This is a genomic window from Rothia sp. HMSC069C10, assembly GCF_001812205.1.
Taxonomy (GTDB): domain Bacteria; phylum Actinomycetota; class Actinomycetes; order Actinomycetales; family Micrococcaceae; genus Rothia; species Rothia mucilaginosa.
In genome coordinates this window covers 101627-159297 of record NZ_KV808305.1, presented here as the reverse complement: position 1 = coordinate 159297, position 57671 = coordinate 101627, and the positions used below count along the sequence as shown (strand labels likewise).

The following is a 57671-nucleotide window of genomic DNA, read 5'->3' as shown; positions in this document are numbered from 1 at the left end:
CCACGCGTGAACGGAAGAAAATTCATTTGTCTCTCCTAGAGACCTCAACCGGCACACAGCAGAAAACTGCAATTCACACAGCAACACCCACCCCACACAAGGCACAGCATAGTGACCAGGCATCGGGGTAAGGGGGAAGCGTTATGAACTGCGCTAACAGCGAGTCTGTAGCCGGAATCAGTGAGTGTAGTTATCGGAAATTGAATGAATACGCCCCACCCCTCACGCACGAAGCCAACAGTGGCAACGCACCCGTACGAAGCGGAACGCTAAAAATCTGTGAAGTTTCCTCTGTCGTACCAACAGCGAAGAAACACCACAGATCAAGATTCAGCCCATCATCGGAAAGGACGGAAGCAACCCATCCGACGCAATGAATCCCAACCCATCATAGCCGCCACAGGGGCGAAGAGATAGCAAACTGGGAAAACCGGACCGAACCAAAACTATAGAGGGCATACACCCCGGGTGCACCGCCGCCTGATTCGGACCCCGCAAACCCTGCAGAGCCCGAACCAGGCGGCGGCTCAAAGAAACTAGATCAACAATCTGACCTAAGCCTGAGCAGCTCCCGTGGAAGCCGAGAAGTTCTCAGACGCATCGATGGAACGCACATAGTAGCGAGCGCCATCAGTATGCTCAACCTCGTAGCTGGTGCCCGAGACCGTAGCAATCACACGGTCATCACGCAGCACCTGGTAGCGAGCACCGCTCTCACGAACACCAGACCAAGACAGCTTATCGGTCGAGCCATCACGCTGAACCGACAGATTCGACGGAGTCGACGGGGCGGTCACATCGCGAGGAGCAAAACGAGCAAAACCGACAGTGCGCTGCTCACCATTAGCACCCAGCGAACGGTTAATGTCGCCACCAACCCACAGGTTGCCGCGAGAATCCACGAAGGACTCCCAGACACCGTAGCCGCTAGCGCCCTTCAGAACCGGGCTGAACTCGCCCACAACCTCGCCGCTGTCCTTATCAAACGCCGCGACCAGGCGCATGCGGTGAACCGCCTTCGATTCCTTCCAGTAGGTGTGGTAACCGGTAGAACCCTCGAAGAGGACATCACCGCAGTGGCACGCACCGTAAATGGTGTTACCGCTCAGATGCAGATCCTGCCAGTCGCCACCGTACTTAGAGATAGACGAAGAAATACGGCCGTAACCGTTCTTCGAGTAGTTCGCAATCAGGTGGTCAGCGCCGCCAGTCCACACGGTCGAACCAGCATCCTGAACATCGAACTGGAACGCGTACACAATGCGGTCAGTAATGTTCAGCTTCAGCGACGGCTCCCACTCCCACTTAATATTCGAAGCGTTAGAACCATTCAGCGCCGCCAGGCGGAACGCGCGCTGGTTATTCAGCTCAGTGAAGTAACCCGCAGCGTGAACAGTCGAGTTATCGGACGCAGCGGTAATACCGTTGACCGTACCGTTAAAGTTCGGGCGCCAGTTCCAATCCACCGCACCGTTCGAGAGCTTAATACGAGCGGCACCACGCGAGTAAGCGTACGCCTTAGACGTATTGCCCTTTACATGGGTGAAGTTACCGCCAATGTAGAGGTAACCATCCTGAACCAGCAGGGTCTTCACCTGCGCGGCAGCACCATTACGGCGCTGAACCTGCACATCCCACGTGCGGTCAATCTGACCGGTGGTCGCATCCAGAATGACGAAGTGATCAACCTTCTCGCCATTAACCTCGGTGAACTCGCCACCAACCGCCAGGCGGTTATTCGGCAGAGCCTCCAGAGCCTTAATCTGACCGTTGAAAGTCGGGCGGAAGGAACGAACCAGCTCACCCGAATCCACGTTGTAGCCAGCCAGGTACGACTGGTTCACGCGCTCGCCGCCAGCAGACTCAACATACTTGAAGTCGCCACCGGTGAAGACAGTATCGCCCACCTGAGTAATAGCCTGAACGTAGGTGTTCATCTCGTTCTTCTTGCCGGTACCAGTCTGCTCACTGGTACGCCAACGAACGGGCATCGTGTAGCTATTGGGCAGAGCACGACGGTTGCTAGCGGCAGAGCCAGAACCAATCTGCGAGAAGTTCAAGTCACGCTGAGTCAGCTTCGGACGCAGGAACACCTGGGTGAAGGGGATGGAATAACCGGCGGAACCGCGCTTCTTATAAATATAAGAATCGGCACGATCATTGCCGAAGTTCACCAGCGAACCGTACGCAAAACCAATCTGGTAGCCCTGGTTCGGGTTCGCGAAGAAACGAACCGAGCTGGTGGTAATACCCGGAGCCATTTCCGAGGGAGAACCGCCCATATGAGCGGTGCGGTTAATGCCGGCACCAGTGAACTTCACGTTGCCCCAACGCTGACCGTAGCTCATCGCCCAGGTCCACTGCTCAGTCTGAGGACGCTGAACATAAACGTTCTGCCACTGAGTGCCCCTCGCATTGTGAGCACGGTGCAGACGCATGCCGTCGGGAAGGTCCTGAGGCTTAATGCCGTTCAGCAGCGCATCGACAGTGTTTGCGGGAAGCTGGACCGGAGTAAAAGCGGAAGGGCCGGTGGGGTTCTGGTGCAGCTGATTCGGGTCGCCGGTGCCGTTGTAAGACTCGGTCCAACCCTCACGACCGCGACCAATCATGACCCAGCCGCCGCCATCAGTTTCCTGATCGCAGTAGAACTGCGCCGGGCCGCTCATCTGCGGGGTGTACAGCCAGTAAGTGCCAGAGGAGGCAGAAGGATTAACCTGCTTGACCTCGTAGCAAGAGGCAGCCGCCTTATCGCTGCTGGAACCATCATGGGTTCCGGTCGCAGCCGAGGCGGGAGTAGTAGGAGTAAGAGGTGCCGCAGTGAAAGCGGTACCAAAAGCGAGTGCGAAAGCGGCCCACTTTTTAGCAGACCATGAACGGACATGGGGCTTTTCAGTGGGTTTGTTCGTGTATGTGGTTGTCATATGCGTCTTTCTGATGCGACGTTCCGGAAGAAACATCGAAAGATACGGTGAATTTAGCGCACTAGAAAAACCGCAGTAAATACTGAAAACCTGAGGTTGGTATTTAGGGTATTCAGATTCCGGAAGGAAGATACGGTGCGGTTTTTCTATAAGTGTTATTGATTAGGTTACAGGATTAAGCTATGAAAATAATGGTGCACAAAGTGCAAAGATGGGGGTGGGAGTGTGATTTACATCCTATAAAATCGGCGTTGTGGTGTAAGAAATGACACAGAAGGAAACCATACTCATATATCGTCAATGAAAGCGACAATCGGGTGCAAAAAGCTATATCTACAGCCAAAGAAGCCCACGAAAGAAAAATGCCATAAAAAGCAGAGTAGACCTACAATAGAAAAGCCGCGCACATCACCAAAAAGTGCGCATAAAATGCCTCAAAATAAAACACCCGGGCACCCCACCCGACACCACCTCACACCGACCACCCGTCGACACCCTCCACCAGCCAAACCGCCGGAACCGAGGACAGCAGATTCAGGAGAACCCGTGAGCACCACCCGAAAAGCTACCGCACAGCCCCTCGAGGCACCCCTGCACCCCCTCCTGAACACCCTCAACCAACTCAGCAGCTGGGCCGCGATCCGCACCGCCGCCTCCGCGAAGCCCACCGAACGTAGCGCACGCACCCTCATCGGCGCCGTCGCCGGAACCCACGCCGCGCTCATTGCAGACATCTCCACCGCAGTACGCGATACCACCGCCGAAGCGCTCAGCCTCATCATCGCCCCCACCGACCGTCAAGCAGAAGACCTCGCCGCAGCCCTGCGCTCCTACTTGCCCGCCGCAGACATCGCGCTCTTCCCCGCCTGGGAAACCCTGCCCCACGAACGCCTCTCACCGCGCTCCGACACCGTAGGCCGCCGCCTGCAGGTACTGCGCGCCATGACCGGGGACGCGGCTAAACGCCCCCAAGTCGTCATCGCACCCGTACGCGCCGTCATCCAGCCCATCGTCACCGGCATTGAAAAGCTTGAACCCGTGCACCTGATCCGCGGCAAAGAATACCCCTTCAAAGATGTAGTACGAGGCCTCAACGACGCCGCATACTCCCGTGTAGACCTCGTCGCCAAGCGCGGTGAATACGCCGTACGCGGCGGCATTATCGACGTCTTCCCGCCCACCGCAACCACCCCCGTCCGCCTCGAATTCTTCGGTGACGAACTCGACGAAATGCGCCACTTCTCCGTCGCCGACCAGCGCACCCTCAGCGGGGGAGAAGAACTTACTGAACTCACCCTGCTGCCCTGTCGCGAACTGCTCATCACCCCCGAGGTCATGAGCCGCGCCGCCCGCCTGAAAGCCGACTACCCGGCAGCCGCAGCCATGCTTGAGAAGATTGCGGGTGGAATCTACGTCGAAGGCATGGAATCGCTTACCCCGCTGCTCATCGAATCCATGAACACCCTCACCGAGCTGATGCCGGCAGGGTCCATGATTATTAACGTCGAACCCGAACGCGTGCGTGCCCGCGCCGAAGACCTCGTCGCCACCAACGAAGAGTTCCTCGCCGCCGCATGGGACACCTCCGCAGAAGCCGACGCAGTAGCACCCATCGACCTGGGCCAGTTGCGTATGAGCGACAGCGGATTCCGCACCATCGACCAAACCACCGCACAGGCACTCGAAGCCAAGCTCAGCTGGTGGGAAATCACCGAACTCGTCACCGACGCAGACCTGCTCGAAGATGCCGCCGCAGGCGCACTCGAAAACCAGAACATCGCTGACGCCATCGAAGACGGAATTGACACCTACACCGTCAACGCCACCCCCGCAACCGCATTCAACGGATCCGTCGAACGCATGCTCTGCCAGGTCGGCGACCTCATCGGCCAACAGTGGACCGTCCTCGCCCTCACCAACGGCCGCGGCTCCACCGACCGCCTCATCGACCTCTTCCACTCCGGCGAAGGGGCACCCGCCGTACCCGCAGCCCGCCGAACCAGCCTCGAGGAGGACCCCGCAGGCGACCTCGAACACGGCATCGTCGAGGTTTGCGAGGCACCCGCCTCCGCAGGCTTCCTCATCGAGGAGGCGAAGCTCGCCGTCTTCACCGAAGCCGAACTGCTTGGCCGCCGCGGAACCTACGCACCCCGAGGCGCCACAGGACAGAAATTCAAAACGCGCCGCCGCCGCAATGCGGTTGACCCGCTCGCACTGAACCCCGGCGACTACGTGGTGCACGAGCGTCACGGCATCGGCAGGTTCGTCGAGATGACCTCCCGCCCGGTGGCTGGTGCATCCCCGGTCAACGGCGTGCAGCCCATGAAGGAATACCTGGTCATCGAGTACGCCCCCACCAAGCGTGGCGGCGCACCCGACCGACTCTTCGTGCCCTCCGACCAGCTGGATCTGATTTCCAACTACGTGGGTGGCGAGAACCCGAGCCTGTCCAAGATGGGCGGTAGCGACTGGGCTAAGACCAAGTCCCGCGCTCGCAAAGCCGTCAAGGAAATCGCTGCTGACCTGGTGAAACTCTACTCGGCTCGCCAGGCATCGCGCGGTCACGCCTTCGCAGCAGACACTCCCTGGCAGCGAGAGCTGGAAGAATCCTTCCCCTATAACGAGACTCCGGACCAGCTCACCGCCATCCACGAGGTGAAGGAAGACATGGAGAAGGAAATCCCCATGGACCGCCTCATCTCCGGCGATGTGGGCTTCGGCAAAACCGAGGTCGCCGTACGTGCCGCATTCAAGGCGGTGCAGGACGGCAAACAGGTTGCCGTACTCGTACCCACGACCCTGCTCGCGCAGCAGCACTACGAGACGTTCAGCGAGCGCTTCTCGGGATTCCCCGTGAAGATTCGCGTGCTCTCCCGCTTCCAGAAGGCGAAGGAAACCCGCCAGATTACCGAAGAAATCGCATCCGGCGCGGTGGACGTGGTGATCGGTACCCACCGCATCCTCTCGGACAGCGTAGTGTTCAAGGACCTGGGCCTGGTCATCATTGACGAGGAACAGCGCTTTGGCGTGGAGCATAAGGAAAAGCTCAAGCAGATGCGCACCAACGTGGACGTGCTCGCCATGAGTGCTACCCCGATTCCGCGCACCCTGGAAATGTCGCTAACCGGTATTCGCGAGACCTCCACCCTTGCCACCGCGCCGGAGGAACGCCATCCCGTGCTGACCTTCGTTGGTCCGCGCACCGACAGCCAGATTACTGCCGCAATCCGCCGCGAGCTCATGCGTGAAGGACAGGTTTTCTTCGTGCACAACCGCGTGGCTGACATCGACGATGTTGCCGCGGAAATCGGCAAGCTCGTGCCGGAGGCGCGCATCGCCACCGCCCACGGCCGCATGAGTGAATCGCGCCTGGAGCAGATTATTGTGGACTTCTGGGAGCGCCGCTTTGACGTGCTGGTGTGCACCACCATCGTTGAGACCGGCCTGGATATTTCGAACGCGAACACCCTCATTGTCGACCACGCCCAGAACTACGGTCTGAGCCAGCTACACCAGCTGCGTGGCCGCGTGGGTCGTGGCCGCGAGCGCGCCTACGCCTACTTCCTGTACCCGGTGGATAAGACCCTCGGCGAGATTGCGCACGAGCGTCTGAAGGCTGTGGCAACGCATAACGAGCTGGGCGCTGGCCTGCAGCTTGCGATGAAAGACCTGGAGATTCGTGGTGCCGGCAACCTGCTCGGTGGCGAACAGTCCGGTCATATTGCCGGTGTCGGTTTTGACCTGTACCTGCGCCTGGTCGGCGAGGCGGTCGCAAACTACCGCGGCGAGAAGGAAGAGCGCGAGGTCGAGACGAAGATTGACCTGCCCGTCAACGCGCATATTCCTCACACCTACATTGATTCTGAGCGTCTGCGCTTGCAGGCGTACCGTCAGATTGCTGCCGCCGATACCGAAGAGAAGATCGCGGAGGCACGCGAGGAGCTGGTCGACCGTTACGGCGAGCTGCCGGATGCGGTAGAGAACCTGCTTGCCGTGGCGACGGTGCGTATGCACGCCCGTGCCGCCGGTATTCATGAACTGGTGGTGTTGGGTCCGAAGGTTCGCGTGGTAACCGCTACGCCGCTGCCGGAGTCCCGCCAGATGCGCCTGAAGCGCGTGTACCCTGGGTCCACGCACGCCCAGCCGAAGGGTATGGATACCTGGCTGACTCTGGTGCCGCGCCCGAAGACCATGCCGGTTGGCGGTAAGGACCTGGTGGACGGCGCGATGCTGCAGTGGGCTGAGAAGTTCATCAACTCGATTTACTCGGAGAAGCCGCAGGCTCTCGAGGAGTAGAGACCTACAGGGGTAGGTGCCGCCCTGTCATATCGGGCTGCCGAACCATGAAGATGCTCGCCGTGCAGATTGCCACAATATGGCACATCTGCACGGCGAGTGCGTTTGCCCCACGCAGGCGGCATAGCTCACAATTAAGGCATGACTTCAAAGGTGAACTACGCATCTCAGCGAATTGTAATTATTGGTGGTGGCCCCGGCGGCTACGAGGCGGCGATGGTGGCTGCCGCATCCAACGCGGACGTGACTCTGATCGAGCGTAATGCCATTGGTGGCTCCGCCGTTCTGACTGACGTTGTGCCCTCTAAGACCCTAATCGCTACGGCGGATATGATGACCCGCTTCTCTGAGGCGGGTAGCTTGGGCATTGAAAATACGAAGGGTAAGGCTCCGCAGCTTCGTGTTGATATGGACCGTGTGAACCGCCGAGTCCGCGACCTGGCTCAGCAGCAGTCTGCCGACATTAAGCGCGCCCTGGCTTCTGCAGGAGTGAAGATTATTCACGGTACCGGTAAGCTCCTGGACCGCCACACCGTTCAGGTGACCGATGAAGCTGGTCTGGTCTACCCCCTGCAGGCGGACTTTGTGATGCTGTCGGTGGGTACGCATCCGCGCGAAATGGCGACCGGTATGCCTGATGGCGAGCGCATCCTGACCTGGACTCAGCTGTACAACCTCTCCGAAGTTCCCGAGGAACTGATTGTGATTGGTTCGGGTGTGACCGGTGCGGAGTTCGCTTCGGCATATAACGGTCTGGGGTCTAAGGTTACGCTGGTGTCTTCGCGTGACCGTGTGCTTCCCGGTGAGGACGAGGACGCAGCTCGCGTGCTGGAGGACGTCTTTGAGCGTCGCGGCGTGCGAGTGATGCCGCGTTCCCGTGCGGCTGCTGTTGAGCGTACTGAGGACGGCTCAGGTGTCATCGTGACCCTGTCCGATGGCCGTAAGGTCTCTGGCACTCACTGCCTGGTGGCTATTGGTTCGATTCCGAACACTGAGGATTTGGGCTTGGAAGCTGCCGGTGTGGAGCAGACCCCGAGCGGCCATATTAAGGTGGACGGCGTGTCCCGCACGAGCGTGAACAGCATTTACGCCGCTGGCGACTGCACGGGCGTGTACCCACTGGCTTCCGTGGCTGCAATGCAGGGCCGTATCGCTATGGCGCACATCCTCGGTGATGCGGTGCGCCCGCTGCGTACCGATAAGGTTGCCGCAAATATCTTCACCTCCCCGGAGATTGCGACTGTGGGTGTGAGTGAGAAGGACCTTGCCGAGGGGGCGTACCGTGGCGATGCGGTGACCCTGCAGCTGAGCACCAACCCGCGCGCGAAGATGATGGCGATGCGCGATGGATTCGTGAAGATTTTTGCTCGCCGCCACTCCGGCACCGTCATCGGTGGCGTGGTGGTTGGTCAGCGCGCCTCCGAGCTGATTTACCCTATCGCCCTGGCTGTGGAGAAGAAGCTCGCGGTGGATGACCTGGCGGACACCTTCACGGTTTACCCCTCGCTCTCCGGCTCTATTGCTGAGGCTGCGCGCAAGCTGCACACTCGCGGCCTGTAGCCGGCGCATAGATACCCTGGGCTTGTAGAGAGCCGCTATCTCAGAAGCTCACAGAATCTCTGAAACGCACAAAAGCGGTGGGGGTCACTTCCTGAGTTCCTAAGAATCAGGAGGTGACCCCCACCGCTTTGCCGTAGAGACGCTTAGCGCCGCGAAGCTTTACTTCGTGGTGCTGACGGCGTTCATGTCCACGTCACGGGTTTCGTGAGTGAGCAGAATGAAGACAACGCTCAGAATCGATGCGAATGCCAGGTAGCCGCCCACTGCAGCCACACCGTAAGTGGAGTTCAACCAAACAGCCACGAACGGGGTCAGTGCCGCGCCGAGGATGGATGCCACGTTGTAGGCGATACCGCTGGCGGTGTAACGCACGTTAGTGGGGTACAGCTCCGGCAGGTATGCGGACATGGAACCGAAGGACAGACCCATCAGGCACATACCGATAAAGATGAAGAGGGTAACCACAGCGGCGTTTGCGTTCGCGCCGGTACCAACAACGGAGGGGGAGATGAACAGACCGAAGGACAGACCGAAGACAGCCATCGCGATGGTGGTCCACAGCTGCTGGGTGCGGCGGCCGTACTTGTCAGCCAGCCAACCCGAGATCGGAATGAAGATCGCGAAGCCAATAATGGAGATCAGCTGAATGATCAGGAACTCGCGGTAGGGGATCGCTAGGCCGCCCTTATCCGCCTTGCCGATACCGTAGGAGAGGACCCAAGCGGTCATCAGGTAGAACAGCACGTAGCATGCCACCATGATGAAGGTGCCCTGAATCATGGGCCACCAAGCGACCTTGAACGCCTCAACGAGCGGGGTCTTAACCTTCTCGTTGTTAGCGGCAGCCTTGGCGAAGACGGGGGTCTCCTCCAGCTTGAAACGAACGTACAGGCCAACAGCGACCATCACGATGGACAGCAGGAACGGAATACGCCAACCCCAAACGAGGAAGGGGTGATCCAGGTTCTTGGCGTCGGTTGCGGAGTTGAAGGTAATCCAGCTGGTCAGCAGCAGCATGAAGCCGTTTGCAAGGACGAAGCCGATGGGGGCACCCAGCTGAGGCCACATGGCGGCGCGGGCACGCTTGCCGTCCTCAGCGTATTCGCTGGCGAGCAGTGCCGCGCCGGACCATTCGCCGCCCAGACCCAGACCCTGGCAGAAACGCATGATGGTCAGCATGGTCGGTGCCCACAGGCCAATCTGGTGGTAGGTGGGCAGCAGACCGATGATGAAGGTTGCCAGACCCATGGTGAGCAGTGCACCGACGAGGGTTGCCTTACGGCCAATCTTGTCGCCGAAGTGGCCGAAGATCACGGAACCGAGGGGGCGCGCGATGAAGGCGACGCCGAAGGTGGCGAAGGAAGCCAGAAGCTCGGTGGTTGCGTCCTTCGAGGGGAAGAACAGCACGGGGAACACAGCCACTGCCGCGGTGGCATAAATGTAGAAATCGTAGAACTCGATGGTGGTACCAACGAGCGAGGCGAGAATAACTCGACTGCGAGGAGTCGTATTCTTCACCGATGCAGCAGACGCTTTCGTGTCGGGTGCAGAAGCGCTCATGAGGAAAACTCCCGAGATGGTGAATTTGTGTGTACACAAGGAGCCTGGGATAGGTGTTCCATAACCGGTCGGCGCGGGAGGCGGGTGTGCCATGGGCGCGTACCGGGTGCCGTGACCGCACCGGGTGGGGTGGGTGGATGCCGGAATCTGAAAGGCTCCTCTAAAGTGCAACATTATAACTCTGTTCAGAAAAGACCCAACAAATACGGTCACTATCTGGACGTAATCGCAATAGGTACTCGCTCAAACCCCACAGAAACAGACAAGGGCGGACATAGAAAATCCCCCGGGAGGGCACGAGGTAATACCTCATACCATCCCGGGGGATCCTTCAAACCTATGCGCTCGCGGTCGCAAAACCGCGGCATCGAGAGTTACTTGATGGTCGCCAGCACCGCACCGGAGGTGACGGTATCGCCCGGCTTAGCGGACAGACCCGAAACCTTACCCGCCTTGTGCGCGGTAATGGGCTGCTCCATCTTCATCGCCTCCAGCACCAGAATCAGGTCGCCCTCAGCAACGGTGTCGCCGTCAGAAGCCGCGACCTTCACGATGGTGCCCTGCATGGGGCTGGTCAGCTCGTCGCCGCCACCCTTCGCCGCGCCGCGTGCCGAACGGGACTTGCGGGTCTTGGATGCGGGCTTAGCTGCAGGCTTGGTGCCGCCGCCCAGATCAGGCAGGGACACCTCCATGCGCTTGCCGTTGACCTCAACGACCACGGTGGTGCGCTCATCCTCATCCGAATCCACGCTACCGGGAGCACCGGAGTACATGGGGATGGTGTTGTTGAACTCGGTCTCAATCCAACGGGTGTGCACCTTGAATTCGCCGCCCTCAGCCGGTGCGAAGGCGGGGTCATCCAGCACGACGCGGTGGAACGGAATGACGGTGGGCATACCCTCAATGGTCAGCTCAGCCAGGGCACGGCGGGCACGCTGCAGAGCCTGCTCACGATCCGCGCCGGTAACAATGAGCTTAGCCAGCATGGAGTCGAAGTTACCGCCGATAACGTCGCCAGCCACGAAGCCAGAATCCCAGCGAACACCGGGGCCGGTGGGCACGGTCATCTTCTCGATCGTGCCGGGGGCGGGCATAAAGGAACGACCCGCATCCTCACCATTAATACGGAACTCGAAGGAGTGACCGCGCAGAACCGGGTCCTTCTCCTCAATCTTCTCACCGCGGGCAATACGGAACTGCTCACGAACCAGGTCAATACCCGAAATCTCCTCGGAAACGGGGTGCTCCACCTGCAGTCGAGTGTTGACCTCAAGGAAGGAGATGGTGCCGTCGGTGCCGACCAGGAACTCACAGGTGCCGGCACCCTGGTAGCCAGCCTCACGCAGAATTGCGCGGGACGCCTCGTACAGGCGCTCGTTCTGCTCAGCGCTCAGGTAGGGGGCGGGCGCCTCCTCAACGAGCTTCTGGTTACGGCGCTGCAGGGAGCAGTCACGGGTGGAAACCACCACGACGTTGCCGTGCGCATCCGCCAAGCACTGGGTCTCAACGTGGCGGGGCGAATCCAGGAAGCGCTCGATGAAGCACTCACCGCGACCGAACGCCGCGGTAGCCTCGCGAACAGCGGACTCGTACATCTCAACAATGCTCTCGCGGTCGCGTGCCACCTTAATGCCGCGGCCACCGCCACCAAATGCGGCCTTCACCGCAATGGGCAGACCGTGCTCATCCGCGAAGGCGACAACCTCATCGGCGGACTTGACCGGGTCCTTGGTGCCGGGCACCAGGGGAGCGCCCACCTTCTGCGCGATGTGGCGTGCCGCTACCTTATCGCCCAGCTGGGTAATGGACTCGGGGGAAGGACCAATCCAGGTCAGGCCAGCGTCAATGCACTTCTGCGCGAACTGCGCGTTCTCAGACAGGAAACCGTAGCCGGGGTGCACGGCGTCAGCACCGGAGCGGATGGCAATCTCAATGAGCTTGTCCATCACCAGGTAGGACTGTGCCGCGGTGGCACCGCCGAGAGCGTAGGCTTCATCGGCGAGCTTTACGTGCTGGGCGTCGCGGTCGGGGTCAGCGTAGACGGCGACGGTCTGCAGGCCCTCATCGCGGGCTGCACGAATCACGCGGACAGCAATTTCGCCGCGGTTAGCGATTAGAATCTTGCTGACCGGGCCGGTGTGACGGCCGGGGACTGCAGTAAATTTCTTGGCGGCTTCTGCCTGGTGCTGAGTCACTTAAAGCTCTCCTTTAATCTCCTGCCGAAAAGGATATCTAGAATCGGCGGGATTGGCGAATATAACGCGCATCATACTGTTCTATCTTATCGATTGGTGTTCAACAATGTGTATTGCAGGGCGCGCTTTGAGACAGATTTATACGATTGCGCTGAATCTAATCCTCATCTTGGGGCGCCAGCCACAACTCGGTCACCGCGACCTCGCGGCGGCGCAACATATCGCGTAGCGCGTGAATGGACAGGCCCACCACCGTGTGGAACTCACCCTCAATACCGCGAATAAACGCCGAACCGTAACCGTCCAGGGTGAAGGAACCGGCTACCCAGAGCGGCTCACCGGTAGCAATGTACGCCTCAATTTCTTCGGGGCTGAGCGTATCAAAGTGGACGGTGGCGCTACGTAGTTCAGAAACGGTGGGCAACTCAGAAGTAGCGGACAGCTCGGCACCTGGCTCAAGACCGCGCAGATCCACGAGCGCGTGACCGGTGTGCAGCACACCGTGGTTGCCGCTCATGGCACTAACGCGCTCGCGTGCCGCCTCGGCAGTGTGAGGCTTGCCGTAGGCAACACCCTCAAACTCGAAGACCGAATCGCAGCCCAGAACCAGCGCATCGCGCACACCCTCGGCGGCGAGTTCAGCGGCAACTGCCTGCGCCTTCAACTGCGCCAGAAGGGAAGCGGTCTCAGTCGGGGTGAGTCCCGCACGTCCCTGCGCTCGCGCCTGTTCGTTGGCGGTAGCGAGTGCGGCGTCCTCATCTACGGAGGAGACGCGCACCGTGAATGCGATGCGGGAGTCTTCCAGGAGCTTGCGGCGCGCCGGGGAGGCGGAGGCAAGAATTAGTCGGGTCGGTGAAGCGCTGGTAGTCATGGGTTCTATTTTAGAGCGTTGTCGGTGAGCTTTACTCTCGGGTGCAGATTGAGGGTCACTGGGTGGAACCCTCCGCCGGTGTATCAGCGTTGAACACGGGGCATTCGCATAATCTGGGGGGGGGATCTGCGGGAGGGCTGGAGCGCCGAGCCGAGGGGTATAACGAGGTGGCATAAAACCGGCGGGCATAGAAAGAGCGTGTCCCATCCCCCTCAACCACGTAGGAGATGGAACACACCGTTCAAAATCATAACTCTTCTCAAACCTTAAAGAAAAAAGAATCAATAGTGACACTTTTATGACGTTTGACAAATGTATTTTGCCCATGCTGGGGGCATGGGTGGCGGAGAAGCTACACGGCGCTAGGCAGTACCGCCTAGCGCCGCGTGCGTGAGCCTTCGTCAGATTAGCGGTGTGCCGCGGCGGTGTTGTCTTCCACCTCGTGAAGTCGCTGCGCCTCGCCGGCGATGCGCTCATCGTAGAATTCCTGAGCCACGAAGCCGCCCTCAGAACGGGGAGCGTTGTAGAGCTCCTCATCCAAAATGCCCTCGCGGCGAGCCACAATCGCGGGAACCAGAGCCTGACCGGCAACGTTCAGAGCGGTACGGCCCATGTCAACGATCGGGTCAATCGCCAGGAGCAGACCTACACCGTCCAGGGGCAGACCCAGAGTGGACAGGGTCAGGGTCAGCATCACGATAGCGCCGGTCGTACCAGCGGTTGCTGCCGAACCGAGCACGGACACCATCACAATCAGCAGATACTGGGTGAAGTCCAGCTGAATACCGTAGAACTGAGCCACGAAAATCGCCGCCAGTGCCGGGTAAACCGAAGCGCAACCGTCCATCTTGGTGGTCGCACCCAGCGGAACCGCGAAGGATGCGTAGGCGCGGGGAACACCCAGGTTACGTTCGGCAACGGTCTGGGTCATCGGCATCGAACCCATCGAAGAACGGGACACGAAGCCCAGCTGAAGCGCCGGCCACACACCCGAGAAGTACTGGCGGACCGACAGACCGTTCGCGCGAACAATAATCGGGTAGACCACGAGGAAGACCAACAGCAGGCCAATGTAGAGTGCGATAACGAACGCGACCAGCGAACCCATCGACGCCCAACCGTACGCGAACACTGCCTTAGCAATCAGACCCACGGTGCCCAGCGGCGCCAGGCGAATAATCCACCACAGAATCTTCTGAATAATCGCCAGGGCGCTCTTGACCACGTCAATGAACGGCTTAGCTGCCTCGCCGACCTTCAGAGCGGCAATGCCGACCGCACCGGAAATGACCAGAATCTGCAGTACGTTAAAGGATGCCGACGCGGTGATGCCGGAATCACCGGACTTAGCGCTGACGCCCAGACCCAGGAAGTTCACCGGGATTAGACCGGTCAGGAATGCGGTCCACGAACCGGTCGAGCCGGTGTACGCCTTGCCCTGCACCTGTGCGCCCACGCCCGGCTGAACGATCAGGCCCATCGCAATACCAATGAGCACCGCGAAGAACGCGGTAATCGCAAACCAGATGAGCGTGTTAACCGCCAGGCGTGCCGCGTTCGTCACCTGCGACAGGTTAGAGATGGAGGCAACCACGGCGGTGAAAATCAGCGGAACAACGGCCGCCTTCAGCAGAGTGACGTAGGAGGAGCCGATGGTATCTAAGGTCACCATGAGCCAGTTGGGGTTGCTCTTCGCGTCCCCACCCAGTGCGAGGGCGAGCGCGCCGAGAACAATACCCAGAATGAGTGAGGCAATGATTTGGTTGCCGAAAGAAGTAGCCCACTTGGGCAGACGTGAACGAGATGATGCATGCGGTGTAGACATGTGGCATACTCTAAAACTTTTGCGCGCTCCGGCGCGAGTTTGTGTGAAGAAGTGTTTCAATCCGGTGCAGTGTAGGGGATGTGTGACGAACCGTGACCATCCTGTGGCATCTTTCGGCTGTACATCCCGCAGTCTAACCAGCAACGCAGCCCAACCCAGCTGCCCAACCAGCAACGCCGCCAGTTGCCCCCCACATAGGCGGTTAAATCGGCTGATAGTTAATTAGGAATCGCCGCCAAAGCAAACAGAAAGGAAACAACTGCGCAACATGCGGCGAAGCTTGCTGAGATTTTGCCGTCAGCTAATAATCCGAAAGCTAGGGCTTGATATGCTGGAATCACACCGATAGTCCGGCGAAAGTCGCCGGATGATGCTGTACCCACTCAGCTTCATGTACGCGTTGAATGTTACGCCACGCACCACCTTTCAAGGAGAGATGCATGAGTTCTGCTCCCCAATACCCCGGCGGAACCACCACCCCTAACGGCTCGAAGAAGCCCCGCAATCGCATGGAGGCGGTTGCAGATTTCGCTACCCGCGCCGCACAGACCTCAGCCCAGCAGACCCTGAACCTGGGTGCGACCCGCCCCGGTATCGCCAAGATGATTGCCGTAGCTGGCGCTGGCGTGCTGCTGGTTGGCGGTGGCATCTTCGCCTACAACTCCATGCACCAGGAAGAGAACGCGTTCCTGTCGCAGGGCGAAGAGTACGCCCGCGTCTGCCAGGACGCAAAGACCGGCCTGCGCGTGGAAGATAGCGAATGTGAGAAGGCAGGCGTTCAGGAGCCGACCGACTCGTCCAGTAGCGATTCCTCGGGCTCGTCGAGCTCGTCGGGTTCTTCCGGTTCCTCCAGCTCCTCGGGCTCTTCTGGGTCGTCGGGCACTTCCGGTTCGACCACCACCCACAATAATTCGAATGCGTTCCTCTGGTACTACCTGGGCCGCCAAAGTGCCGCTAATTCTTCCGGATCCCACTATATTCCTCCTGTAGGATCCAAGCTGTCCGGAGGTAGCACTACCCGCCCCAGCAACGGCACCGTCTACAGCGGCGTGTCTTCCAAGGGCGGCGGATTCGAAGATTCCTACCGCACCGCGAAGAAGTCCTCCACCGTCTCCTCCGGCAAGGTGACCAGCACCAATAACTCCGGTAAGACCTCTTCGGTGCGTAATAAGACCACCGGCTCGGTCTCCAGCGGTAAGCAGGGCACCAGCAATAGCGGTAGCACCGGAACGTACAGCAAGTCGAACACTTCTAAGTCGGGTTCGTCCTCGAAGTCCGGTTCCTCGTCTAAGTCGGGTTCCTCGTCCAAGTCTGGCTCTTCCTCGAAGTCAGGCAGCAAGGGCGGTTTCGGTGGCGGCTCCAAGTCCGGTGGCGGTACCTCCGGCGGCTAAGCCATAAGCCATCACACTAAATGCGGGCAGGGACTGAACGGTCCCGCCCGCATTTTCCTCACTATTTTCCAATCACTACTTCGAAGGAGCCTAGCCCCTCATGCGCCGTGAAGAATTTCCCGTCGGCCGACCCGACTGGGAGAACGTCATCATTGAGGAAGGCCTCACCTACAGCGTGGACGGCCCCCACGACACCGACCACTATTGGAACGAATACGCCGCCTACATTTTCAGCCCGCAAGAAATGGACTTCCTGCGTGTTCAGGCGGAAGAAATGCACCGCATGTGCCTGGAAACCGTCGAGTACATTGCCTCCGGCGCGTTCGGCACCCTCGGTCTACCCCAGGCGGCGTTCAACCTCGCCGTAGAATCCTGGAACCGCCGCGACGCCGACTTCTACGGACGCTTCGACTTCACCTACTCGGGCGTGCCTGGCGACCCCATGAAGCTGCTCGAATACAACGCAGACACCCCCACTGGCATCGTGGAGGCGGCAGTCAGCCAGAAAACCTGGGCGAAAGACCAGCGCCTCGATACCCGCGGCTACGCCCACTGGGGTGAAATCGGCGAAGCCTTCACCAACCGTTGGCGCCACATCTTCGCAGCCGAAATTGCCGCCGGCGTGCAGCCCGTACTGCACCTGGCGCACGTGAGCCCCGAGATTGACGAGAACAACGAGGACTACAACAACCTCTGGCTCATCGCCTACGCGGCGCAGCAGGCGGGCATCAAAACCCACATGATGCCCATCGACGAAGTCATCTTCAACGAGGACACCAAGAGCTGGGAGGACGCACAAGGCCGCGCCATCACCAACCTCTTCAAGCTCTACCCCTGGGAAGACCTGGTCACCGACAGCGAAGCAGGCTACGACAAGCTCCTCTTCGCCTACCACGGCGCCATGGACCGCTGGATTGAGCCGGCGTGGAAGATGTTCCTCTCCAATAAGCTGCTGCTTGCCGCGCTCTGGGATAAGTACCCCGGCCACCCGAACCTCGTACCCACCTACGCGGGTCACCGCGGCGGCATGCGCAACTGGGTTCGCAAACCCATCTTCGGACGCGAAGGCGACGGCGTAGAAATCTACGCCCCCGACTACGACGTCTTCATCAAGCCCGAAGACGACGACTTCTTCGCCAACGCCCCCGAAAGCGAATTCATCTACCAGGAGTACATCCCGGCACCGCGCTACGAGGGCATCATCAATCCGGTCAGCCACCCCATTCTCGGCGTGTGGGTGGTCGACGGACGCACCGTAGGCGTGGGCATCCGCGAATCGAATGGCGCGCTCACCGACTACTGGTGCCGCTTTGCCCCGCACCTGGTGGATCTGAACGACTCCACCGGCATGGGATTCGGCACCATGGACCCCGGTGCCGCAAACTTCGGATAGCCTTCAGAAGACATAGCCCCCCAGAAGATATATCCTGCAGAAGACACGAAAATACAGCGAAGCCCCCGCATCAGCCGCAAAGCTGAAGCGGGGGCTTCATCTATAGAGTTCCTAATCTCAAGGCTCTAGTTCAGGGACTCCAGTTCAGAGACTCTAGAAAACCACTCGACGAGGAGCGAGCAGGCTAGAGGCTACTCGTCATCGTCCTCATCGTCGTCATCCTCAGTGTCCAGAGGGAGCATCATCTCATCGGTCAGGGCGCGGCGCAGAGTATCCAGACCCACCGAACCGAGCAGAAGCGCACGCGTGTGGAACGCACGAATATCATCGCCGCGGCGCACAGCCTGATCACGCAACTCCAGCCAGAGGCGCTCGCCAATCTTGTAGCTCGGCGCCTGACCCGGCCAACCCAGGTAACGCAGGAACTCGAAACGCAGGTGACCCTCGGACTCGTCCAGGTTCAGCTTCAAGAACTCATAACCCAGCTCAGAGGTCCAGATGGTGCCCGGCTCAACGCCCAGCTGCTCAGCCCACTCCGCGGGAATCGGCATCTCGCAGTGAACACCAATATCGAAGACCACGCGGGCGGCGCGCATACGCTGAGCATTCAGCATGCCCATGCGGTCACCCGGATCCTTCAGGTAGCCCAGTTCCTCCATGAGGCGCTCGGCGTACAGCGCCCAGCCCTCACCGTGACCGGAAACCCACAGCATGTTCGTACGCCAGGAGTTCATGGTGCCCTGCAGGGCCGTAGCAATAGCGATCTGCAGGTGGTGACCCGGAACGCCCTCGTGGTACACGGTGGAGGTTTCACGCCAGGTAGTGAACGTGTCCTCACCCTCGGGAACCGACCACCACATGCGGCCAGGACGCGAGAAATCAGGGGAGGGGCCGGTGTAGTAAATACCGCCCTCGTTCGTGGGCGCAATGCAGCACTCAATACGGCGCATGGGGCCGCCAATTTCAAAGTGGCTACCCGCCAGGTTCTCCACGGCGGCGTCTGCGAGCTTCTGCATCCACGCCTTCAGCTCATCGGTGCCGTGCAGCTGACGTGCCGGATCTTCATCGAGCAGCTGCTTCGCACGCTCAATGCTTGCGCCCGGCTCAATCTCCTCGGCAACCTCACGCTGACGAGCGATAATGCTCTCCAGTTCCTTCACGCCCCAAGCGTAGGTTTCGTCCAGGTCAATGGTGGTACCCAGGAACGAACGGGAGTGCAGGCTGTACGCCTTACGGCCCACAGCGTCGCGGGAGGGAGCGACCGGTTGCAGCTTCTCCACCAGGTAGCTGTTGAGGCGGCGGTAGCCTTCCTTTGCAGCCTCGGCACCTGCGGCAGCCTCATCCTTCAGCGAGGGGACAGCCTCGGCGACCTCAGCGGCAAGCTCGTCAAAGAAACCACCGGGAGCGTAGTACGCGGCGGTCTGCTCAATGACAATATCCACCTGACGGCGCGGGGCGACCTTGCCCTCTTCACGAGCTGCTTCAAGGGTCTGGATGTAGCCCTCCAGCGCCTCGGTCACGCGGTGCATACGACCAATAATGTGCTCCCAGTCCTGCTGGGTGTTGCGCTTCATCAGGTCGAAGACCGAGCGTACCTCCTGCGGGACGGAGGCAATATTGTTCATCTGCCAGCCACCAAAGCCAGCCTTGTGCTGCTTGCGGTACAGGCTCAGGCGCTCCTGCAGAGCATCCAGGGTGACCAGGTCAACGTCATCAATAGGCAGGACGTTATCGACCTTCTTCAAAGTCTTCTTTGCAAGGCGCGCGAAAGCCTTCTCGCCGGCGGGCGAGTAGTCGGGGTACAGGGTCTCTACGCCTTTGCGACCAAGCTCGGTTGCATGGACGGGGTTCAGGTCGAGGACCTTTTCAAAATATTCGTTAGCAATCTGATCGACGTCGGTCAGCGAGCGCTTCAATCGGTAGATGCTGGGAAGTTCCTGGTAAGTGCTCATGTTCATATCCTAACTCAGGGGTGTGCCTTCAACCACGATTTTCGGTGATATGGGTCGCTTAAACCGGCAATATTACGTGCTGAGCGGCACCGAACGCCAAGAAAAGGGCCCACCTGTGGACAACTCACCGGGGAGGATGCGCGAAAACGCCCCGGCTTTCTTCTCCTGAACGTGCAGGAGAGGAAGACCGGGGCGTCACCCAGATGGGTTACAAGCTGCTAGCTGGCGACTTAGCCGGTGAAGTATTCACCGTTGAGCCCGAGCAGACCGTTCGCGCTCTGGACCACGCCGAGGCGGTGCGCAATGAGGCGGTCCTGCAGCTCATCGCCGGATACCAGATCCACCAGAATGTTCGGGTACTTGGTCGAGCAGCGGATGAACTCGTCGTACGCCTCATCGCTGAATGTGGCGTTCGTGATGAAGGTGCCGAGCTGACCGCCGCGGGCGTGAATTGCCAGGAAGAACGCGGTAATGTCCTGAGGCCGAACGCTCGCGGACAGCACGCCGTTAGATGCCGGGCGCAGAGTACGAACGTAGAACGCTCGCTCTTTTTCACCGGTGGCGGGGGTCGCCACGCCGTCCACACCCCGAGCCTCCAGCGGCTCCACGGTGTAGCCGCGCATCAGGAACAGATCGAAACCAATACGGCGGAAACGCTCCTCAGACACCTGCGCCAGGGCGGGTGCCAGCGCGTCGCGGCGGAAGACCTGACGGTAACGCTTCAGAGCCTCACGCACCTGAGCGGCAGCCACCTGCAGAGCAGTGGACGGGTCAGCGGAGGCGGGAACCGGGACAGCAACAGCAGGCTGAGCAGGAGCCACAACGGGTGCAGAAACAGCGGGTGCAACCGGCTCAACAACCGAAGCCGCGGAAGTAACCGGCGCAGCCGCCGGAACCTCAGCGGGAGCCTGGGCAACAGCCGCCACCGGCGAACCAGCCGGACGCGCCAACAATGCCGGAGAAGCACCCGGCACCGGAGCCAACGGCTCACGCAAAGCGCCCTCACGAGCTGCCAGACGAGCCTGACGCTCCGCCGCGCGCGCCTCCTTAGCAGCCTGAAGAGCCTCCTCACGAGCCTGCAACTCAGCCGCAATATCCTGAGGCAGCTTGTGCTTGAGTGACTGCGGCGGCAGCGGCGCCATGCGGGCGGTCACCGCCTCCGGAGCACCCTCCGGGAAACGCTTGAGCAGCTCCTTACCCGCCTCGCTCAGCTCGTAACGCTCCGGGTTCTTGCGGGAGGTACGACCGGTACCCTCACGCAGAGCGTTCAGGTAGCGTTCGCCCTTGAGCACGTGCATCGCCACCGAATAGCGGTTACGCAGACGCGGGGTCAGCTTATAACGGTGCGGAGCGACCTCACCCTGCAGGTACGGGATGTCCAGGGCGAGCTTCAGCTCATCGTAAATGTCGTAGTAGGAGATGCGCGGGTTCTCCTCAACAATCTTCAGAATCGGGTGCAACAGCTGATGCGGGTACGGCAGAGCGTCCACCGCCGCAGGATCGAGCAGAGCCGAAGCCACCAGCTTCTGAACGCTCGGCTCAACCATCTGCGCCATAGCCGGCGCGAAAGCAGGACCCAACGAGTAGACGGTCTCACGCTCGGAGAGGTAGTGGTGGGCGATCAGCACATCGTAGAGGTAATCCTGCGCGTCAATCTGCACAAAATAGGGGTTCGAGGACGCCTGCTGAATACGCTCGTCGCGGTCAAAGACCTGCTCCAGGCTCGGAAGGCTCAGCTCCACATCGGCGCCGTGGTCGTTGAGGGTGTCGAGCAGAAGAACGCCCATATGGGTCAGCAGAGCATCGGTTGCGGCAATATCCTCAGCGGTAATCGAGGTGCCCTCATCCTTAACCAGCGCCAGCACGGAGCTCAGCTCGCTCGCCGGCACGCCGGTCTCCTCGTGGCGGGTTACCAGTTCCTTCGCCGAAGGCGACAGCGAGTACAGAGTCAGCGGAGAATCCGTGTGCTCGTGGATCGTCTTGGTGCGCAGGTAGCCCTCACGGGTCAGCAGGCTCAGCGCCTGAGCAATCACCGGCTCAACAATGCGCTGCTCCAGGTACGACAGGCCGTACCAGCCCTGCACAAAACCGCACTCGCGCAGCACCAGCTCACGAATCTTCACGGGAGCCGCCGCGGGATAGGCCGGGGTAACACTCAGGACGATGGGCAGAAGCTCACGCACCGTAATATGCGAGAGCAGAACCGGGTAGAACTGCTTCAGGTAGTAGAGGTACACGCCGCTGAGGAGGGGCAGAACCGGCAGAAGAGCCTGCGCCTGCTGTTCCTTCGGGGTGCCCAAAAGTTCACGGCCAGCCTCGCTGAGGGCGTAGTGCAGGTTGCCCGGATGCAGCTGGCTGAGGGACACCTCAAGATAGTCAGCGTTGACCAGCGCCGCAATCAGCTTATTGAGTGCCTCACGGAAGAGAACATTGTCACCGACCGCAATGAAACGCTGAGTCATGTTGAAACCCAGGTCCACACCTACGGGGGTGTACATATCGGGGAAGAAAACCTTCTCGCCACGGTCCTGAGCGCGCTCAAAGTGGCGGAGCAGGGAGAAAGCCGCCGCAACGCTGAGAGCGCGTGCTTCCTCGGGTAGGGCCTCCCACGAGGTTTCCTGCTGCAAAGAGTGCAATTCGGAATGATCGATATGGAGCATTGTTTTATTCACAAAAGCCACGCCGGGCTCCTTATCTAGTGTTATTTATCGTGCAGGTGTTCTTCATAAAGTGCAGTCATGCGAACGGGAAAATAATCACGAAAGTGAGCGGCACCATCTTTATTTTTGGGCCGGCACTTTGAAATCCCGCAGTGAAGAGAAGCGAAGAGAAGCAGGGTAGGTAGTTTTTTCTCAACCCGTCCCGCTTACGCACCGTCTTCAACGACGAACACTTCAGAAAAGAACGCTATAAATTGGGGTGAAGTGTCTAGACCGTCACGGGTATATTCACTTCGTGAAATAATGCGAAGAATATATAACGCATTACCTTCATTATTGTATCGGCTGGTTCGAGAAATAACCTATGATTTCTAAAACCAGCCGATATGTGAAAAATATCCTCAAGGAAAAGTGAAAATACATTAAGTGAAATGACGCGGGAAATGCGTGAAGATTGGAGATATTCGGAGAGAAATACTCGCCCCAGAAACACCCCCGGCTACTCCATGCCACGGGCAAAATACTCCTCGTCAATGCGATAACCGCACTCACCCTCACCATCAAGCACGCCCACACGGTGACGAATCATCAGCTCCACCAGCTGATGCTGATCAACCAGAGCAATATTGCGTGCACCCGGCAAGCCCTGCAAATACTCAGGCACCGGCTGCGCAAAAGCACCGCAGGTCACCAAAACACCCTGCAAACCGCCGTGCAGAAGCACCGCACCGGCAAGCTTCTGAATCTCGTTAGGAGTGACCTTCATGGTTCCGCAATAGTGCTTCACCTGAATATAAATCGGTGCGAAATCCAGGCCGTCAGAGTAGCGGGCAATAACATCCACGCCCTTATCGTCGGCGCCGCCGGTCACCTCGGTACTAAAACCAAGAGCCGTAAAAATATCGGCAACAATCTGCTCAAAATATTCCGGAGTCACCGCGTGAATATGCTGAATTAAATCCTGCGTAAAGTGCTCGGCAAATTCCGCCTGAGCATGAATAACCGGTGAATCGCTGGCACGCAAAATAATATCCAAAGGAGACTGACCCGCAGGCCAGGTCTCAGCAGTACCCGCAGAATTCAACGCATGTGCAAGGTGCTCCGCACCGGTTGCTTTGTGGGCAGCAGTAGCTTCCCCGGCATCGGCAGCAGGGAGGAACGGCTCCATACCGGTGACCGCATCACCATCGGAAGCACCAAAAATGAGGCGATGTTCTGCCTCCGCAGTCGCCAGGAGTGCATTCGCCTGCTTCTTGAGCTTCTTCGTCGTCCTCGCCGTCAAACTCTGAGTACACAGCGCCTGCACCTGCTTTACCACGCGCGGCGGCACCGAACCGTGCAGATGCGGGGTGCAGGTCAGCTCGGCACCCAGAGGAGTGAGCAGGTACTTCCTCTTCTCCCACGGGGTCAGGCGAGGCATCAGCTGGGCATAACGAAGTGCCACCAAGATTTTCAAGGTGGTGCGCACAGCCACCGCAAAATCGGTGGATTCAAGAGCCGGTAGGTTCTTCTTCGACCCCAACGCCTTAGTCTGCTGCCGCAACTGCTCACTAACATAGGCGGCGGTGCGGGGCACAGTCTTCGACAAGCGCCGTAGCGTCGGCAACAGAAGCGCGATATAGACATCCGGTGGGGGCCTATGGTTTTTATTCAGCATCTTTGCCATGGTCCCTGCCAATTATTAATACTTATGTGACGGTATATACATCGTAGCATCAGGGCGTATCATCATCGCTTTATCGTTCCTAATATGACAAAACCGCAAGAATCGGCGCATTAGATGTTCAATAGCGCAATATCAATCTTGAATTTGAGGCAAAACAATATATTCCCGCCACACCAACCGGCGTGACGGGAATATAAGAAGCAGAGTTATCAGCTCGCGTTACCTGGGGCGAGCGCGCCTCCACGAACCGGGACCGGGACGCAACGAAACACCCAGGCGCTGGCCGCGGTTCAGGATGCGCGAAGCAGCACCCACCAGCGAGTTCTGCTCCTTCTGCGCGGCATTCGCCTGCATCATCGCAACCACAGCGGTGAGGGCGGCAATCTCCTCCGGGGTGGGGGAGCCCTTCACTACCTTCAGTAGCGGCTCCTGCTCAGTGTCAGTATCAACCGAAGACTGAACGGAGTCCTTCGCTGTGCTGGGTGCGGTAGCCGCGCGCGCAGAAGAACGGGCAGAAGAGGTAGCGCGAGAAGACCCGCGCTCAAGCTGCTCGGCGCTCTCAGTAGCCTCCGAACTGTCCTTCTTCTTGCCAAACGAGAAATAACTCAGCGGATTGTAGCCTGCCAAAGGCTCGCCTCCTTAGAAACCTAAAATCGTGCGAAGGCCCGCGCCATACACGGCGCGGGCACAACGGAAGCCTACAGCGGGATGTTACCGTGCTTCTTCGCCGGGGTAGCCGCACGCTTATCGTGCAGGGCGCGCAGCGAAGAAATGATGCGCACGCGAGTCTCGCTCGGGGCAATCACCTCGTCAATGTAACCCAGCTCAGCAGCCTGGTACGGGTTCAGCAGCTCTTCCTCATACTTGGCGATCAGCTCAGCGCGGCGAGCCTCAACATCGCCGCCCTCAGCCGCCAGAGCCGCCAGCTCACGACGGTACAGAATATTCACCGCACCCTGAGCACCCATCACACCAATCTGAGCGGTGGGCCACGCCAGGTTAATATCGGCACCCAGCTTCTTCGAACCCATCACAATGTACGCACCGCCGTACGCCTTACGGGTAATGACGGTAACCAGCGGAACGGTCGCCTCCGCGTAAGCGTAGAGCAGCTTAGCGCCGCGGCGAATAATGCCGTTGAACTCCTGATCGGTGCCGGGCAGGAAGCCGGGAACATCCACAAAAGTCAGAATCGGAATGTTGAACGCATCGCAGTGACGCACGAAGCGGGCAGCCTTCTCGGACGCAGAAATGTCCAGGCAACCAGCGAACTGCATCGGCTGGTTCGCCACAATACCGACCGTGCGGCCCTCGACGCGGGCGTAACCAATCATTACGTTCGGGGCGTACAGCGCCTGCATCTCCAGGAAGTGGCCGTCATCCACCACGGACTCAATGACCGCGCGCATGTCATAAGGCTGGTTTGCCGAATCCGGGATCAGGGTGTCCAGGTCCAGATCGTCTACCGTCACCACGGGCTCCTGGTCGTGCTCCAGGGGCAGGGGCTCGGCAAGGTTGTTCGACGGCAGGAACTCCAGAAGCTCACGCACAAAATCGAACGCGTCTTCTTCATCCTCAGCCAGGTAAGTGCTGGTACCGGTCACGGAGTTGTGCTGACGCGCACCACCGAGGGTCTCCATGTCCACGTCCTCACCGGTCACGGTCTTAATGACGTCCGGGCCGGTAATGAACATGTGCGAAGTCTTATCCACCATGATGATGTAGTCAGTCAGAGCGGGGGAGTACGCGGCACCGCCAGCGCAGGGGCCCATAATGACAGAAATCTGCGGAACCACGCCGGACGCACGCACGTTCATGCGGAAAATGTCAGCAAACATTGCCAGGGAAGCCACGCCCTCCTGAATGCGGGCGCCACCACCATCGTTAATGCCGATGACCGGGCAGCCGTTCTTCAGGGCGAACTTCTGCACCTTCACGATCTTCTCGCCGTTCACCTGCGAGAGGGAACCACCGTACACGGTGAAATCCTGAGAGTACACGGCAACCAGACGGCCATCCACGGTGCCGTAACCGGAGACCAAACCGTCACCCAGGGGCTTCTTCGCCTCCATACCGAATGCAGTGGTGCGGTGGCGGGCGAGGGCATCAAACTCAACGAAAGAACCCTCGTCCAAAAGCATCTCGATGCGCTCGCGGGCGGTGTTCTTGCCGCGTGCGTGCTGCTTCTCGATAGCTGCCTCACCGCTGGGCGCGAAGCTGCGCTCTCGACGTGCATAAAAATCAGCGAGCTTACCGGCGGTGGTGCTCAAATCAAATTCCTGCTGGAGGTTCTCGGACATTATTCCTCGTTCCTGCTCCACCCGATCGTCGGGAGCCAGTGGTTGCGGTGATGGTTGTTCAGAAGGCCCTGAAGAGCGCTCTTGAACAATGTGCATATCCCTCAACTATAGTGCGAACTAGGGCACATATGCCAGGTGAGAAGCCAGAATATCAACACTAGATACACTTTTATGCACTCAGCATCCAAGAGGGTGACCCCATGGACTCCGACTATGACGCAGCGAAGGTGAAGAACAACCAGCCAGCCCACACCCTGTACACGATGAAGACTATTAAGGACCTGGAGGAATACACCCAGGCTTATAACGAGAAGAGCGGCGAGTTCGAGGAAACCCCGACCCCGCGGACGGATTATCTGACCGCCCCGATTCTGGCGGCTGACGGAGACCCCATTGAGATTGCGGTCCGCAGTAGCGAAGCGCTGAAGGCGCAGCTGAAGGTCATCGAAGGCAGCACCCCTGCTGTGGATAAGCCGACCATCGACACCATGAAGATGCCTACCATCACCCCCGAAGTGCTCATGACCTCCGATACTGCGGAACCACAGAGCATAACGGAAGAATTCGACACCGCCGTATGGGGTAAAGAACAAACCGAGCCAGCCCAGAGCCTAGGCGAAAGCGACCTGGTCGAAGTCGAAGGTGAATGGGTCATCGTCACCTCCCTCGTGAAAGATCCCTTCGGCTCCGGCGACCTCATCCTGGACTACCGTACCCCCCCCACGGCGAATCTGGCTCCTTCACCCTGAGCCAAGACCAGCAACTAAATACCCGCCGCGCCCGCAGCGAAGCAGACATCGAAGCGTACGACAAGACCCGAGAGGAGACCTAAACCCATGAGCCAGCACACCTCAAATGACGACTTCGAAAACGTCCTCACCTGGCTATTCATCTTCTTCATGGTCCCCATCGGCGCTATCGGCGCATGGATGAGCGGACTTTTAGAAGCCGCAAAAAACTGGTTCCTGTCCTTAGGCATCTTCTTACCGACCATCCCCACGATGGAAGGCACGACCGACGGGGAGGCAGTCACCGAAACCGCATCAAACACGCACACCGTATTCAGCATCCCAGAGCTAGGTATCGCACTGGATACTCCACGAATCATCTTCTTGCTGTGCCTGCTTGCTCTGCTGCTGACCTTTGCTGACTATGCGGCGAAGGCGAAGCGTGCACGCCGTAGGTAAAGAACACCTCCGGCGAGCGCTAAGAGGGTGTAGAGAGATGATAGGGGGTATTGGTCTTGCCGTGTTGGGTAAGACTGATACCCCCTTTTTTTGGTTTTGACCCGCTAGGTGTAAGGCCTGGCGGGTTTTGTGTTGACGGTATTTTGCACGCCCTAGTGTGACTGTGAAGAGCCTGCTGGGTGTCTTGGTGGTAGAGAGTGGTAGATAGGCTATCTGTGCTTGTGCTGTGCTCTTGTCTTTTTGTGTGTGCGAGCACTGGGGGGGGCTGCTCTTTGTGGGCACTTGTGCTGAGGTGTAGGAGTGGGTTGAAGGTAGTGCGGTCGTTGTGGAACCTGGATGTTTCCTGAAAGGTTGGTAACGAGAAGATAAACAATTGTTGTATGCATATATAAATGAAGATGCATCAAACGATACGATACGTATGATTTTTGCGTACGTTTGTAATTCACTATTTCGAGAGGATGAGACCATAGACGCTCAGTACAACCTATCCAAGACACCAGTGGCGCCATCTGAGACACTGGATTACATGGAAGAGGACCCAAGCTCTTCCCACATGAGCGCTGATGCTATCCCGGTAGGGAGTCGGCCCATCATTAGATATGAGCATTGCGGGGCTGTACTCAAGCACTGGAAGCAGGATAAGCATCATGTGTACGTGTACATCCCGGCCAAAGACCTCAAAGGCCTTAAAGACCGTGGCTTGATGGAAGACTGGTATGTTGATGGCAGTGTCCAGCCCGAGCCGGAGATGTTTCGGTGTAGTGTGCTCAGCTGTACCCGCCCCAAATGTATCGAACGGACCCAGCCGAAGTTGTCAGCGGCGGTCACTCGGGTGGTGCGAGCTAAAGGCCCGTACAGTCTGATGCTGACCATCCCACGATTGACTGATGGGGAGGTAAAAACCGCGTTCAAGGTTGCTGAAAATGTGGCAAAGCACCTTCATGGCCTTGAAGGTGTGAGCTGCTGGGGAACCTGGGCGGTGGCCGAGTGGCATCAGTCTGGGGTCACTCAGCAGGCGGCTCAGCATGCCATCAAAAGAGGGAAGCGGGAAGGGTACCCCTATCATGTGCACGCGATCATTCCCGTATCGCTGGAGTCTTGCGACAGTGTTGCGCAGGTAAACGTTGAGGCGAATACTTTTCTGCGGTCTCAAGCGGACCAGCTGATTTATGGCGGTAGCTTGCCCGGTAGCTTACCGATGGTAGATGCGGATCAGGAGATTGCTGCCATCGCTCACAGTGAGCATGAGGAATCTGCACCGTATGCTTCCATCATTCACGTGGATGATTTGGCTCAGCAGCTAGGCAAAGACGACTATCTGTATGACTATCAGACTAAGGGCATGTTGCCTGAAAAAGGCCGCAGGTCAGATAATTCGGCGGCGCGGTTCAAACGGCACCTTGAGGTGAATCGTCTTCTCGGAGGTAACACCCCGTGGTATCGAGCATCCACCGTACAGAAGGGTAATAGATCCTTCTTCGATGTTGGCTCCTTCCTGGATTCTGAGGATTCGAAATACCGGGGGCTGGTACAAGATAATAACAAGCGCCGTAAGATGCGTTTCGTGGTGCCTGCCTCATACAAGGGGATTACCGCTGAGTATGAGGTGACAGGCCGGGATTTTCACCGCTACCCAACCTTATCGGCGGAGCAAGCCCGAAAGGCGATTGAAGAGCAGGAACATCAGCGCCTACTAAATCAGTGCATTGCCGCATACCGTAGGCGTCAGGGGCTTTCTGCTCCATAAGTAAAGTACTTCTTCAGCCCCCATTTTGCTGGTGCATGCTGGCGGTGGGGGGCACCGCTTGTGCTTGCTTCGGGGTGGTCTTCACCAGGGGTTTGCCACCAGTCGGCGAGCGCTAAGAGGGTAAAAGAAGGGGGCTACTGGACTCTACATATACATCATGAGTCCAGCAGCCCCCCTTTAGGTTCCTGCACTATGCCTATGTCCTTGATTATGCGGGTGGCACAGGAGTGGGCAGATGAATTTTTAGGTATCTATTCTGTCGAAAATTACAAGTTCGCGTGGCGAGTGTTGACGTCGTTGCGTGCGTGGTTGAGGACCTCGTCGTAGTGCTCTGGGGACTGCTTCATATAGTCCAGTGCTGAGAGGCCATCGTACATAAGTGACTGGCTGCGCAACCACAGGGCAGTTTCCCACTCATTGAAACCTCCATTCAGGAGGGTCTGGATGATCTTTTGGATGGACGGGTCGACTGCACCGTTCGCGAACTGGAACGCGGGGTAGCCGTTACGGCCTTTGCCGTCTTTGAGGCGCAGGATCGCGTTGTTGTTGATGCGGTCGTTAAGTGCCTGTCGGGTGATACCACCGAGGTACTGGCAGATGGCTGCGGTGGTGTGCAGGTCACCGATGATAGATAGTGCGGTTTTGGGCTCCTTATAGGTCTTAGCGTGCTTTTGGATGGCCACTCGAATGGCGAAGGACAATGCGTGCGCGCTACTTTCAGTAGTGTTGATGGCCTCGTCAGCGATGAGCGATTCGATCAGCTTCTGAGCTGGTCCGAGGGTGTGGTTCAGGAAGTCTTTCTTTTCCATGGTTTTGGGTTTACCTTTCTTTTGAGTGCTTCAATTGTGGGGCCCTTCCTTGTGTAAGGGGTGGGCACCGTGTTGAAGCATCCCATTCCCACAATAAACAATGTAAAGCCTAACTGTAAAGCCAGGCTGTCATATGTAGTTGTGGATGGGGACCCCTCACCCTTGCCCCTTCCCTTTCAATATCAGGGAAGGGGCAAGGGTGAGGGAATGATTACGCCGTAAGGCAACGCCTCTAGGTCAGAGGCATGGTAGCATGCAGAGCATCACCAAAATCATCGGCGAAGATAGGTGTACCCTGCGACTCTTCAAACTCCTCGGGCTCCTTGAGTTCAGGCAGGTCTCCGACCTGATGAGCCTGGCACTCGCGATATACGACAAGCGCGTCGCGAGAATCCTCGACCTCAAAGTCACCCTCATAGACGCCTGCAGGACCAAAAACGTATACATTCACGGTGTCCTCTAGGGTCGAGATGGAGATAATGCCATCGAACCCCAGTTCGCGGATAGCCGCAGCCCACGCCTGAGTGAGTCGATACTCCAAATCCTTGTGCAGCATATCACTCATGCATTTAGCGCAGAAGCCGGGGCCGTCTACACGCACATCCAATAGGCGCAGCTGACGCTTGAGACGCAACCTGGATACCGACACGCCCTCCAGGAGAGACTGAGGTATTTCTACATCCTTGGCTTTAGTATTGAGTAGCTCTCGGAGAGCCGCCACAGGTGACGCACCAGTATTGCATGTACCCTGGCCCTTAGAGCCCGGCAAATCAAACCGTCCGCCAGTGTAGCCAGCATAGCCAGCATCCTCGGGAGCCCATGCAGAAGAGTAAAAAAGCGGGCTGCGGAGCTTCGTGCTTTCAGATTCATAGGTCGCGTGCGTCCTATGGAGTACCGGGAAGTCAGTGTCGGGCCCCGCCAGTATGCACTTGTACTGACTCGGCGGGGTGTTCGCACTCGGCGGGTTTATTGCTGGTTTAGTGTGCTGCTGGCATTCAATCAAAATGTGCCAACCTCTCTTGCTCCGTGGAGCAGTGTTTGTCGCCTATTGAAATTTCATATGGGGCGACTGGTTTTATATTACAGTGTTGATTGTACCCTGTAAGTATTTGATGTGGGGATACCGTTCGTCATTCCATTCGCTATCAGGTGAAAATGTATTTACTGGCGCAATAAAGTACGGAATATAAACACTTTTGAAGGCCTATTGATCTCAGTCCGGGGCCTGGATGCGCCTTCAGTGCGACATTAATAGCAGTTTGACAAGTGGAAACATCGGAGATGGGTCTCTCTATCGCGCACTATTCCGCCACGCCCCTTTATTTCGCACTATTCCGCCACGCATTATTTGGCCGCGGTCCAGAATTTCAGTCAAAAAATATGACAATAAAAGGCCTGCGGGGCATCTACAATATTCTCGCCATACACAGAAGCTTCTAGTGGTTCTACGCAAATCAGAGCACAACAAAAGAATCTTCAAGAAGCACCCGAAGGCTTCAAAATCCGCTACCCCCACCACCGCTGCTTCTGCTGTTGCTGAAGGTGTCGCTACCCCCACCACTACTACTACTGCTGGCGCTACTGCTTCTGCTGTTGCTTCTGGTGCTGCCGCTCCGGCTGCTTCTATGGCTACACATAGAACATGTTCCAAAACATGCGACAAATACCGCCAAGAGGCACCCCACCCCCTCAATCAGTTCATGGTTTCTTCACCTCTACCACCCCATGGAATCCAACCTTGCTCGCGCTCGCACCGTATCCCTTAGCCGCCATGTTCGCAGCATGAGGCGTTCCTGCCGCATACTTCCTCTGAACAAAGCGTGAACCCCTATGGCTTAGAGTGGCACATAATATAGAACATGTACTATGACTTGTTCTGTGGTTTGCTGACAAGGAATATCTGTCAGTACCCCCATGGGTCCCGTCGTTTTTAGGGGTTGTGTACTTCGAGCCCCTTCCGTGGTCTAACGCCCCTTTATTTTCGATGTTGCCCCCCTTTTTTGGGTGGTGCCCCTGTTTTTGTCTTTCTGTGTCTCTGTGTTCCTTGGTGGAAGGGTTGGTTGATGTTTCTTACGTGGACGGATCACGTTCAAGAGCGTGCTAGTGAGCAGGGTCTTTCTTTGGGGGTGTGTGTTCGGGGGTTGTTGGCTGGTTCTTTGGTAGTGCGTCGTCTGGGTAATCGTGTGCGTGATGGCCTGAATTTGGCGTAAAAACAGGTCAGGTGGGTTCCTAACACACAAAAGGTGCACATCTTAGTGAACATGTTCACTAAGATGTGCACCTTTTGTGTGTTTCCAGCCAACGTACGAGGGGTAGCCCAGCAATAACACTGAACTACCCATACAGCGTACAGACGGTGTGAAGAGGGGCTCAAAAGAGCGCAGAAACCCCCCTTCCGTCTCGGCAATCCTTGTCGACGGAAAGGGGGTTTACGTTCAAGCTTTTCCAGGGTGAAGCGGTGCTCGACCTTAGATGGTGCCCAGAACCGGGTTCCACTCGGTCACGGTGTGAGACAGAACCGCGCCACCAACGTTCATCGGGTCGTTAGCCACAATCTTTTCGGCTGCCTCAGCGGAATCAACCTTTGCAATCAGCAGAGCGCCAGCGGGGGTCTCGCCGTCCAGCAGAGGACCGGAAACGATCAGGTTGCCCGCCTCAATCTGCGAACCAAGGTACTCGCGGTGAGCCGGACGGTACTTCGCCTGCTCCTCGGGAGCTGCGTAAACGTAAGTAATTGCGTAATAAGCCATAGCGGTCTTCTTTCGAGCAGGGCGGAGGAACCTCCGCAGCCGGTCGGTGCTTGATGCACCCTCACTGTCTAATGTACCGTCTCGGGTACCGGGTGGGCATCACCGGCGGCAAGAAATTGATATGGTGAGAAATCAGCGTGACTCGGCTGAAGCTCGTAGGTTTCGGTAACGGGTCGGCATGTTTTAGAGCAGTTTTCGGGCGGAGTAGAAAGGCGCAAGCTATGGAGAAGAATATACACATCGAGAGTGATCATTCGGTTTTGGATGCGCCGCGCATCCGCACCATCGCGCTGGATGCGGGCTACTCCAGCGTCAACCTCTACGATGAAGTTGACTCCACCACCACCCGCGCCCGTGAACTACTCATGGACGGCACCGACCCCGAACGCGAACAGCTCGGCGAGCTCTCCGTCTACGCCAGCCTCTACCAAAGTGCCGGACGCGGCCGCCTCGCCCGCGTCTGGACCGCCCCTCCCGGGGCCTGCCTCGCCGCGAGTATCGTGGTGCGCCCGCACGTCTCCGCAGACCCGCTCGCCCGAGAGCTACCCGAAGGCAGCTACCACTGGCTGACCCTCATCGCCGGGCTCAGTGTGGTCGATATTTGGCGTGGCTACGGCGTGGACGCCGCCCTCAAATGGCCCAATGACGTCATCGCGCAGGGCGCCAAGGGGTGCGGAATTCTCGCCCAGCTTGTCCCCGAAAGCGGCTCCACCGAGGGGCTGCGCAGCATCATTGTGGGCATCGGCCAGAACACGAACATGTCCGCCGAGCAGCTACCCGTACCCACTGCCACCAGCCTGAGCCTGTGTACCGGGCAGGTCATCGACTCCTCCGAGGTGCTCACCCGACTGCTGAGCATCTTCGCCCGCCGCTACCACGCCTTCGTGCGCGCCGGCGGCGACCCTGAACGCCCCGACCCGCTCACCCCTGATAGCCTCAGCCTGCTCGATCAGGCGCGCGCCGCCACCGCCACTCTCGGCGCCAGCGTGCGCATGAGTCTGCCCGACGGAAGCACCGTAGAAGGCACCGCCGAAGACCTCGACGCGCAGGGACGCATCCTCATCCGCCGCGAGGACGGGGCCCTAGAGCCCTACGCGGTCGGCGATATTGAGCACCTTCGCCCCGCCAACGGTAGCTACGGAGATTTTCAGCAGGCACACTAGAACCAGCCCCTAAAAATTTCAACCAAAAAATCAGCCCGGCACGGCTACACTCAGCGAACCCGCACCACCTCAACCGGCGCCTCCAGCCGGAATATAACAACCAGCACAGCTAAGGACCACCATGCGTTTGCGCGGAAAACTCAACCCCGGTGAGCATGTCATCATTGCGACCCGACAGCACTACGGTGCCCTGCTGCCCACGCTTGCCTACCTGCTGGTTGCGATCGCCGCCTCAACCTTTGCCTCCACGGCACGGTCCTCACCGATTCTGTGGACTCTCGGCATGATCTGCGCGGTAGGTGCCCTGCTCGGTGCTGTGCGCACCGCCTGGCGTTGGGCAACCACCTACTACCTGCTGACCACCCACCGGCTCGTGGTTCGCCGCGGTGTGATGACCCGCAGCGGAGACGAATCCCTCTACCTGGACTCCATGGGGGAGCGTTGGGCAAAACAGCGCGGCCCGGGAGCCTGGCTAGGCTACGGTTCGGTGTACGTAGTCTGCCGCGGCGTGCATCACCGCCTGACCTACGTGCCCGACCCGAAGCGTTTTGAAAAAGAAATTAAAGCCGCCCGACGCGACTACTACGCCCTGCGCTCTCGCTATATTTAGAGCTTCTTTGTCCCCGCCGCCGACTCGGGCGGGAGCTATCGGGTTGGCTCAGAGCCTAAATCAGCCGCCAAATCTGCCGAAAAAATGCGGATTAGAGTATTCTTAAATGTGAATTACTCCACTAAACTATCCTAGGGTGCGGGCGCTTTTGTGACCCAAACACCACAGCGGAGGGGTATATTAACAAGGCGCTACACGGTGAGCATCATCGCAGTGACGCAATGCAAAACCCACAGAGCGTAACGAGGCACCTCGTAACCTCGTGCCACCACGGTATAAACCAGATAGTATTTTCCGGCAGAGATGAAAGGAGCGGCAGCGGCAATGAGCACGGCAGACCACCATGAACCTGCGCACTCTCCGCAGGACACCGGCGCCACCATGGGCCCCGAAACCCAAATGCTGAACCTCAAAATTCTGCAGAACCTCGCCCAGAACAATATCTACCGCGACGAGGAATCCAAAGCAGGAATCCGAGCCCTTGAAAAGTCGCTCCTGGGACAGGGCCGCCGCTACACCCCCGTAGAAGCCGCAGAATGCGCCGGACTTCCCTTCGAAACCGCCCAGCGCATCTGGCACAACATGGGCTTCCCGACGATTCCCAACCACTCGCCCTACTTCACTGAAACAGACGTGCTGATGCTCGCCGACCTACAGAAGTTGGACGCAGAAGGCGACATCCGCATGGAATATGTGGCATCCCTCGTGCGCGCCGAAGGTCAACTGACCGATCGCACCGTCGCCTGGCAGATTGAGGCGCTCGTGCACAACATCATGGTCACCGAAAACCTTAGCGATAATGATGCCCGCCGCAAGCTCCTTAAAGACTTCCCACGCTACCTTGAGGTTCTCGAGCGTCTGGCGCTATACGCATACCGCCGTCAGATGTACGCTGGAATCCTGCGCCTGGGATTGCGTGAGAACAATGTGACCACCTCCGGCCTTTCCCGCCTGCCCCTGGTGCGCGGCGTGGGATTCGTGGATCTGGTCTCGTACACCTCTCTGGTACGTAACCTAGACGCGGCGGCTCTTTCTCAGCTCATCAACCACTTTGAGCAGAGTTGCCTGGACGTTATTGCACCCCTGGGCGGCCGCATTATTAAGACTCTCGGTGACGAAGTTTTCTTCCTCACCGAAACTCCGGACGCTATCGCAGAGATTAGCCTGCAGCTCTCCGAAAAGATTGGTGCCGACCCGCAGCTGCCGGACTCCCGCGTCGCCTTCATCTGGGGTGAGGTCCTGGCTAACCGCGGTGACGTGTACGGCTCCAGTGTGAACCTGGCTGCGCGCCTGGTCTCCCTCGCTGAACCGGGTACCGTACTGACCGATAATGAGACAGCAAACACGCTCCGACAGGTGGGAAATCGCTATATTCTCACCTCTCAAGGGACGCGAAACGTTAGAAGCTTTGGTAACGTAGACCCCGTGGCGGTGACTCGTCGCGCGAACTACACAATGGAGATAGACCTCTCATGACTGAACTGAAACTACGTACCGGTGGTGCAACGCACCGCGGCGCACATCGAGAAAATAACGAAGATTCGATGGTCGTTGCCGGTTCCCTTTGCGTGGTCGCGGACGGCATGGGAGGCCACGAAGCCGGCGAAGTAGCATCGCGCCTGTGCGTGCGTCAGCTTGCCTACTCGCCTTTCTTCACCATGCCCGGTGGCCGTAGCGAAGAGGAGCAGCAGGCCTACGCTGAACGCCTCGCCGCCATTGACGACTCCGACCCCGCCAAGCGTCGTCGCCGCGCCAACACCGTCCTCAACAACGAAATCGTGGGCACCCTGAACCGCCTGCACGATATTCTCGGCGAAACCAACGAAGAAATTAAGCAGGCACTCTCCCGCGCTGGCGGCACGACCGTCACTGGCGCCTGGCTGACCAGCATCGGTGACCGTAACCTGTGGGTTATTTTCAACGTGGGTGACTCCCGAACCTACCGTCTGCTGCGTGAAGACGACGGTATTCACCACTCCGCCATGGAGAAGCTGCCCGGCTCTGAGGGTTCCGCCTCGCTGGAGCAGGTCACGAGCGACCACTCCGAGGTGCAGTACCTGGTTGACGAGGGTCAGATTACCGCCCTGGAGGCGCTGACCCACCCGCGCCGCAACGTGATTACCCGCGCCCTCGGTACCGGCAACTACTGGGAACCGGACTTCTGGGTTCTGCCCGCCCGCGCCGGTGACCGCCTGATGCTCTGCTCCGATGGCCTTTCCGGTGAGCTTTCGCACGAATACATGGCGCGCGTACTCACCTCGATTCGCCACCCGCAGGACGCCGCTGACGTGCTCCAGCACGAGGCGCTGCGCTCCGGCGGCCGCGACAACATTACGGTGATTGTTGCTGACGCTGTCGAGGCCTAAACTTCATACCTTATGATTCACCCCCGCTCTCTTCGGGTACTCGTGCGAGTGCCTTCAGGAGGTGGGGGTGAACTGTATCTGCACACAGAAACTAAGGAAGCGCGATTCGGGAAGTGGCTACGGTGTTTTTGCGCCAGTGTTCGCGCGCGAGGAACCTGCCAATATGACGAGCGATAGGGGAGAGGCGGAGCAAAAACGCTAGACTGGACGGGTGACTGAGAACAACACCACCCAGCAGACTGCCACCGCCGAGACTCGAGCAGAGAGCCCCGCAGAAAACTCCGTGGAAAACACCGCAGAAAACACCGTGGAGATTACCGAGGCCCTGCGTGCTGAGTACGCGGAACTGACCGATAAGATTCGTGCCGCCCGCCGCGCCTACTACAACGAGGACGCGCCCTTCCTCTCTGACGCCGAGTACGATAAGCTCTACCGCCGCCTCGAAATCATTGAGGCGGAGCACCCGCACCTGATCGCCAACGACTCGCCCACCCAGGAAGTCGGTGGTGAGGCAATTGAGGCTTTCGCGCCCGTCACCCACCTGCAGCGCATGTACTCCCTCGAGGACGTCTTCTCCTTCGAAGAGTTGCGCACCTGGCTGACCAAGACCGAAGAGAGCACCCGGAACCTCACCGGTAGCGCACCGCAGTGGCTGACCGAGCTGAAGATTGACGGCCTGGCGGTGAATCTGCTCTACCGCAACGGTACCCTCGTACGCGCGGCAACCCGCGGCGACGGCACCACCGGTGAAGACGTCACCCACAATGTGCGCACCATTGCGAGCATCCCGCCGCAGTTGACCGGCGAGAACCACCCCGAGGAGATTGAAATCCGCGGCGAAGTGTTCATCTCTTCCGCTGATTTTGAGAAGCTCAACGAGTCCATGATTGCCGCAGGTAAGAACCCCTTCGCTAACCCGCGTAACGCCGCGGCAGGCTCGCTACGCCAGAAGGATGCGGCGATTACCGCTTCGCGCCCGCTGAGCATGTACGTGCACGGCATCGGTTCGCGCACCGGCCTGGATATTGCCACCCAGTACGAGACCTACGATCTGCTCGCCTCCTGGGGCCTGCCCGTGAGCCCCTACAGTGAAATCGCCGCTAACACCGAGGCGGTGTTCGACTTCATTAATAAGTACGGCGAGCAGCGCCACTCCCTGGTGCACGAAATCGACGGCATCGTCATTAAGGTCAACGACTTCGCGACCCAGGCTCAGCTGGGCTACACCTCCCGTGTGCCGCGCTGGGCGGTGGCGTACAAGTACCCGCCCGAAGAGGTGCACACCAAGCTGCTGGACATCCGCGTGGACGTGGGACGCACCGGCCGCGTGACCCCCTACGGCGTCATGGAGCCCGTGTTCGTCTCCGGCTCGACCGTCGAACGCGCCACCCTGCACAACCAGGACGTGGTCAAGGCCAAGGGCGTGCTCATCGGCGACACCGTGGTGCTGCGCAAGGCAGGCGACGTGATCCCCGAGATCGTCGCCCCCGTGGTTGCCCTACGTGACGGCACCGAACGAGAGTTCGTCATGCCCAGTGAATGCCCCTCCTGCGGTTCGCCCCTTGCCCCCGGCAAGGAAGGCGACGTGGACCTGCGCTGCACGAACCCGCGCTCCTGCCCGGCGCAGCTGACCGAGCGCGTGTACTATGCGGCAAGCCGCGGAGCCTTCGACATTGAGGCGCTCGGCTTCGAAGCGGCAAAGGCGCTCACCAGCCCCGCAACCCCGGACACCCCTCCGCTGACCACCGAAGCGCACCTGTTCAGCCTCAACATTGAGGATTTGCGCGATGTCACCATCGAGCGTGAGAAGAAAGTCAAGGGCGTGGGCACCGGAAAGATGGAACGCGTGCCCTACTTCTACACCAAGCCGACCAAGGCACGCCCCGAGCCGAAGCCCACAAAGAATACGCTGAACCTCTTCGCCGAGCTGGAGAAGGCAAAGCAGCAGCCGCTGTGGCGCGTGCTGGTTGCCCTCTCGATTCGCCACGTGGGCCCGACCGCTGCCCGCGCGCTCGCCGCGGAGTTCGGTTCGATGCAGGCAATCCGCGAGGCTGACCGTGAACGCCTTGCCGCTGTGGACGGTGTGGGAACCACGATTGCCGACTCGATTATTGAGTGGTTCGCTGAGGACTGGCACGCCGAGGTTGTGGACTCCTGGGCTGCCGCCGGTGTGCGCATGGAAGATACTCGTGACGAGTCCGTGGAGCGCACCCTGGAGGGCTTGACCGTGGTCGTGACCGGCACGCTGAACGGTTACACCCGTGATGGCGCGAAGGAAGCCATTATTTCTCGCGGCGGTAAGGCATCTGGTTCTGTATCTAAGAGGACCCACTTTGTGGTTGCGGGCGCGAACGCCGGCTCGAAGCTGGATAAGGCTCAGCAACTGGGACTGAAGGTGCTGGATGAGGATGGCTTCACCGCTCTGCTTGAGGGCGGTCCGGAGGCTGTTGAAGCTACCGCCGAGTAGACCCGGTAGCGGGGTCATCTGAATCTGACCCCTGCAATATATAGAGCATTCAGGCTCTGGAGTGCGTGCTCCAGGGCCTGAATGCCAATTTCTGGCATTTGTAATTACCACAGCTTTTAAGGCGGAAGCGCCTTAAAACACTCCCAAAGCGAAGAAATATTTAAAAAATATTTACACGCTGTTCAAAACCCTTAAAGGTGGTGCCCATCAACCCCGAATCGGAAAACTCAGCAGGGGAGCGCATCCGAGTTAAACCCCTAGAAAACCCCGAAATTCCGGGGTGAAACCCTTAATGTGCGCGGGGCTCAAGGTCTTAAATAATGTTTCCTGCACTTTTAACCTGAAAGAACCCTGGGAGAACCCGGGACGTTCGCTGTGAACTTGAAATCGGGTTGGAATCATAAAAAACCTCGGCTATCTTTGAGACCAGATAGATTCTCGCAAGGGAATCGCCTGTGTGGTTTCAAGCTTGGAACGCTTGAAACGATGCCCGGTTCTACCGCACGTCCCCATCGAGGAAACGCCACCCGGATTCCGCACATAAGTGCAGAATCGCTCACGGTGACATGAAATCGGTGGAGAGCCGCTCACATGGTAGAGCCAGAATATGAGTAACCTACTTCGTTATCAAAGGGTGAGCGGCGGCGCGCTAGAGTTCCGGGGACGGAACGAGCGGGGACGGCCCCAAGGAGCATTATGAAGAACACTTCCATTCGTCGTACCGCAGCAGCTCTCGCCATCGGTGGCGCTGTAGCAGCTACCATGTCGATGCCCGCTGCAAACGCAGTAGACGGTGCTACCTGGGACGCACTGGCACAGTGCGAGTCCGGTGGCAACTGGTCCATCAACACCGGTAACGGCTTCTACGGCGGTCTGCAGTTCACCCAGCAGTCCTGGAACGGCGTCGGCATGTCCGGCTCCCCCGCGACCGCTACCCGTGCACAGCAGATCGAGGCTGGCGAGCGTCTGCTCGCTATCCAGGGCTGGGGCGCATGGCCCGCATGCTCCGCTAAGCTTGGCCTCTACGGCAAGACCGGCGCAGCTCCCACCTACACTGAGCCCACCACCACCGTGGCTGCACAGTCGCAGACCCAGCAGACCTACACCGCTCCCGCGGCACAGGCTGCACCCGCAGCAGCACCGGCAGCTCCCGCAGCAGCACCCGCTGCACCGGCAGCTCAGGCTGCACCCGCAGCAGTTGAGGCTCCCGCAGCAGTTGAGGCTCCCGCAGCTCCCGCCGCAGCACCGGCAGTTGAGGCTCCCGCAGCTCCCGCTGCAGCTCCCAAGGCTGCAGCAGGCACCTACACCGTGGTTCCCGGTGACTCCCTCTCGCTGATCGCTGCAAAGCTCGGCGTTGCAGGCGGCTACCAGGCAATCGCAGCTGCGAACACCGACATCATCTACAACGTTGACCTGATCTTCCCCGGCCAGGTTCTGACCATCCCCGCCTAAGGATTAACCCCCAAGCGTAACGTGGACACGTTGTAGCCCAACGCCCCGCACCTCATACGAGGAGCGGGGCGTTGAGCATTTAACCCGAAAATAGGGGAGGAGAACACCGCCTGACCACGCAAACCAGCAGGTAAACCCTCCAACCCCCAATGAGACGGAAAACGCAACCTCCACTACACTAGAGAAGAGACAAGAAAACAAACTACGGGAGAACCATGTCTGCCATCACCTTTGAACAGGTAAAGCACCTGGCATCGCTGGCACTCATTGAGATGACCGATGAAGAACTCACCGCGATGGCGTCTGAGCTGGACGTCATCGTCGCATCCGTTGAGACCATGTCGCAGAAAGCAACTGCCGACATCCCCGCGACCAGCCACCCCATCCCCCTCGAGAACGTCTTCCGTGAAGACGTACCCGTCACCACCCTCACCCAGGAAGAGGCGCTCTCCGGCGCCCCCGACGCACAGGACGGCAAGTTCCGCGTGCCGGCAATCCTCGACGAAGACTAAGAGGAGAACAACCAAGTGAACGAACTGATCCAGCTCACCGCTGCAGAAGCAGCAGAAAAGCTCGCATCCGGCGAAATCACCTCCGTCGAGCTCACCCAGGCACACCTGGACCGCATCGCAGCCACCGACGGCGCGCCCCTGAGCGACAACCGAGCAGACGGCAAGAACGGCCTCAACGCCTTCCTGCACATCAACGCCGAAGAAGCACTTGCCACCGCAGCAGCAGTGGACGCAGACCGTGCAGCAGGCAAGGAACTGCCCCCGCTCGCAGGCGTACCCATCGCCGTCAAGGACCTCATCGTCACCAAGGGCCAGCCCACCACCGCAGCATCCCGCATGCTCGAAGGCTGGATGAGCCCCTACGACGGCACCGTCACCCGCAAGGTCCGCGAAGCACGCATGCCCATCCTCGGCAAGACCAACCTCGACGAATTCGCAATGGGCTCCTCCAATGAGCACTCCGCATTCGGCGTAGTCCGCAACCCCTGGGCGCTCGACCGCGCACCCGGCGGCTCCGGCGGCGGCTCCGCAGCAGCCGTCACCGCCTTCCAGGCACCCCTGGCACTCGGCACCGACACCGGCGGCTCCATCCGCCAGCCCGCAGCACTGACCGGTAGCGTCGGCGTCAAGCCCACCTACGGCTCCGTCTCCCGCTACGGCGTCATCGCCATGGCATCCTCCCTCGACCAGGTAGGCCCCGTCGCCCGCACCGTCCTGGACACCGCACTGCTCCACGAAGCAATCGCAGGCCACGACCCGCTCGACGCAACCTCCCTGCCCGATGAGCCCGGCAACTTCGTTGAAGAAGCCAAGGCAGGCGCAGAAGCCGCACGCAAGGGCGACCTGTCCGGCCTGCGCATCGGCGTCATCAAGGAACTCGGCGGCGGCGACGGCGAAGGCTTCGAGGCAGGTGTCCTCGCACGCTTCCGTGAATCCGTTGAAGAGCTGCGTGCCGCAGGCGCAGAGATCATCGAGGTCTCCCTGCCCTCCGTCACCGAAGCCATCAGCGCCTACTACATGATCATGTCCTCCGAGGTGTCCTCCAACCTGGCACGCTACGACGGCGTCCGCTACGGCCTGCGCGTCGTACCCGAAGACGGCCCCGTCACCATCGAACGCGTCATGTCCGCAACCCGCTCCGCAGGTTTCGGCCACGAGGTCAAGCGCCGCATCATCCTCGGCACCTACGCACTGTCCGCAGGTAACTTCGACGCCTACTACGGCGCCGCACTGCGCGTACGCACCCTCATCCAGCGCGACTACGCGGCAGCATTCGAAAAGTGCGACGTGCTCATCTCCCCGACCGCGCCCTCCACCGCATTCAAGCTCGGCGAGAAGACCGAAGGCGACCCCATGGCAATGTACCTGGGCGACGTCGCAACCGTGCCCGTCAACCTGGCAGGCGTCCCGGCGCTCTCCCTGCCCGGCGGCCTCTCCGAAGAGAACAACCTGCCCGTCGGCATCCAGTTCACCGCACCCGCACGCGAAGACGCACGCCTCTACCGCGTCGGCGCAGCACTGGAAGAACTGCTCACCGCAAAATGGGGCGCACCGCTCTACAAGAGCCTGCCCGACACCGAAACTCTGATCCGCGACTTTGACTTTGGGGGAACCAAGTAATGAGTGAAGAAGTCCTCAGCTTCGAAGAAGCCATCGAAAAGTACGACCCGGTCCTCGGCTTCGAGGTGCACGTCGAACTGAACACCAAGACCAAGATGTTCGACTCCGCACCCAACGAGTTCGGCGATACGCCCAACACCAACGTCACCCCCGTATCGCTCGGCCTGCCCGGCGCGTTGCCCATGGTGAACAAGACCGCTGTTGAGTCCGCCATCAAGCTCGGCCTGGCACTGGGCTGCGACATCGCAGACAAGTCCTACTTCGCCCGCAAGAACTACTTCTACCCGGACTCCCCGAAGAACTTCCAGACCTCCCAGGCTGGCGGTCCCATCGCGGAAAACGGCTCCCTGGACGTTGAGCTCGAAGACGGCACCATCTTCACCGTCGAAATTGAGCGCGCCCACATGGAAGAAGACGCAGGCAAGCTCACCCACGTCGGCGGCGCAGACGGCCGAATCCAGGGTGCAACCTCCTCCCTGGTCGACTACAACCGCGCAGGCGTGCCCCTGATTGAGATCGTCACCCGACCCATCGTCGGCGCCGGCGAACACGCACCCGAACTGGCACGCGCCTACGTTGCCGCAATCCGCGACATCGTACGCTCCCTCGGCATCTCCGACGCCCGCATGGAACGAGGTAACGTCCGATGCGACGCCAACGTCTCTCTCATGCCCAAGGGCGCAGAGAAGTTCGGCACCCGCTCCGAAACCAAGAACGTGAACTCCCTGCGTTCGGTTGAGCGCGCCGTCCGCTACGAGATTCGCCGCCACGCAGCGATCCTCGAACGCGGCGAAAAGGTCACCCAGGAGACCCGCCACTGGCACGAAGACACCCGCGAAACCTCCTCGGGCCGCCCCAAGTCCGACGCCGACGACTACCGTTACTTCCCCGAACCGGACCTCGTACCGGTCGTCACCAACAGCGAATGGATTGAGCGTCTGCGCGCCGAACTGCCCGAACCCCCGGCAGAACGCCGCCGCCGCCTCAAGGGCGAGTGGGGCTACTCTGACGAAGAGTTCCGCGACGTCGTCAACGTTGGCGCACTCGACGTTATCGAAGAGACCGTCGCCGCAGGCGCAACCGCAGCAGCAGCCCGCAAGTGGTGGATGGGCGAGATTGCCCGCCGCGCAAAGCAGGCTGAAGTTGAGCTCACCGCCCTCGGCGTGGAGCCCGCAACCGTGGTCGCCCTCGAAGCGCTCATCTCCGAAGGCAAGATCAACGACAAGATCGCCCGCCAGGTGCTCGAGTTCGTCCTCGCCGGTGAAGGCACCCCCGCCGAAATCGTTGAGGCACGCGGCCTCGCCGTGGTCTCCGACGACGGCGCGCTCACCGCAGCCGTTCAGGAAGCACTGGCAGCAATGCCCGACGTTGCCGACAAGATCCGTGCCGGTAAGGTTCAGGCTGCTGGCGCTATCGTCGGTCAGGTCATGAAGGCTACCCGCGGTCAGGCTGATGCCGCCCGCGTGCGTGAGCTGATTCTGGCTGAGTGCGGCGTGGAAGGCTAAGCTTTTCTGCTGACCCGGCTCTAACGAAAGAGGCGTCGTCTCCCCGTGTGGGAGGCGGCGCCTCTTTCGTGCTTTACCCCATTCCAGGTTCTGCGCGGGATGCACGGTTCCGCTTGGATTCCGCACGGAAAGGCGGTTATCGTCCTCGTTCCTACAGGGAACCCGCCCTCGCTTCGCTTCGGGCACCCTGATGTCACGTTCGGACGATACCGCCTTTCCTTGCTGGGGTACTGTGCGGGTGCGGCCGCGTTTTCCGGATGCGCCCTCAGGGTGTCACACGGACGCTCTCCGCAGCGCAGCGAGGAGATGGCGGAGCGTCCGGGTGACGGGTGCCCCTGCGTAGGCGCGGAGGAAATATGCGGCGCCCCGCCCCTGCTTAGTGAGGGGAGAAATGAGGACGAACACTGTCCCTCCAGTAACGCAACGTATTTAAACGAAGAACGCTCCGTCCGTATCACTCGATACAGACGGAGCGTTCTATTTAAGAGATGAGTTACTCAGTAACGCCGAGGTTGCTCATGAGGAACGCGTAATCCCACGCAATCTCACGCCAACGCGTATACCGGCCGGAACCACCACCGTGACCGCCCGACATGTCAATCTTCAGCAGCGGCACCGGCGACGACGGGTCAATCTGCTCACGCAGCGCCGCAATCCACTTTGCGGGCTCCACGTAGAGCACGCGGGTGTCGTGCAGGCTCGTCACCGCAGCAATCGCCGGGTAGCGGACCGGGCGGATGTTCTCGTACGGGGTGTACGACTTCATGTAGGCGTACACTTCCGGGTCCTCAATCGGGTTGCCCCACTCTTCCCACTCCATCGCCGACAGCGGCAGCTCCGGGTCGAGGATGGTGGTCAGTGCGTCCACGAACGGTACGGCGGCCAGGCAGGCGGCGTACTTTTCGGGGGCGAGGTTCAGCACGGCGCCCATGAGCAGGCCGCCGGCGCTACCGCCGTAGCAGCCGATACGCGCCTCATCCGCCCAGGGTTTCGCCGCAATGTAGCTGGTGACGTCCACGAAGTCGGTGAAGGTGTTCTTCTTCGCGAGCTTCTTGCCGTTCTGGTACCAGGAGCGGCCCATCTCGCCGCCGCCGCGAATATGCGCGATGACGTAGATGACGCCGCGGTCCAGAATCGACAGCATCGGGATGGAGAACATCGGGTCCATGGACGACTCGTACGAGCCGTAACCGTACTGGATGACCGGGTGCGGCTTGCTCATGTCCAGGTCGGCGCGGTGAATCACCGAGATCGGGATGAGCGTACCGTCCGCCGCCGGTGCCCAGTCGCGGTAGGCGCGGTAGTCCTCACGGTTGTAGCCGCCGAGTACCGGGGTTTCGCGGCGCAGCAGCAGGGTCTGCGACATGGGGAAGTAGTCGTAGACGCGGCGCGGGGTCAGGTACGAGGTGTAGGCGATGCGCAGCACGGGGGAGTAGTTCTCCGCACGCAGCACGGAGGCGGTGTACAGTTCCTCGTCGAAGCCGGCAGGTTCCATGAAGGTCACACCGGCGGGGCGGCGGCGGCGCCACTGGATGGGCAGCTGCTCACGCGGTGCAAGGAAGATGCGGGTGGTCGTGTCCGCGCGGGCGGTAACAACCAGGTGCGTTGCGGTGAAGGTGAAGCCCTCCAGGCGCACGTGTTCGCTGTGGCGGATGACCGGCACCCAACGCTGCGCGTACTCTTCGAGGCTTTCGCCCTCGCGCGGCATATCTGCGAGGACCAGCTCGGAGTTCAACGCATTGTAGTCGTGCTGAATCAGCAGGTGCTGCTCGCCGGCAATGTTGAGCGGCTCGGCATAGTATTCGATGCCCGCGCTCTTGGGGATGAGCAGGGTCGGCTCGCCCTTGGGTTCGCGGGTGGGGATGAGGCGCACTTCCGTGTACTCGGAGTTGGAGCTGGTGATGACTACGGAGGAACGGTCGGAGCTCATGGCGGCGCCGAGCCACATGGTGTTGTCCGGTTCCTCGTAGATCAGGTGGTCTTCGGTGCCCTGCCCGACGTCGTGCACGTAGACACGCCAGGGGCGCCACGACTCGTCGGGCACGAGGTAGATGAGCTGTTCGGCGTGGTTGATGAAGAAGGAGCCCGCCGCAATGTTGGGGATGGTGTCTTCGAGGAAGGTGCCGGTTTCCATGTTGAGGAAGCGCTGCTCGTAGCGTTCGTCGCCCTTCTCGTCCACGGAGATGCTCAGCAGCTTGCCGTTACGTGCAGGCTGGAAGCTGCCGAGGGAGAAGAACTCCATGTCCTTTGCGTATTCGTTGCAGTCGAGAATGACGACTTCACCCTCTAGTACTTCGCCGGGGGTGACGGTCGGCGGGGTGTAGCGAACCACCTCATCGCCTTCGTGCAGGGCTGGGTAGCGGTAGAAGACGGGGTACTGGCCACCGGGCACCATACGGCTGTAGTACCACCAGTCACCGATACGGTTCGGGACGGTCAGATCCGACAGCAGGGTGCGGTCCTTGATTTCGTTGAAGATGGATTCGCGGAGGGGCTGCTGGTCTGCGGTGACAGCTTCGGTGTATTCGGCTTCTGCCTTGAGGTAGTTGAGGACCTCTTCGCTTTCCTTGTCGCGGAGCCATTCGTAGGGGTCGATGAAGACGTCGCCGTGGTGTTCGCGGCGGTGCTCGACCTTCTTCGGTACGGGCGGGGTGAGGTTCTGTTCAGCCATGCTGCCACCTCTTTCATTGAGTTATGGGTTTGTGAATGGTGTGTGCCGTCTGCGCCCGCGTTCCTGCGCCGCCGGGTGGCGGGGAGGATGCGCGGGGGAGTGTGGGCACGCCTAGTTCTAGTGTATCGAAGAGTGAGGCAGGCTACTATATTGCGGCATGTGCGGGGCTGCCCGGCTCAGCCTGTGGAAGCCCCGCGGTAGCCTCGCCGGGGCGTGCGCGTTTATCGGCTAGTTGGCGCGTCCCTTAATGGACATGAGCGTGCGGCGGCCCGCCTTGTTCGCCTTCGTGAAGGCGCGGTTACTCTGCCGGTACTCGCGCTCCTGAGAACGCAGGCGCAGGCGCGCGGATTCCGCCATCATCCTGCGGTAGCGTTCGAAGCGCTCGGGGTCGAGGGAACCGTCGGCGAGCGCCTGCTGCACCGCGCATCCGGGTTCGGAGCCGTGGGAGCAGTCGCTGTACCGGCAGGAGGAGGCGTAGCTGGAGACGTCGTCGAAGGTTTCGTCAATGGCAGCGCTATCGCTCGTGGCGGCGAGGGCTCGCACGCCCGGGGTGTCAATCAGCACTGTGCCAGCTGAGGATTCTGTGCCGGAGCCTTCTGCGCCGGATTCTCCAGCACCGAAGTATCCAGCACCGGGCAGAACAATCATTTGGCGGCTGGTGGTGGTGTGGCGCCCCTTGCCGTCGGTGCCGCGAACCGCGGAGGTCGCTTGCACCCGGTTTTCTGAGCTGGCCTCGCGGGGGTCGGCTCCGGGGTTGAGCAGGGCGTTGACCAGGGTTGATTTACCGGCACCGCTACGGCCCAGGAACGCGGCGGTGCGTCCGGCGACGAGCTCCGCCACTGGAGCGGGGTCGTAGCCGTTGTCCGTGCAGACGGCGAGCACCGCATCCACGCCGCCCGCGAGGGATTCCTCGTAGCCGGCGAGCTGTTCGGCCGTCACCAGGTCACCCTTGGTGAGAATCAGCGCGACCTGCACCCCGGAAGCGTGCGCCAGGGCGGTGTAGCGTTCAATGCGCCCGATGGACGGCTCGGGGAAGCACGGCTCAACGATGCAGAGCATATCCACGTTGGCGGCGACGGGCTGATCCGCGGATTCTCGGGTGGCGCTGGGGCGGGTGAGGTAGCTTCGCCGGGGCAGAATCGCGAGGGGCTTATGCTCTGCGGGCTGGGTTTCACCGCCGGTTCCGGGGATGGGCTGGGCGAGCACCCAGTCGCCCACGACGGGGTATTCCTCTTCGCCGTAGTCGTTCTCGACCGGACGCAGGGGAGCGGAGAGCTTCACGAGCTCGCCCCGCTCGCAGGTCAGCAGCTCGCAGCGGGTGCGGTGCACGGCGCTGACGCGGGCGAGGGTGAAATCATCAAGGGTGCCGTCGAGGGTGAACGCGGCGCGAATTGCTGAACCCTGCCAGGAGGGGTCGAAGCCGAGGGCCTCTAAGGTGTATGAAGCGGGAGTAACGGTCACAGGAATAGTCTTTCGTGGTTTCGGCGCCCGGATAGCGGGTGATTAAAAGGTTCGTTCTTTTTCAGGGTTCACCGTTTACAACAGTGAGGCGCGGGCGCCGGCACGGATGCGGCGGGCGGCGAGGAACGTAAGCCCCAACCCCGCCGCGGCGTGGAGTCCCGCCAGGGCTGTGTCCGCCGCCAGGAGCGCGAACAGATCCGGTGCGGCGCCGCTTGCAATACCGCCAGAGGTATCTAGAGCCTGCACCAGCCGGGATCCGGGAACCCACGAACATACCCACGCAAGCCACGCGGGGTAGGTGCTCACCGGAACGATCACACCCGCGCTGACCGGCAGAATAATGGACAGAAAATTGGACCCCGTGTACGGATCTGACAGGTACAGGCCCAGCCCGGCGGCAAAAATGCCCAGGCAGACCCCGCCCAGAACCGCAACCGGCATCAGCGCGATGGCGCCGAGCAGAAGCCCGGAACCCGCCCCGGTAGGGGGTGCCGTGAGGGAGAGCAACCACACGATGCCCACGTTGCTCAGGCCCGTTACGGATGCCAACAGCGCGGGCACCGCCGCCGCACCCAGCCAGTAGCCCGCATCCACCGGGCGTGCCGTGCACACGTACTCGAAGACGCCAATCCACCGGTCGGTGGCAACGCGCGCGACGATGCCGGCGGCCACCGAGCTGAGGGTGGCAATCAGGGCGGTCGCGCAGCCGATGCGTACCGTATCGTTCGCGGCGAGGTCGGCGCCCAAAAGCACCGTAAAAAGCACGTTAAGACCGGGTACGAGCACCAGGGTTGTGATGGCCGTTCCGAGGGTTGCGAAGGTAATAGAAGATGACCAGCCGATAGAGGCGGTAGACAGTGCCCGGCGCACCACGCCGGGCAGGGAATCAGTAGAGAGAACACGCACGCTACATCGCCCCCAGGGTGCCGCGACGACGGGCGGAGGCGAGAGCCTTCCGGGCAAAGAGGAAGGCGCACAACGCCCAAGCGAGGCTCACGGCGAGCGTCTGCGCAACGGGCAGGAGCGCATCCGCCGGGGTAGTGATGGTGGTACGCCCAAGTAGGAGATGAACCGGCGCCTGCAGGGGAATGAGCGTGCCTACAGCATCTAGCCAGGCGGGCGCTTCAATGGTCGTGAAGAGAACCCCGGAAAGAATAAAAACCGGCACGAGCAACAGCTCCTCGTAGGCGATAGCGTTCGGTGTGGCCACGAAGAACACCGCAATCATGAACGTTACCGACAGGCACGCAAGCCACAGCAGGGGAACGCCCAGAACGTAGCGCGGCCAGAGTGCTGAAAAGTCCGTGACCTGCGGGTTAAGCGTCACAAGAGCCCAGATGAGCCACGACAGGGGCAAAGCCGCCATACCCACAATGGATGCGCTCGAAACGATAGCCGCCAGCACCCGCACCGGAGAAATGGACCCGGAACACAGGTACACGAGAGTCCCACGGAAACGCTCAAAATTGATGATGCCCGCAGACACGATGCAGACCGACCACATGCCCACGATGCCCGCGCGGGTCCACGCGAGGGTCGGGTCAACGGAGTGACCCGCGGAGCTCTGCGCCGCCGCGTGCACGGCGAGTGCCTGGAGGATGACCGACCCGAGCACCGTGCTGATAAGCAGTTGAATAAAGTACGGGACCGTCAGGAACTGGCGCAGGCTAAATCCCATGAGCCGCAGCTGGCGGGCGCACTCCTGCCACAGGTCGTACCGTCGACCCTGCTGCTGGGACTCTTCCGAGCGTCGCGTCTTCACGTTCATCGCTTGAGCCCCTCCGCCATTGCCAGGTATGCCTCTTCCAAGGTTGCCGGGCGTGTGTACGGTTCGGTCCGTGCCCCAATGTTCGCGGTGGCAAGCCCCTCCGTGAGGATGCGGTGCGCCTCTCCCGCCTCGAACGTGGTGCGCTCGCCGTGCCAGTAGAGGGTGAGCTCCCAGCCGGAACCGCGCGGGGCGAAGAGCACCGCAGCCTTATCGCCGAGGAATCCGCGGAGCGTATCAAGCCCCTCGGTGGCGGTGGCCTCGACCTGTACCACGGTCGTGGCGGCAATGCCGGCGTGCGCGGCGATGTCTTCGAGGCTGCCGCTCACGGCGACGGAACCGGCGCCTAACACGGTGATGGCGTGCGCCAGGTCCTCGATTTCGCCGAGCAGGTGGCTCGTCAGCAGAACGGCGGCGCCGTCTTCCGCGAGGGAGCGGATGAGGGTTCGCACGGTCAGGGCGATATCGGGGTCGAGCCCGTTGGTCGGCTCGTCCAGCAGGAGCAGGGCGGGGGAGCCGAGCAGCGCGCGAGCGATGTGCAACCGCTGCTTCATGCCGCGGGAAAACTCCTGAAAGGGTCGCGCCGCCGCATCGGTGAGTTCCACGCGGGCTAGGGCGTGGTCCACCTCGCGCCGCCGGCTCCGCCCGGAAACCCCCGCAACATCGGCGAAGAAGAGCAGGTTGTCGCGGGCGCTGGCGCGCGGGTAGAAGCCGCTATCCCCGCCGAGTGCGAGACCCACGTGACGGCGCGCCCGCTGCGGGTGAGCGATGGCATCAACGCCATTCACGGTGAGGCTACCACCGGTAGGAGTGAGCAGGGTTGAGCACATCTGCACGGTCGTCGTTTTGCCCGCACCATTGGGGCCTAGGAGAGCGTGAATCTCGCCGGAGCTAACGCGAAGCGACACCCGGTCGACGGCGGTAAAAGCGTTTTCACCTTTGCCAAAGACGCGGCTGAGCTGCGCCGCATCAAGAACAAGAGACATGGTAGGTAACCTTCGGGTATGACCCTCTGGCCCCTGTACCGGAGGGATGCTGAGCAGGATAAACGGCGTAGTGAGCCGCGCCCTGCGCGAATGTATATGTAGTCAGTGTTGTAGTCTCAGTGTACCGAAAAGCGCGGATAAAAGTGATGGGGGTTACTGTATGTGGAAGGGGGTCCTCCAAACCCGGCTGCCCCACCCGGCATTGTCACCAACGTTTTGTTGCAGGCGGTTTTTTGTTACGGACGTTAAAAAACGTCATCTTTGCAATGAAATGTCTTAAAGTGCCGTCTACCCACAAAACCCTTGACCCCGCCCCGTGCCCTGTGACACCCTGAATACAGGTCAAGAGCGCCAGCGACAAGCCCCAGCTAGCTGGCCGGCAACCCTCCTCCGCGGTGGGGTGCCCTGGGTGAAGACCAGGCGGCACGCACAAGCGTGACGCAAGCGCGGGACCGATGTGACCGAAAACGGTACATCAATCGTGACAGGATTATTCGACGACGATTCCTGTACCGTCGGCATGCGGCCCCCTAAGAATCCCCATTAGGAGCCACGCATGAGCAACAACACTACCGTCCCGACTCCCGCCAACCCCGCAGGTTGGAAGTTCGAAACCCGCCAGATTCACGCAGGTCAGGCGCCGGATGCCGCAACGGGAGCTCGGGCACTACCCATCTACCAGACCACTTCCTTCGTCTTTGACAGCGCCGAGCAGGCAGCGAACCGTTTCGCCCTCGCCGAGCTGGGCCCCATCTACACTCGCCTCAACAACCCCACCCAGGAAGCTATCGAAAACCGCATCGCTTCCCTGGAAGGCGGCGTTGGTGCGCTGCTGCTGGCATCCGGTCAGGCAGCTATCACCTACGCAATCCTGAACATTGCCGGCGCCGGCGACCACGTGGTCGCATCGCCCTCCGTGTACGGCGGCACCTACAACCTGCTCAAGTACACCCTCGCCGACCTCGGTATCGAAACCACCTTCGTTGAGGACCCGGACGACCTGGATGCATGGCGCGCCGCAGTCCGCCCCAACACCAAGCTCTTCTACGGCGAGTCCGTGCCCAACCCCCGCAACGACGTGCTCGACATTGAGCCCATTGCCGCAATTGCGCACGAAAACGGCGTACCCCTGATCGTGGACAACACCGTGCCCACCCCCTACCTGCTGCGCCCCATCGAGCACGGCGCGGACGTGGTCGTCCACTCCGCCACCAAGTACCTGGGCGGCCACGGCACCTCCATCGGCGGTGTGATTGTTGACTCCGGTAACTTCGACTACGGTGCAGACCCCGAGAAGTTCCCCAAGTTCAACCAGCCCGCACCCGGCTACCACGGCCTGGTCTACGCACGCGACCTGGGTAAGGACTCCGCATTCGGTGCGAACCTCTCCTACATCCTGAAGGCACGCGTCTCCCTGCTGCGTGACACCGGCGCCGCAATCTCCCCGACCAACGCCTTCAACATCGGCATCGGTCTGGAGACCCTCTCCCTGCGTATCGAACGCCACATTGAGAACGCCACCAAGGTCGCCCACTGGCTCGAAGCAAACCCGCAGGTTGACAAGGTTATCTGGGCTGGCGTGGAATCCTCCCCCTGGTACGAGCGTGCACAGAAGTACCTGCCCAAGGGCCCCGGCGCGGTGCTCGGCTTCACCCTCAAGGGTGCAACCCTGGAGCAGACCCGCGACTTCGTGGACGCGCTGAAGCTGCACTCCAACGTGGCGAACATCGGTGACGTGCGCTCGCTCGTGATTCACCCCGCCTCCACCACCCACTCCCAGCTTTCCGCCGAGGAACTGGAGAAGATTGGCGTGTACCCGAACTTTGTGCGCCTGGCAGTCGGTATTGAGAACATCGACGATATTCTCGCCGACCTGCAGCTGGGCTTCGACACCCTCTCCTAAACGGTGATGCAACCCGCAGGTGGACCCGAAAGCTACGGTTTTTCGGTCCACCTGCGGATTCCCCGTTACGGAGCATGTTGTAACTGTGCGGCGTTGCTGCCGCCCAACCTGTTGCTTCTTCTACCCACAGACGAGTACCCCGCTCACACCCGGCACCACCTCGCCGACCAACCCAGTGAAGGGAACCCCATGACCACCCAGAGCACTAGCCAGTCCGGCACTACCAGCCAGCCTGTCACCGCACCCATCCCCGTGGCGGGCACCCGCACCGAGCACCCCGAAGCGCAAGGCTATCTGCGTCAGCTGAACATCGGCGACCTGGAGCTCGAGTCCGGCGTGACCCTGCCGCAGGTGACCATCGGTTACGAAACCTGGGGTACCCTCAACGAGACCGGCGATAACGCCATCCTGATCCTGCATGCGCTCACCGGTGACACGCATGTCTCCCGCGGCGTACCCACCCCCGACATGCCCGCCCCGCTGATTCGCGCTATCGAATCGGACGGCTGGTGGGAAGGCATCGTGGGCCCCGGCTCGGTCGTGGACACCAACCGCTACTTCGTGATTGCCCCCAATATTCTGGGTGGCTGCTACGGTTCTACCGGCCCGGCAAGCATCGTCCCCGAGGGCTACCCGGGCGCTGGTGAGCACTGGGGTTCCCGCTTCCCGCAGGTGAGCATTCGCGACTCCGTACGTGCGGAGGCGCGTCTGGCGCGTGCACTGGGCGTGACGAGCTTCCGCTACGTGATTGGTGGTTCCCTCGGTGGTGCTCGCGCCCTGGAGTGGGCGGCAACTAACCCCGAGCTGGTGCGCGGATGCGCGGTTATTGCCTCCGGTCCTTCGGCTACGGCGGAGCAGATTTCCTGGGCCCACACTCAGAACATTGCGATTCGTTCGGATGCGAACTTTGCCGGTGGCGACTACTATGCCGGTCCTGCACCGACTGCCGGTCTGGCTCTGGCGCGCCGTATCGCGCACACCACCTACCGCAGCCCCGCCGAACTGGAGCACCGCTTCGGCCGTGAGGAGAACCGCGGCGAAAACACTGTGGGCGGTTCGCTGGGTGAGCCGCGTGGCCGCTACGCCATCGAAAGCTACCTGGACCACCACGGCGCTAAGCTGGTTGAGCGTTTTGACGCGAACAGCTACCTGGCGGTCAATGAGGCACTGATTTCGCACGATGTGGCGCGTGGCCGCGGCACCCTGGCGCAGGCGCTGGCACACACCGATTGTGAGTGGACCATTGCGGCGGTGAACACGGACCGTCTGTTCTTCCCGCACGAGTCGCACCGCCTGGCGGAGGCGCTTCCCACCCCGGTGCCCGTGGACATTATCGAGTCGAACCACGGCCATGACGGCTTCTTGATTGAGGCGAAGCAGGTGGAGAAGATTCTGGCGCGCGCCCTCGGCGTTGAAGATGAATCCGCCACCCCAAGTGAGGCGCAGCGTGAGCGTGAGGCGTTGGATTCGATGACTCGCCTGTATGCTACGGCGACCCGCTAGAACCGCGAGTATTCACGGGGTGCTGACCCAAGCCCCTCTGATCGCTGTTTATACCACCTAAGTGCGGGTAAATTCCGGGTGGGCAGATAGTGTCTTCACAGGTTCTTCCGCCCGCCGAGAATTAACCTTCACCCTAAAGGTTAGATAAGGAGACGCCGGGTGCTCACATGATGTGAGCACCCGGCGTTTCTTTGCATCTTCTCGAAGAGTGTTATGCCAAGTCAGGGAATATTTTCCGGTTTTTCGGGTGTTTTGCGAAACCTCCGCGAGATATCGCGGAAGTAACCTCCTGTTGCACCGGAAGGTAAAGGTTCTCGGTTTGCTTTAGACCAGCTCTAACCCCATAGCATTAACGCTGTGGTAAGTATTCAAGAGGTAGCGGAGCAGTTGGGGGTGAGCACCCACGCCCTGCGATATTACGAAAAAGAGGGGCTCATTGCGGTGCCCCGTGATGCTCACGGAACCCGTATTTTTGATGAGGAGTCTATCTCCGCAGCACGGTTTATTGCTACCTGCCGTCAGGCCGGCATGAGTCTTGCCGACATTCGCACGATTTTGAGCAATCCGGACGACCACGCCCTATCCATTGATGTGATGGAGCGTGCCCGTCAGAAGATTGAGGATGAGATTGTGGGGTTGCAGCAGAACCTTGAGCACCTGGATCGCCGTATTCAGGAGCACCGCCGTCACCTCGACAGCACCCGCTAGGTAACTAGTCTTCTGCAGACGCGTATAAACGCCCGGTATTCCCAACGTTGGGAATACCGGGCGTATTTTTGTGCTCAGCTGGCATGCTCGGCTACTCAAGCTGAGTTACTAGGTATCTCCACTCCGGAGGCTTACCCCCAGGTAGCTTCCTGCGGGTCAATACCGTGTGCACGAGCATTCTCGTAGATGACATCCCGCAACCACTCCGCGAGCCCGGTCGCAAGCTTCTCGTAGTACGCCTTGAAGCGGGCATCCTCAACGTAACCGCGGGCTAGAATAGCGTGCTTAGCGGGGGTAACCTCAAAGAAGAACAGGGAGGCGCGGTGCCGCTCGGCGAGCGCATTCGCCTCCTCACTACCCGGCTGCACGCCGCGGTTGAACGCCTCGACGAGGGCCTGTTCTACCTCGTCAACCTGCTGTTTGCCGTTCTGCCAGTCGGCACGGTTCATCGTTGCAGTTCGGCGCTGGTATTCAGCCCAGTCGTCAGTTTTTCCGTAACGCTCCTGCGCTTCCTGCTGGTGGGCGAGGCTGAACCCCTCACCCATGATCTCTGCTTTTTCGGCGGCGCTGAGCTGCTCATTTTTAGGTGCCATGGTGTCCTCCAAAAGGTGTTCGATGGTTTCAAGCATGCGCCCGTACGCGGCGATTTTGCGTTGAAGCATATCCCGCTGAGCGAGCAGATGCTCGGTGCTGTTCGCCTGGTCATGCAGTATGTTGCGAATAGCGTCAAGGCTCATGCCGATGGCGCGGTATCCCATGATGACGGTGATTCGTTCAAGGTCTGTATCGGTGTAGTACCGGTACCCGTTGAACTCATCGTGCGCCGGGTTGAGCAAGCCTCGCTGCTCCCAGTGGTGAAGCGTGCGGACTGTTAGCCCGTGTAATGATGCCGCTTCTCCTACGGTGTATTCGTGTTGCCCGTCAGGTGGTGTTATGTTCGCGTCCATGGTTTCACTCTAAAACCTCACGTTAGGTGAGGGTCAAGCTAGCGGCGGAACCTGCGGTGCAGGTTTGCGGGGGAGTCCTCGCTAAGATGGGTGCATGAGCGAAAACAAATACGTCGTCGAATACACCCGCCCCGAGAACGAACGCGCAGGCACCCATCTGGTGCTCATGCTGCACGGCTACGGCTCCCAGGAGCACGATCTGCTGTCTCTGGCGGCGCACCTTCCGCAGGAGGGCTTCACCTACGCCTCCATGCGTGCACCGCAGCCGGTTGGCACCCAGTTCTCCGCGGACTCGACCGGCGCCTACATTGCCGCAGACGCTATCGGCTACCAGTGGTACCCGCTGAACCAGCAGCTCGAATCTGACCAGCGCGCCATTGAGCAGGCGAGCGACTACGTGCTGGAGTGGGTGCGCGAGAACCGTGAACCGTACGCTTCGGTGACCTTGCTGGGCTTCTCGCAGGGTATGGGTATCGCAACTTCGATGGTGCGTCACGCCCCCGGCGAGTTCGCCGCCGTAGTGGGACTGTCCGGCTACGCCGTGGACTCGGATTCGCCGTACTTCAAGGATGAGGAGCTGAAGAAGACCGAACTGCCGGTGTTCTTCGGCCGTGACCAGGAAGACCCCGTCATCCCGCAGGAGATGGTGAACTACACCTACGACTGGATCCGCAAATACACTGACGGCATTAAGGTTCTGTACGCCGGTGCGGGTCACGGCGTGAGCGCCATGGAGATTCGCCACGTGGGCGAGTTCCTGGAGGTGAAGGTGCAGGGTCAGGAGCCGCGTATTCGTGCGCAGAAGGTTGCGGAGGCGACCGGCGCCGCCGAAGGCTCTGACTCCTAAATCGACTATATGGAAAGCCCTCGGGTCATGACGACTCGGGGGCTTACGTGTAGTTCCGCTTGGAAAGGTGGTTATCGTCCTCGTTCCTACAGGGGACCC

40 protein-coding genes and 1 riboswitch (1 of these 41 cut by a window edge) are annotated in these 57671 nt (G+C 60.1%); of the genes, 20 read left to right on the top strand and 20 right to left on the bottom strand.

The features are described from left to right. Window positions 1–26, bottom strand: part of the annotated coding region (locus tag HMPREF2842_RS07915; RefSeq protein ID WP_256388389.1) for a fibrinogen-like YCDxxxxGGGW domain-containing protein (this coding region is incomplete at its 3' end). 316 nt of the annotated region lie to the left of the window's left edge; 26 of its 342 annotated nt are in view. Between the two features lie 528 nt (window positions 27–554). Next, window positions 555–2921 carry a fibrinogen-like YCDxxxxGGGW domain-containing protein gene (locus HMPREF2842_RS07910; protein ID WP_049341618.1) on the bottom strand — a complete coding sequence of 789 codons (2367 nt, stop codon included), beginning with the start codon at window positions 2919–2921 and terminating at the stop codon, window positions 555–557. A gap of 546 nt (window positions 2922–3467) precedes the next feature. On the opposite strand from HMPREF2842_RS07910, the gene mfd reads away from it, so the two are divergent. After that, complete coding sequence (gene mfd / locus HMPREF2842_RS07905; protein WP_070644076.1) at window positions 3468–7217, top strand: transcription-repair coupling factor; 3750 nt, start codon at window positions 3468–3470, stop codon at window positions 7215–7217. Window positions 7218–7358: 141 nt separating this feature from the next. Then, window positions 7359–8777, top strand: coding sequence for an NAD(P)H-quinone dehydrogenase (locus HMPREF2842_RS07900; RefSeq protein ID WP_049358705.1), 1419 nt, complete (start codon window positions 7359–7361; stop codon window positions 8775–8777). A gap of 159 nt (window positions 8778–8936) precedes the next feature. Here the strand turns inward: HMPREF2842_RS07900 and HMPREF2842_RS07895 are convergent, their stop codons facing one another. The 4 genes from HMPREF2842_RS07895 to HMPREF2842_RS07880 form a co-directional block, all read right to left on the bottom strand. Continuing rightward, window positions 8937–10337 (bottom strand): MFS transporter, encoded by a 1401-nt coding sequence (locus tag HMPREF2842_RS07895; protein ID WP_070644073.1) that lies wholly within the window; start codon window positions 10335–10337, stop codon window positions 8937–8939. 374 nt (window positions 10338–10711) lie between these two features. Next, window positions 10712–12532 (bottom strand): acetyl/propionyl/methylcrotonyl-CoA carboxylase subunit alpha, encoded by a 1821-nt coding sequence (locus HMPREF2842_RS07890; protein WP_070634139.1) that lies wholly within the window; start codon window positions 12530–12532, stop codon window positions 10712–10714. A 157-nt stretch (window positions 12533–12689) separates the two neighbouring features. Then, a complete protein-coding gene (locus HMPREF2842_RS07885) occupies window positions 12690–13403 on the bottom strand; it encodes a Maf family protein (RefSeq protein ID WP_070644068.1) in 714 nt (237 codons plus the stop codon). 406 nt (window positions 13404–13809) lie between these two features. After that, on the bottom strand, window positions 13810–15228 hold the full coding sequence (locus tag HMPREF2842_RS07880) for a dicarboxylate/amino acid:cation symporter (RefSeq protein ID WP_070644064.1): 1419 nt from the start codon (window positions 15226–15228) through the stop codon (window positions 13810–13812). A 440-nt stretch (window positions 15229–15668) separates the two neighbouring features. On the opposite strand from HMPREF2842_RS07880, the gene HMPREF2842_RS07875 reads away from it, so the two are divergent. Both HMPREF2842_RS07875 and HMPREF2842_RS07870 read left to right on the top strand, forming a co-directional pair. Beyond that, on the top strand, window positions 15669–16619 hold the full coding sequence (locus HMPREF2842_RS07875) for a hypothetical protein (protein ID WP_070644060.1): 951 nt from the start codon (window positions 15669–15671) through the stop codon (window positions 16617–16619). A gap of 100 nt (window positions 16620–16719) precedes the next feature. Beyond that, on the top strand, window positions 16720–18012 hold the full coding sequence (locus HMPREF2842_RS07870) for a glutathionylspermidine synthase family protein (RefSeq protein ID WP_070644057.1): 1293 nt from the start codon (window positions 16720–16722) through the stop codon (window positions 18010–18012). A 191-nt stretch (window positions 18013–18203) separates the two neighbouring features. On the opposite strand, the gene HMPREF2842_RS07865 is transcribed toward HMPREF2842_RS07870, so the two are convergent. The 5 genes from HMPREF2842_RS07865 to HMPREF2842_RS07845 form a co-directional block, all read right to left on the bottom strand. Beyond that, entirely contained in the window at window positions 18204–19964 is a 1761-nt protein-coding gene (locus HMPREF2842_RS07865) for a DUF885 domain-containing protein (protein WP_070644050.1), read from the bottom strand. Window positions 19965–20194: 230 nt separating this feature from the next. Then, the gene (locus HMPREF2842_RS07860) at window positions 20195–22645 is read right to left on the bottom strand and encodes a restriction endonuclease (protein ID WP_070644045.1); all 2451 of its coding nucleotides are present in this window, start codon (window positions 22643–22645) and stop codon (window positions 20195–20197) included. A gap of 478 nt (window positions 22646–23123) precedes the next feature. Continuing rightward, window positions 23124–24212: a restriction endonuclease gene (locus HMPREF2842_RS07855; protein ID WP_246823237.1), complete on the bottom strand. Its 1089-nt coding sequence runs from the start codon at window positions 24210–24212 to the stop codon at window positions 23124–23126. A 297-nt stretch (window positions 24213–24509) separates the two neighbouring features. Next, on the bottom strand, window positions 24510–24917 hold the full coding sequence (locus HMPREF2842_RS07850) for an acyl-CoA carboxylase subunit epsilon (protein ID WP_070644042.1): 408 nt from the start codon (window positions 24915–24917) through the stop codon (window positions 24510–24512). Between the two features lie 71 nt (window positions 24918–24988). After that, on the bottom strand, window positions 24989–26590 hold the full coding sequence (locus HMPREF2842_RS07845; protein ID WP_005507002.1) for an acyl-CoA carboxylase subunit beta: 1602 nt from the start codon (window positions 26588–26590) through the stop codon (window positions 24989–24991). Window positions 26591–26790: 200 nt separating this feature from the next. On the opposite strand from HMPREF2842_RS07845, the gene HMPREF2842_RS07840 reads away from it, so the two are divergent. From HMPREF2842_RS07840 to HMPREF2842_RS07830, 3 genes are all read left to right on the top strand, one after another. After that, window positions 26791–27339: a hypothetical protein gene (locus HMPREF2842_RS07840; RefSeq protein WP_070644039.1), complete on the top strand. Its 549-nt coding sequence runs from the start codon at window positions 26791–26793 to the stop codon at window positions 27337–27339. An 87-nt stretch (window positions 27340–27426) separates the two neighbouring features. Next, window positions 27427–27777: a hypothetical protein gene (locus tag HMPREF2842_RS07835; RefSeq protein ID WP_070644035.1), complete on the top strand. Its 351-nt coding sequence runs from the start codon at window positions 27427–27429 to the stop codon at window positions 27775–27777. A 652-nt stretch (window positions 27778–28429) separates the two neighbouring features. Continuing rightward, window positions 28430–29527 carry a hypothetical protein gene (locus HMPREF2842_RS07830; RefSeq protein WP_141752191.1) on the top strand — a complete coding sequence of 366 codons (1098 nt, stop codon included), beginning with the start codon at window positions 28430–28432 and terminating at the stop codon, window positions 29525–29527. Between the two features lie 266 nt (window positions 29528–29793). Here HMPREF2842_RS07830 and HMPREF2842_RS07825 read toward each other — a convergent pair whose 3' ends face one another. The 3 genes from HMPREF2842_RS07825 to HMPREF2842_RS07815 form a co-directional block, all read right to left on the bottom strand. Continuing rightward, window positions 29794–30336: a hypothetical protein gene (locus HMPREF2842_RS07825; RefSeq protein ID WP_070644016.1), complete on the bottom strand. Its 543-nt coding sequence runs from the start codon at window positions 30334–30336 to the stop codon at window positions 29794–29796. A 232-nt stretch (window positions 30337–30568) separates the two neighbouring features. Further along, the gene (locus HMPREF2842_RS09125) at window positions 30569–31339 is read right to left on the bottom strand and encodes an RES family NAD+ phosphorylase (RefSeq protein WP_168165239.1); all 771 of its coding nucleotides are present in this window, start codon (window positions 31337–31339) and stop codon (window positions 30569–30571) included. 1465 nt (window positions 31340–32804) lie between these two features. After that, the gene (locus HMPREF2842_RS07815) at window positions 32805–33086 is read right to left on the bottom strand and encodes a YciI family protein (RefSeq protein ID WP_005507003.1); all 282 of its coding nucleotides are present in this window, start codon (window positions 33084–33086) and stop codon (window positions 32805–32807) included. A 221-nt stretch (window positions 33087–33307) separates the two neighbouring features. Between HMPREF2842_RS07815 and HMPREF2842_RS07810 the strand changes: the two genes are divergently transcribed. From HMPREF2842_RS07810 to gatB, 9 genes are all read left to right on the top strand, one after another. Beyond that, entirely contained in the window at window positions 33308–34249 is a 942-nt protein-coding gene (locus HMPREF2842_RS07810) for a biotin--[acetyl-CoA-carboxylase] ligase (RefSeq protein WP_070644007.1), read from the top strand. Between the two features lie 121 nt (window positions 34250–34370). Beyond that, window positions 34371–34859: a glucose ABC transporter permease gene (locus HMPREF2842_RS07805; protein ID WP_070644002.1), complete on the top strand. Its 489-nt coding sequence runs from the start codon at window positions 34371–34373 to the stop codon at window positions 34857–34859. A gap of 324 nt (window positions 34860–35183) precedes the next feature. Next, the gene (locus tag HMPREF2842_RS07800) at window positions 35184–36335 is read left to right on the top strand and encodes an adenylate/guanylate cyclase domain-containing protein (protein WP_070643999.1); all 1152 of its coding nucleotides are present in this window, start codon (window positions 35184–35186) and stop codon (window positions 36333–36335) included. Further along, entirely contained in the window at window positions 36332–37225 is an 894-nt protein-coding gene (locus HMPREF2842_RS07795; protein ID WP_070634121.1) for a PP2C family protein-serine/threonine phosphatase, read from the top strand. The genes HMPREF2842_RS07800 and HMPREF2842_RS07795 overlap by 4 nt, the downstream gene beginning before the upstream one ends. Before the next feature lie 283 nt (window positions 37226–37508). After that, window positions 37509–39692 (top strand): NAD-dependent DNA ligase LigA, encoded by a 2184-nt coding sequence (gene ligA / locus HMPREF2842_RS07790; RefSeq protein ID WP_070644319.1) that lies wholly within the window; start codon window positions 37509–37511, stop codon window positions 39690–39692. Between the two features lie 696 nt (window positions 39693–40388). Further along, window positions 40389–41144, top strand: a complete 756-nt coding sequence (locus HMPREF2842_RS07785) for a transglycosylase family protein (protein ID WP_070643995.1) — start codon at window positions 40389–40391, stop codon at window positions 41142–41144. A gap of 215 nt (window positions 41145–41359) precedes the next feature. Next, a complete protein-coding gene (gene gatC / locus HMPREF2842_RS07780) occupies window positions 41360–41656 on the top strand; it encodes an Asp-tRNA(Asn)/Glu-tRNA(Gln) amidotransferase subunit GatC (RefSeq protein ID WP_005507016.1) in 297 nt (98 codons plus the stop codon). 15 nt (window positions 41657–41671) lie between these two features. Then, entirely contained in the window at window positions 41672–43276 is a 1605-nt protein-coding gene (gene gatA, locus HMPREF2842_RS07775) for an Asp-tRNA(Asn)/Glu-tRNA(Gln) amidotransferase subunit GatA (RefSeq protein ID WP_049338850.1), read from the top strand. Next, on the top strand, window positions 43276–44781 hold the full coding sequence (gatB, locus tag HMPREF2842_RS07770) for an Asp-tRNA(Asn)/Glu-tRNA(Gln) amidotransferase subunit GatB (RefSeq protein WP_070643990.1): 1506 nt from the start codon (window positions 43276–43278) through the stop codon (window positions 44779–44781). Before gatA ends, gatB begins: the two co-directional genes overlap by 1 nt. Window positions 44782–45274: 493 nt before the next feature. On the opposite strand, the gene HMPREF2842_RS07765 is transcribed toward gatB, so the two are convergent. The 5 genes from HMPREF2842_RS07765 to HMPREF2842_RS07745 form a co-directional block, all read right to left on the bottom strand. Next, a complete protein-coding gene (locus HMPREF2842_RS07765; RefSeq protein ID WP_070643987.1) occupies window positions 45275–47452 on the bottom strand; it encodes a S9 family peptidase in 2178 nt (725 codons plus the stop codon). A gap of 228 nt (window positions 47453–47680) precedes the next feature. Then, the gene (gene rsgA / locus HMPREF2842_RS07760) at window positions 47681–48913 is read right to left on the bottom strand and encodes a ribosome small subunit-dependent GTPase A (protein WP_070643975.1); all 1233 of its coding nucleotides are present in this window, start codon (window positions 48911–48913) and stop codon (window positions 47681–47683) included. A 75-nt stretch (window positions 48914–48988) separates the two neighbouring features. Continuing rightward, window positions 48989–49819 carry an ABC transporter gene (locus HMPREF2842_RS07755; protein ID WP_070643971.1) on the bottom strand — a complete coding sequence of 277 codons (831 nt, stop codon included), beginning with the start codon at window positions 49817–49819 and terminating at the stop codon, window positions 48989–48991. Between the two features lies 1 nt (window position 49820). Next, window positions 49821–50681, bottom strand: coding sequence for an ABC transporter permease (locus HMPREF2842_RS07750; protein WP_070643968.1), 861 nt, complete (start codon window positions 50679–50681; stop codon window positions 49821–49823). Beyond that, window positions 50678–51664: an ABC transporter ATP-binding protein gene (locus tag HMPREF2842_RS07745; protein ID WP_070643963.1), complete on the bottom strand. Its 987-nt coding sequence runs from the start codon at window positions 51662–51664 to the stop codon at window positions 50678–50680. Before HMPREF2842_RS07745 ends, HMPREF2842_RS07750 begins: the two co-directional genes overlap by 4 nt. 340 nt (window positions 51665–52004) lie before the next feature. Next, window positions 52005–52117: riboswitch (SAM riboswitch) on the top strand. Between the two features lie 103 nt (window positions 52118–52220). Between HMPREF2842_RS07745 and HMPREF2842_RS07740 the strand changes: the two genes are divergently transcribed. The 3 genes from HMPREF2842_RS07740 to HMPREF2842_RS07730 all read left to right on the top strand — a co-directional run bounded on the left by HMPREF2842_RS07740 (window position 52221) and on the right by HMPREF2842_RS07730 (window position 55778). Next, window positions 52221–53567, top strand: coding sequence for a bifunctional o-acetylhomoserine/o-acetylserine sulfhydrylase (locus HMPREF2842_RS07740; protein WP_070643958.1), 1347 nt, complete (start codon window positions 52221–52223; stop codon window positions 53565–53567). A gap of 189 nt (window positions 53568–53756) precedes the next feature. Then, window positions 53757–55070, top strand: a complete 1314-nt coding sequence (locus tag HMPREF2842_RS07735) for a homoserine O-acetyltransferase MetX (protein WP_049355075.1) — start codon at window positions 53757–53759, stop codon at window positions 55068–55070. A 357-nt stretch (window positions 55071–55427) separates the two neighbouring features. After that, window positions 55428–55778 carry a MerR family transcriptional regulator gene (locus tag HMPREF2842_RS07730; RefSeq protein WP_049355077.1) on the top strand — a complete coding sequence of 117 codons (351 nt, stop codon included), beginning with the start codon at window positions 55428–55430 and terminating at the stop codon, window positions 55776–55778. Between the two features lie 131 nt (window positions 55779–55909). Here HMPREF2842_RS07730 and HMPREF2842_RS07725 read toward each other — a convergent pair whose 3' ends face one another. Further along, on the bottom strand, window positions 55910–56725 hold the full coding sequence (locus HMPREF2842_RS07725) for a MerR family transcriptional regulator (protein WP_070643954.1): 816 nt from the start codon (window positions 56723–56725) through the stop codon (window positions 55910–55912). Window positions 56726–56819: 94 nt separating this feature from the next. On the opposite strand from HMPREF2842_RS07725, the gene HMPREF2842_RS07720 reads away from it, so the two are divergent. Continuing rightward, the gene (locus HMPREF2842_RS07720) at window positions 56820–57572 is read left to right on the top strand and encodes an alpha/beta hydrolase (RefSeq protein ID WP_070643949.1); all 753 of its coding nucleotides are present in this window, start codon (window positions 56820–56822) and stop codon (window positions 57570–57572) included. Window positions 57573–57671: the final 99 nt, after the last annotated feature.

Coding starts and splice junctions, on each gene's coding strand:
- HMPREF2842_RS07910 (WP_049341618.1), bottom strand. CDS start 2,921: ATGACAACCACATACACGAACAAACCCACTGAAAAGCCCCATGTCCGT.
- HMPREF2842_RS07900 (WP_049358705.1), top strand. CDS start 7,359: ATGACTTCAAAGGTGAACTACGCATCTCAGCGAATTGTAATTATTGGT.
- HMPREF2842_RS07895 (WP_070644073.1), bottom strand. CDS start 10,337: ATGAGCGCTTCTGCACCCGACACGAAAGCGTCTGCTGCATCGGTGAAG.
- HMPREF2842_RS07885 (WP_070644068.1), bottom strand. CDS start 13,403: ATGACTACCAGCGCTTCACCGACCCGACTAATTCTTGCCTCCGCCTCC.
- HMPREF2842_RS07880 (WP_070644064.1), bottom strand. CDS start 15,228: ATGTCTACACCGCATGCATCATCTCGTTCACGTCTGCCCAAGTGGGCT.
- HMPREF2842_RS07875 (WP_070644060.1), top strand. CDS start 15,669: ATGAGTTCTGCTCCCCAATACCCCGGCGGAACCACCACCCCTAACGGC.
- HMPREF2842_RS07870 (WP_070644057.1), top strand. CDS start 16,720: ATGCGCCGTGAAGAATTTCCCGTCGGCCGACCCGACTGGGAGAACGTC.
- HMPREF2842_RS07865 (WP_070644050.1), bottom strand. CDS start 19,964: ATGAGCACTTACCAGGAACTTCCCAGCATCTACCGATTGAAGCGCTCG.
- HMPREF2842_RS07845 (WP_005507002.1), bottom strand. CDS start 26,590: ATGTCCGAGAACCTCCAGCAGGAATTTGATTTGAGCACCACCGCCGGT.
- HMPREF2842_RS07840 (WP_070644039.1), top strand. CDS start 26,791: ATGGACTCCGACTATGACGCAGCGAAGGTGAAGAACAACCAGCCAGCC.
- HMPREF2842_RS07835 (WP_070644035.1), top strand. CDS start 27,427: ATGAGCCAGCACACCTCAAATGACGACTTCGAAAACGTCCTCACCTGG.
- HMPREF2842_RS07825 (WP_070644016.1), bottom strand. CDS start 30,336: ATGGAAAAGAAAGACTTCCTGAACCACACCCTCGGACCAGCTCAGAAG.
- HMPREF2842_RS07815 (WP_005507003.1), bottom strand. CDS start 33,086: ATGGCTTATTACGCAATTACTTACGTTTACGCAGCTCCCGAGGAGCAG.
- HMPREF2842_RS07810 (WP_070644007.1), top strand. CDS start 33,308: ATGGAGAAGAATATACACATCGAGAGTGATCATTCGGTTTTGGATGCG.
- HMPREF2842_RS07805 (WP_070644002.1), top strand. CDS start 34,371: ATGCGTTTGCGCGGAAAACTCAACCCCGGTGAGCATGTCATCATTGCG.
- HMPREF2842_RS07800 (WP_070643999.1), top strand. CDS start 35,184: ATGAGCACGGCAGACCACCATGAACCTGCGCACTCTCCGCAGGACACC.
- HMPREF2842_RS07795 (WP_070634121.1), top strand. CDS start 36,332: ATGACTGAACTGAAACTACGTACCGGTGGTGCAACGCACCGCGGCGCA.
- HMPREF2842_RS07785 (WP_070643995.1), top strand. CDS start 40,389: ATGAAGAACACTTCCATTCGTCGTACCGCAGCAGCTCTCGCCATCGGT.
- gatC (WP_005507016.1), top strand. CDS start 41,360: ATGTCTGCCATCACCTTTGAACAGGTAAAGCACCTGGCATCGCTGGCA.
- gatB (WP_070643990.1), top strand. CDS start 43,276: ATGAGTGAAGAAGTCCTCAGCTTCGAAGAAGCCATCGAAAAGTACGAC.
- HMPREF2842_RS07765 (WP_070643987.1), bottom strand. CDS start 47,452: ATGGCTGAACAGAACCTCACCCCGCCCGTACCGAAGAAGGTCGAGCAC.
- HMPREF2842_RS07750 (WP_070643968.1), bottom strand. CDS start 50,681: ATGAACGTGAAGACGCGACGCTCGGAAGAGTCCCAGCAGCAGGGTCGA.
- HMPREF2842_RS07745 (WP_070643963.1), bottom strand. CDS start 51,664: ATGTCTCTTGTTCTTGATGCGGCGCAGCTCAGCCGCGTCTTTGGCAAA.
- HMPREF2842_RS07740 (WP_070643958.1), top strand. CDS start 52,221: ATGAGCAACAACACTACCGTCCCGACTCCCGCCAACCCCGCAGGTTGG.
- HMPREF2842_RS07735 (WP_049355075.1), top strand. CDS start 53,757: ATGACCACCCAGAGCACTAGCCAGTCCGGCACTACCAGCCAGCCTGTC.
- HMPREF2842_RS07725 (WP_070643954.1), bottom strand. CDS start 56,725: ATGGACGCGAACATAACACCACCTGACGGGCAACACGAATACACCGTA.
- HMPREF2842_RS07720 (WP_070643949.1), top strand. CDS start 56,820: ATGAGCGAAAACAAATACGTCGTCGAATACACCCGCCCCGAGAACGAA.